Here is a 55,140-nt window from a genome sequence, read left to right on the forward strand (position 1 = left end):
GCGGCATTCCGCATATGCCGAACCCGAGCCATATTGTCCCGGTCATGGTCGGCGATGCCGCCAAGTGCAAGTGGATCTCCGATCTGCTCATCGACAATTGCGGTGTCTACGTGCAGCCGATCAACTACCCGACGGTGCCGAAGAAGACCGAGCGGCTGCGCATCACCCCGACGCCGCTGCACAGCGATGCCGACATCGAGCATCTCGTCGACGCCCTACATTCGCTCTGGTCGCGCTGCGCGCTCGCGCGGCACGTGGCCTAAAGAGCCGTTATCCGGGAAAAGCGAGGGGCCGCCGTTAGGCGGCCTTTTCGTTGACGGTTACCAGTTCGGCAGCGAGCCTGCGGGCCTCCGCATCGGCAGCAAAGACGTCGTCCATCGTCTTCGCTTCGCCAGTTGCAATCATCTTATCCATGATCGCTTCGGCAATGTCTGCCATGGCCAGGAAGCCGATCCGTTCTTCGACGAAGGCGTGAAACGCAACTTCCTCGGCCGCATTCATGATGGCGCCCTGCAGGCCGCCCCGTTCCAGCGCGGTGCGCGCCAGTCTCAGCGCCGGGAAACGCGCTTCATCCGGCGCCTCGAAGTCGAGGCGCGAGAGCTTGGCGAAATCCAGCCGCTCGACGTTCAGCTTCGTCCGGCGCGGATAGTCGAGCGCGTAGCCGATCGCCGTCCGCATGTCGGGGCTGCCGAGCTGGGCGATGATCGATCCATCCGTGTAGCCGACCATGGAGTGAATGATCGATTGCGGATGCACGATCACTTCGATCTGGTCCGGGCGAACATTGAAGAGGTGCTTCGCCTCAATCATCTCCAGCGCCTTGTTGAACATCGAGGCACTCCCGACCGAGATCTTCAACCCCATCGACCAGTTGGGATGTGCACGCGCCGTCGCCGCGGTCACGTTCGCCATGTCGGCACGCGACCAAGTGCGGAATGGGCCACCCGAAGCCGTCAGAATGATCCGTTCGACAGCGTGCCGCTGATCTTCGTCAAGAGATTGAAAGATCGCGCTATGTTCGCTGTCGACCGGGATCAGCCGCCCACCGCCCTTTGCCACGGCATCGATGAAGAGATCGCCGGCGGAAACCAGACATTCCTTGTTGGCAAGCGCGATCGTGGCGCCCTTGCGGGCAGCGGCCAGCGTCGGCGCCAGTCCGGCGGTACCAACGATGGCGGCCATCACCCAATCCGCATCGAGGTCAGCTGCTTCCGCTAGGCCCGATACGCCGGCGGCGACCGCGATGCCGCTGCCAGACAGTTCTTCCTTCAGCGAGTGATACTTGCCGTCGCTAGCCGTGACCGCAAGCTTGGCGCCGGCAGACTTCGCCTGCTGCGCCAGAAGCTGGACGTTCTCATTGCCGGTGACTACAGCGATCTCGTAGCGGTCCCGCCCGCCCAGTTGGTCGACAACGTCGAGCGTGTTTTGTCCGATCGAGCCGGTTGAGCCAAAAATGCTGAGGCGCCTGGGCGCCCTTTCGCCTGCCATCATCGGTGATTTCGCCAAAACTCTTGCATTGGCTCTGCCTGTACAGGGGATTGAAATGAGCGGCAAGTGTGCGCCGCAGCAGAAATCCAGCGATCCGCCAGCGCGGTCGCCCCTGCATCGGATGTCGGGGATGCCTCGGAGTGCGGCGCGAAACCAATCGGCCAATCGCCGCGTTTTGCAGTTGAGACAGGAGGAAGGCAAATGGTTTTCAAGCAACCGACGTTCTACGGCGAACCTTTCGAGCCCGAGACCGGCGCTGACAAGGACGCCGCGCTTGAGGAGGCCGTGGCGAATGCTCTGGCTGTGGCTGGTGGGATCGATGCTGCGGACGTGAAGGTCACGCTCGAAGATCATACCATCGTGCTGACGGGCATGGTTGCCACGCCAGCCGAGATCGAGCGTGCAACCGCCGTCGCGCAGGCTATCGCGGGGACGAGACCCGTGCGCAATGATATTGAAGTGGCGTAATTATCCCTCAGCCGGCAAAGCGTTCCATTTGGAAGGCTGCGATCCTGTCCGTCTTTGGCGTGGTGATCGGCCCCGTCGATTTAAAGGCGGTTGCAAGTAACAAGCCGCTGACGATGAGATATGCGAATACAAGCAACGTCAATTTCACGCGCATGGCAAGCACTCCGCTCTTTCCGTCGAACGCCTTGTAGGTCGGAAAAGTTCCGCCTTCCGATCGCCGACAGAAAATGTGATTGGCAAAGGCTTGCGCTGGTATGTGGCGTCGGTCTTGTCGTAAGGAGAGTTGGCTGTCTCGGCGGCCCAGTGTGTGCGGCAAGGGAGGCGCTAATGCGCAAAGCGATCATCGTCTGGGGCGGCTGGATCGGCCACGAACCCGAGGAGTGTGCTCACCGCGTTGCGGAGTTGTTGCGAGAGGATGATTTTGCCGTCGAGGTGACTGGCGATCTTGGCATCTTCGGCTCAGCTGTGATCGCCAACGCGGATCTGCTTGTGCCTGTCATAACCGGTGAGAAAATCGAGAAGGCGCACGCGGATGCGTTGGTGTCGGCAGTGCGTGGCGGTCTCGGCCTCGGTGGGCATCATGGCGCGCTTGCGACCTCGTTCAAGGAGAGTGCACCCTTCCGATATGTCTGCGGGGTCACGTGGGTCGCCCATCCCGGCAATATCATCGATTTCCGTGTCAAGGTCACCCGCCAGGACGATCCTGTAATGGAGGCGATTCCCGACTTCGACTATCGGTCCGAGCAATACTACCTCCACTATGATCCTTCCGTCGAAATCCTGGCGACGACGAGTTTTTCCGGAGAGTATGATGCGGCTGCCCGCAACGTCACAATGCCGGTCGCCTTCAAGCGCCAATTCGGGCAGGGGCGTGTCTTCTACTGCGCTCTCGGTCACGTCGCGAGCGAGTTCGATCACCCCTACATGCGCCTCATTCTTCGCCGCGGCCTTTCCTGGGCGGCGCGCTCCTAGGGGCCAGGAGGTCCGGCCCGTTTGCAGCCGGCGAAAACATCGAGCTTCGGTTCATAGACGGATGTCACCACGTTCATCATTCCCAGTACGCTGTGGAACAGGTTGTCGTGGGATGTCGGATCGTTCGTCGACTGGGCAAGGCACGCCTTATCGAGAGCCATCGACGCGGTGAAATCCGGATCCAGCCAGAGGAGGAAGGGCACGTGCTTCTGCTCCTCGGGGGCGAGGAAATATGGAGCGCCATGAAGATAAAGGCCCTTCTCGCCGAGCGATTCGCCGTGGTCTGACATATAGATCAGTCCGGCCGCGATCTTGTCGCTACGTGCCTTGAGCCTATCGATGACCGTGGAAAGGAAGTGGTCAGTATAGAGGATCGAGTTGTCGTACGCGTTGACGATCTCGTTGTCCTTGCAATTGGAAAGCTCCGCTGTCTCGCACTCAGGAGTGAATTTTCGGAACTCCTTGGGATAGCGTAGATGATAAGCGGGGCCGTGACTGCCGATCTGATGGAGTACAAGGACGCTATCCTTGCTCACGCCGTTCAACCAATCGTCGAGCCTGTCGAGAAAAATTCCGTCCTGGCACTCGCCGTTCCGGCAGAAGCGCGGGTCGGTTGAATTTGCCAGGTCCACGTAGGGGATCCGCGCCGCGGCGCCCTTGCTTCCGGTATTGTTGTCAAACCAGGTCACATCGATGCCCGCATGGGCGAGCACATCCATCAAGCCCTCGTTCTGCGACCCCTTGGCGTGTGTGTAGCTGGCGCGCGTGAAGGGCGAGAACATGCAGGGTATCGATGTGGCAGTCGCCGTGCCGCAACTCGTCGTATGCGGGAAATAGAGAACGTTCCGCTTTTGAAGCTCCGGGTTGGTATTGCGACCGTAGTCGCCAAGCGAGAAATTCATCGCCCGCGCCGTTTCGCCGGCAACGATGATCGTGACCCGTGGTTTGTTCAAGGACATGACCGGAACGACCTTGGCGTCGGTACCAACGGGCCTGACGACGGATCTGGCTTCCTTGCCCGCCTGAACGAAATATCGTGTGGCGCTGACGATTGGCGTAACCGGGTTCAGGCTCTTCACTATATCGCGGTGCTGGCGGATTGCTGCGGCATAGTCCTTGGAATAGGCGCCTGCGACAGCACCAAATATCAACAGACAGCCGATGATCGTCACGCTGTTCCACAAGAGCTTTTTCAGGATGGGACGATGGACGACCCTGACCCATAAGATCAGTGCCGTCGGGATGGCCGAAAACAATACGATGTGCAGAAAAAAGCCGGGTGTGATCAGGTGGTTGGCCTCGGCAGGCGTCGTCTCCATGGCGTTTCTAATCATGTCGGGATCGACAAGGACGCCAAAGGAATCCGTGAACCAGGCAGCAAGCGAAGCCGCAAGAACTAGGAAAATCAGCACCGGCTTGATAACGTACTTTGCCGAGAAAGCCGTGACGAACGCGATGAACAGAACGGAGATTGCGAGGTAGAGGGCGGCAACCGCTATCGGCGCCGCGGCGAGATTGGCGTGAACCTTGCCCCAGAACGTCCGATTCAGGAACAGGACCAGATAGAGACCGGTGATTGCCGATAGCGAAACACTACCGATGCTGGGGCGGTATATGGATTGCTTTTTCAATTTATGCGACCGCTTCGATGCCTGCAGGTTCAGGTCTTCGCAGCGGTTCGGGACTCTACGTTCACCGCAGCAGGCAGGTTAGTGTGTTACAAAACTGACACGGGCCTGAACCGGTGGCAACAGGCCGCTCGCCTGATGCTAGAAGGTCGTCGGGAGCCGTTAGATGTTCTCTGAGGTGTAGATGTCGAAAGGCAGGAACGACTGCCCCGGGACGGCGTCGCTTTCTGACCCTATGGATGCGGTCATCAGGGCAATCAACTCGTTGCAGAGGCTCTTGACGGGTGTTGCGATCGCCATGGTCACCACATCGTCGGCGAGTGCTGCGCGCGAGTCCGGTGTCAGTTCATTGACGACCACGGCAAGCTTGCCTGCGAGGCCTTCTTCGCGGACAGCGGAGATCGCACCTTCCATGCCGCCGCCGCAGACATAGAAGCCGACGAGGTCGGGATGCTGCTTGAGCAGGTTGATGGTGGCCTCGTGCGTGATCTCCGGGGTCTCGAGGTTTATCAGTGTTTCGAGAACCTCGAAATCTGGCGCATTCTCGCGAAAATACGAGCGAAAGCCGATCTCGCGCAGTTCATGCCCGTGATAGCGATGGCTGCCGACAAAGCAGGCGACCTTGCCCGGTCTCTTGGAGGCCTTCGCGATCATCCACGCGGCCGTGCGGCCGACCTTTCGATTGTTCAACCCGACGTAGCCCTGGCGGACGCCACTGGCGAGATCGGACAGGATGGAAAAGGCGGCGATGCCCCTGGCTTTCAGGTCTTCAACCTCGGCCGTGACGGCAGGATAGTCCGGACCGACCAATGCAATCGCCTGATTGCGGCTGGCAAGCAGCTTCAACTTTTCAATGATCGCTGCAGGAGTAGACGCGGTCGCATATTCGATCTGGGCGGTGAGGCGAGATGATGTGTTGGAGTTAGCCGCCTGCTCGATTTCGCGGGCAAGCGTTTGATAGAACGACTGCGTCGGACGCTGCAGAAGAAAGCCCAGCCGGTAATGCGGGAGATCTTGAAATACTCTCTGCCTGAGCAGGCCGACCGCATGATAGCCGATCGAGGCGGCCGCGTTATAGACGCGCCTGGCCGTCTCCTCGCGCACGCGATGACGTCCGTTCAGAACGCGATCGACCGTTGCAACGCTAACGCCGGAAGCATTCGCCAGATCCTGTATCGTTGGTCGCTTCACCATTTCGCCCTTGCAAGAATCAATCATTGTGATGTGGCCGCAATGATGGGTTTTGATAGATTACATCAAGGCTGCATTGTCGCTTGATGAAAGTCAACATATTCTCGACTGGACAGGCCGAGAGGGATGGCATGCGGGAGGTTGCGATGGCGGATCATACGAAGAAGCGAGACTACAGCCTGCTCGGCGAAAGCGGCCGGACGGCCGTCGACACGGGGCTGGCGGCGGCGGAGTGGTATCACACGGAGGTCCCGCGCAAAGAGATGAAGGCGCTGATGCAACGTTCCGATGCGCCGGCCGTTCGCGATACGATCATCTGGCTCGGCGCAATGATCGTCCTTGCCGGGCTTGGCGTCTACTTCTGGGGCTCCTGGCTGTGTGTGCCCTTCCTTCTTGCCTATGGGGTGCTTTACGGTTCGGCATCCGATAGCCGTTGGCATGAGTGCGGTCACGGCACGGCCTTCAAGACGCGCTGGATGAACGGCGCCGTCTACCAGATCGCCAGCTTCATGATCATGCGTAATCCAGTCACCTGGCGCTGGAGCCATACGCGTCATCACACCGACACGGTGATCGTCGGCCGGGATCGCGAGATTGCCGTGATGCGCCCGCCGGATCTGCTGCGACTGATCCTGAACTTCTTCGGCGTTCTCGATGTCTGGCACGCGATGGTCGACATGCTGCGCAATGCCTTCGGTGTCATCAGTGCCGAAGAGAAGACCTTCATCCCTGAGATGGAGCAGCCGCGCGCGATCCTCGTCGCCCGTATCTGGCTTGCTATCTATGTCGTCACGATCGCCGCTGCGATTGCGATGGGGACCATCCTGCCGCTGGTGCTGATCGGTCTACCGCGGCTCTATGGCGCATGGCACCACGTGCTGACCGGTCTGCTGCAACATGGCGGTCTTGCGGACAACGTCATCGACCATCGGCTGAACAGTCGCACGGTTCACATGAACCCCGTCAGCCGCTTTATTTACTGGAACATGAACTACCACGTCGAGCATCACATGTTTCCGATGGTGCCCTATCACGCGCTGCCGCGCCTGCACGCAATGATCAAGCACGATCTGCCAACTGCGAACCCGTCGATCTGGTCCGGTTATCGCGAGATGCTCCCGGCATTCCTGCGCCAGCTGCGCAATGAGGACTATTTCCTGAAACGCGAGTTGCCGGCGACGGCACGGCCCTATCGTGAGGAATTCCACGCCGAACTTGCGCCGGCCGCCCAATAGCGCAGCACAAATCACGAAGTTCTGGGAGGACATGATGAGCGGAAATTGGATCGAAGTCTGTGCGGTCGAGGACATCGACGAGGAAGATGTCATGCGGTTCGACCATCAAGGCAGGACGTTTGCGGTCTATCGCAGCCCCGACGACCAGTTTTTCGCAACGGACGGGCTTTGCACGCACGAGCAGGTCCATCTGGCCGACGGCCTTGTCATGGACGAGATCATCGAGTGTCCGAAGCATAATGGCCGCTTCAACTACAAGACAGGTCAGGCCAAGGGGGCGCCGGTCTGCGTCAACCTCAATACCTATCCCGTGAAGGTCGAAGGCGGCGCCGTCTTCATTTCGATCTGAGGAGCCCGTCATGACCCATTTCGTGATCATCGGAGCAGGGGAATGCGGCGCACGCACGGCGTTTGCCTTGCGCGAAAAGGGGTTTGACGGCGAGATCACGCTGATCGGAAACGAAACTCTCGCACCCTACGAGCGGCCGCCGCTTTCGAAGACGGCCGAGGAAGGGACGGGGCCGAAATTCATCGCCGAGCCGCAGAGATATGCTGCAGGCGGCGTCAGCCTCATGACAGGCGTGACGGTTCAAGGCGTTGATCCCGCTACAAAGGCCGTTACGCTTTCCGATGGCCGTACCATTGCCTATGACAAGCTTTTGTTCGCGACCGGTGCCCGCGCGCGGGCGTTTCCCGGGATTGCCGAGGATAGCCAGCATATCCGTCTGCTGCGTACCCATGCCGACGCGGTCGCACTTCGGAAGGCGATGGTGCCCGGAAAGCATATCGTGATCGTTGGCGGCGGTTTTATCGGCCTGGAACTTGCCGCGACGGCACGTGGGCTCGGAACTGACGTGACGGTTCTCGAAGGCCTTGAACGCGTGTTGAAGCGCGGCGTGCCGGAGGAGGTCGCAGGCGTGATCTGCGAACGGCATTCGCTCGAGGGCGTCGATATCCGCTGCGGCGTGGCAATCACCGCGATTGCCGAAGACGACGAAAGAGCCATCATTCAACTGGCTGACGGCAGCACGGTCAGCGCCGATCTCGTGCTCGTCGGAATTGGCGCCACGCCCAATGCGGAGCTTGCTGCTCGTGCCGGACTTCAAATCGACAATGGCATCGCCGTCGATGAGTGCCTCCGCACTTCCGCGCCCGATATCTACGCGGCAGGCGACTGCTGCTCTTTCCCGCTGGCGATCTATGGCGGCCGGCGTGTCCGGCTCGAATCCTGGCGAAATGCGCAGGAGCAAGGAGCCCTGGCCGCAGCCAACATGATGGGGCTTGGCGAAACTGTTTCCGCCGTGCCCTGGTTTTGGTCCGATCAGTACGACGTAACCCTGCAGATCGCTGGCTTGGCGGAGGGTGCCGTCCAGCATTTGCGCCGAGACCTCGGCGAGGGCGCTTTCATTCTCTTTCATCTCGATCAGGCCGGCAGGCTGCTTGCGGCCAGCGGCATCGGTCGCGGCAACGCGGTTGCCCGCGATATCCGGCTTGCCGAAAAGCTGATTGCGGCGCGGGCGCATCCGGATCCGGCGGCGCTGGTTGCAAGCAGCGTCAAATTGAAATCCCTCCTGGCCGCCTGACCGGCGACCCCTATTCTCAAGGTATTAGCGATGGGTAAACAAGTGCGTCCGACTGTGCATGACCTCCTGGCAATGAAGGGCAAGCGGCAGCTCAGCATGCTGCGCGTTGTGTCGCTTGAAGAGGCCGAAGCGGCCGAGGCTGCCGGCATCGACCTGATTTCCGTTCCGCCTGAACTCCTCTTCGATCCGCGATTTCGCGATGCCGCCCCCGGGCGCTTCGCCATCCCAGGCGGCGAGTATGGTCAGAGCGGCGCCACCACCGGCGAGATCCTGCGCTCGGCCGTGAAAATGCGGGCAGCTTCCGCGGACGCCGTCTATTGTGCCGCAAGCCTGCAGACGATCCGGCGGTTGCGTGACGAGTATATTCCGGTCTGTGGACACACTGGGCTTATTCCCTCGCACTCCACATGGACCGGCGGTTTTCGCGCGGTCGGCAAAACGGCCGAAGCCGCGGCTTTCGTCTACAAGCAGGTGAAGGATCTGGAGGCCGCAGGCGCGTTCAGCGCGGAGATCGAGGTCGTGCCGGCCGAAGTGGCCACGGCGATATCGGAGCGGACCTCAATGCTGATGATCTCAATGGGCGCCGGCAGCGGATGCGATGCCCAATATCTCTTCTCCGAGGATGTGCTGGGCCTTAACCGTGGGCACTATCCGCGCCACGCCAAGGTCTATCGCAACCTTGCGGCGGAATATGACCGCATCCAGGCCGAACGGATCGCCGCATTCCGCGAATATGCGGCCGACATCGAAAGCGGTGCCTATCCGCAGGAGCGCCATCGCGTGCTTGTGGATGCCGAGGAGCTGGAGACGTTTCTGACAAGGCTTTAGGGCGGCGCGTGGCCGGGAACAATTCCCGGCCACGCGCCGCCCGAGCGACTAGCTGCAGACGCGAACGCTTTCCGTGTGCCAGCCGCCATCATAGGCGTTACGAACGTCGCGGTCCTCAAACCAGCAGCGTGGCGGCGGCGGCGGAGGTGGAGGCGGCGGATCGATATAGCGTGGCCCGCTGTTGTTGTTGACAATCGCGCCGCCGATGAGGCCGCCGATCACGCCGGCAGCCAAGCCGCCCGCAATCGCAGCGCCATTATTATGGTGGTGATGTCTGCGCGGGGGCGGCGCATCGTCGTAATATGGTTGACGCCATTCTTGAGCCGCAGCCGTTTCGGCCACGGCAAGGACGCTGCTGGCCGCTATCGCTGCGGTGACCACGGACAAGACCAGTTTCTTCATTGTGCCTCCGTCGAGGTTAACCCCCCTCGCCGATCGCACGAATTGCATGTTCGTGCTTAACGTTCGATGAACGACATTGCACAGAGCAGCGCCAGCCGGCAAGCTGCGTAGACTGGGACTTCTTGAGCCGCTGGTGTGCTGGTGATTCAGACGTGATTCGAACGCGTGATCCTCTTCGCCGCCGAACTACCCATCATTATTCAAAGCAAGCCCGCTCGACATTGGTGCCTAATCGCCCATCCCGAGCCTGCCAAACTGACCTCTGCGCGGCCGCGTCGGGGCCGAAGGCCACGCAGCTCGACTTGGGGCTGCGGGCGTGGCGCCCTCGCTAGGGACCAACGCAAGGACCAAGGCGATGCCATAAAAAAGAGTGTGATGCCTTGTGTCGCCAAAGCGGGCAGTGGGATAGCGATAAACTTCGGCAGGAAAACCGGCGTCAGAAGCACCCATATGAGGTATTGCGGCCATCCTATGTCTCGAAGACGGCTTGAGAGCAGGTAGAGCAAACCGATGACGGTGATTGCTGTCATCGCAATCGCGGCAATGACATAAAGCATCTCAAAAAACGAGCGCCGGGCCGTCAGCTGGCAGTTTCAGTATCTCCCATTGCCATCTCGATTGCGCTCTCTATGGCCATGCCGTGCAGTTTTTCTATCCCGCCTACGGTCGGTTTGCGACCGCTTGCGGCGATCTGCCTTAATGCTTCGTCCTGGCCCCTCAACATGAGCGGCATGTTTTTGCCTTGAAACGGGATGCTTGCCGCATTTCCTTGACCATGGGTAGGTCGTGACGCCATCAGTTGGCGGGCTGCTTTGTCTTGCTCAGTCATGATGAGGCGCTCGATTTGGGGCTTTAAGAAATCGAAGCCAAACAGCACTACGATCAAGATGGCATAACGGACGCGTCCAAGCTTAGATTGGCCGAAAATCGTCATGAACGGAAGACGCCACTCGCCTTAAGGCTGTGGATGTTGTACCCTAAAGGTTGAATAATATACTAAAATCGCCGCATTTCCCGGCCTGAAAGCTGGAGTGATTTGCCTCCCCAGAGACAAGTCCTAGCGAATTAGTTGCAGTTACGAACACGCGACCATTTGAGGAGCGGTGGGTTGGTGTTGTGGGCCGCAAACCATTCACGCCGCCGACAACCACCCAGCCGCACGAACGTGGCTCTGATTGGAAAATCGAAGATAAGTCTTTTGAAAAGACTGGTGATCCCGACGCGATTCGAACGCGTGACCCTCAGATTAGGAATCTGATGCTCTATCCTGCTGAGCTACGGGACCACTTGAGCGTCATGCATACAAAAGGCTTGGCCGGAAGCCAAGCTCTTTTGCATGTGTTTGGATAAAGTCGGATTTCAGGCGCCGAGGCGCTGTTCCGCGAGTCGCACCCAATAGGAAATGCCGTGGGCGATGGTTTCGTCGTTGAAATCGTAGGCCGGGTTGTGCAGGCCCGCCGTATCGCCATTGCCGATGAAGATGAATGCGCCGGGACGGGCGTTGAGCATATAGGAGAAGTCCTCACCGCCCATCATCGGGTCTATCTCGGCGTTGACGTTGCCGACGCCCGCGATCTCGCCGGCGATGCGCACCGCATGGCCGGTTTCCGTCGCGTGATTGTAGGTGACCGGGTAGTTCCGGTTGAAGTCGATATCGACTTCGGCGCCGTGGGCTGCGACCAGGCCGTTGACGACCCGCTTCAATCGGGTTTCGGCAAGATTGCGTACCTCTTCGTCGAGCGTGCGCACCGTGCCGGCGATCGTCGCGTCGTTTGGAATGACATTGTGCGCGAAGCCGGCGTTGAACTTGGTGACCGAGACGACGACCGAGCGCAGTGGATCCACACTTCGCGAGGCGATGAGCTGCAGGTTGCTGACGATCTGCGCGCCGATGGCGATCGGGTCGATCGTGCGGTGCGGCTGTGCAGCGTGGCCGCCGCGGCCTTTGATGGTGATGGTGAATTCGTCGGTGGCGGCCATGATCGCACCACTGCGGATGGCAAAATGCCCGACCGGAAGGCCCGGCAGGTTATGCATACCGTAGACCTCTTCGATGCCGAAGCGCTCCATCATGCCGTCCTTGACCATCAGGTTGCCGCCGCCGCCGCCCTCCTCGGCCGGCTGGAAGATGACCGCGATATTGCCGTTGAAGTTGCGCGTTTCTGCCAGATATTTCGCCGCGCCGAGCAGCATGGCTGTATGGCCGTCGTGGCCGCAGGCATGCATCTTGCCCGGGGTCGTCGAAGCCCAGGGCTTGCCGGTGATTTCCGTGAGCGGCAGCGCGTCCATGTCGGCGCGCAGGCCGATGGTGCGGGTGCCTTCGCCATTGCCCTTAATCAGGCCGACAACGCCTGTTCTGCCGATGCCGGTGACGATCTCATCTATGCCGAATTCCTTGAGTTTCTCGGCCACGAAGGCAGCGGTGTTCTCGACCGCGAAGAGAAGTTCGGGGCGCGCATGGATATGCCGGCGCCACTCTGTCACCTCGTCCTGAAGTTCGGCGGCTCTGTTCAAAATCGGCATGTCAGCTTCCTGTCGTGAAATCGAAACGGGGACAGCACCGGGTCGCGGGGACACGATGCCGCAGAAATAACTTAGTCAAGGCCCTTTGCCATGTCATGGCCATATACGTTAAATAGGGGAAACTTTCGAGACCTCCGGACATCTTAAGGACGAACCGTGTCGACGCGTCAGAATCGCTTGCTTGCCGTCTTGCGGCCGCTTTCAATCGCAGCTTCCGCAGCCGCCATCGCTCTCTCGGCCACTGCCCAAGCCTATGCGAACCCGCATATCCTGGTGGATGTGCAGAGCGGCCGCGTGCTGGAGCATGAGGAAGCGTACCGCAAGTGGTATCCGGCTTCGCTCACCAAGCTGATGACCGTCTACACCGTCTTCGACGCGGTTCGCGCCGGCCAGATCAGCCTCGATACCCCCATTGTCATGAGCAAGCGGGCGGCTGCCCAGCCGCCGGCGAAGATGTATTTCAAGCCGGGACAGAAGCTGACGCTCGACAGCGCGCTGAAGATCCTGATGGTCAAGTCGGCAAACGACATCGCCGTTGCCGTTGCAGAAGCTGTCGGCGGTACGCAGGAAGCCTTTGTGCTGAAGATGAACGCCGAGGCTGCGAAGCTCGGCATGGCGGACTCGCATTTCGTCAATCCGAACGGCCTGCCTGGCAAGGGCCAGTACACGACGGCGCGCGATCTCGCGGTTCTTTCCGTCGCGCTGCGTCGCGAGTTCCCGCAATATGCCGGCTATTTCTCGCTTGAGGGCATCACGACCGGCGCCAAGAACGTACCAAGCATCAACGTCCTGATCGGCCGCTTCGCCGGCGCCGACGGTATGAAGACCGGCTTCATTTGCGCTTCGGGCTTCAACCAGATTGCTTCGGCGACGCGCAACGGTCGTACCTTGATATCCGTCGTGCTCGGCACCGACAGCCTCGCGGCGCGCGCGGATGCCTCCGCCGACCTGCTGCAGAAGGGTTTCACCTCGCAGTTTGCCGCGCCCGATACGCTCAGTTCATTGCGACCCTATGGGCCGGGTCAGGATCAGGTCGCCGACATCACCGCCGATATCTGCAGCGCCAAGGGTGCCAAGGTGCGCAGCGAGACACGCGACGAAGTCGGCCGGATGAAGGTTCAGTCGCCCTATATTCAGGAAATGGACCACGAGCCGAATTTCGTCTTCGCGGGGCTCATTCCGGGCCAGAACGAACCACAGCCGGATAAGCTGGCGACTGCCGACACCGCGGGAACGGTCGCCAATGTGCCGGTGCCGCTGCCGCGTCCGGCCACCTCCTTTTAAGGTCAGTTCGCGATGAGCGCTGCTTCCGATCGGATCCCGGTCACCATCCTGACAGGCTTTCTTGGTGCCGGCAAATCGACGCTGCTGAACCGTATCCTCAAGGATCCGGCGATGAAGGACGCCGCCGTGATCATCAACGAGTTTGGTGACGTCGGCATCGATCATCTGCTGGTGGAAAGCTCCGGCGACGCGATCATCGAGCTGTCGGACGGCTGCCTCTGCTGCACCGTGCGCGGCGAACTGGTCGATACGCTGGCCAACCTAATGGACGCGGTGCAGACCGGCCGCGTCAAGCCGGTGAAGCGCGTCGTGATCGAAACCACCGGTCTTGCCGATCCGGCGCCCGTCATGCAGGCGATCATGGGCAACCCGATCATCGCCACCAATTTCGACCTTGATGGCATCGTGACCGTGGTCGATGCGGTCAACGGTGCGCAGACCCTCGACAACCACGAGGAGGCGGTGAAGCAAGCGGCGGTTGCCGATCGGCTCATTCTCTCCAAACGGACGATGGCTTCGCAGGAGGTGTTGCGGGCGCTGGAAGCGCGTCTTGATGCCCTTAATCCGCGCGCCGCATTGCTGGATGCCGACAGCACTGAGGCAGGGCAGGTGGGCGTGCTCGTCAACGGCCTCTACGATCCGGCAAGCAAGATTGCCGACGTCGGCCGCTGGCTGCGGGATGAGGATGCGCACGACGCGCATCACCATCATGACCATCATCACCACGGCGCTGACGGGCATCATCACCACCATGACCATCATCACGGACACGATCACCAGGACCCGCATGATGTGAACCGCCACGATAGCTCGATCCGGTCCTTCTCGATCATCGAGGAGAAGCCGATCGAGCCGATGGCGCTTGATATGTTCATCGACCTCCTGCGTTCGGCGCATGGCGAGAAGCTGCTGCGGATGAAGGCGATCGTTGCGGTCTCGGACCGTCCGGATCGCCCGCTGGTGCTTCACGGTGTGCAGAGTATCTTCCATCCGCCGTCGCGCCTGCCAGCCTGGCCGGACCCTCAGGATCGCCGCACGCGCATGGTGCTGATCACCAAGGATTTGCCGGAAGCCTTCGTCAAGGATCTGTTCGATGCGTTCCTCGGCAAACCGCGCATCGATACGCCGGACCGGACGGCGCTGAACGACAATCCACTCGCCGTGCCGGGCATGCGGTTCTGATCTATCCCTTGCGGATGAGGAACCGGTGGCCGGTGTCGGTCTTTACGGTCTCGATGAGCTCGTGTCCGTCTTCGTTGCAGAAATGAGGGATGTCTATTCCAGCGAGCGGATCGGTCGTTTCGACCTGGATCAATGAACCGCTTGGCAAGGAGGACATCTTGCGGCGGGCCTTCAGCACCGGAAGCGGGCATTTCAGCCCGCGCAAGTCGTAGAGAATGGCACTCACGCCGTCAGTCCTTGGCCCAGAACTTCCAGAACGGCTTCTTTGAGGCGACTTCCACAGGTTCCGGCTGCTCTACCGGCGCGAATGCCAGCGGGCTCGGCGTGGGGACCGGAATCTGAGCCGGAACGGCAGCGGCGACGGCGATTTCCTTTGCTTCGGGCGTGGCCGGAGCAGCACCGGGAGCAGCATTTGCAGCAACCGTGGATGCGGTCTTGCTCGCCATCATCTCTTCGAGATCGGCGACTTTGACCATCTTGCCGGCCTCGAGCGAGGTGCCGGTCGGCGCATAGGCCAGTTCGCGACCCTTCCTGAGCTTCGCGACCACGGCCTTGCGCTCGGCCTCGCTCGGATCGTACCAGGCCATGCCGTCATATTTCTTCATGGCTTTGGCGTAGTCGGCGTCGTAGGTCTTGCCGTAGGAGGCAAGGGCAGCCGTCAGCGCCGGCGGCGTCGACATTGCCGGGCACTTCCCGGCCGCATTGAATTCGCCATTGTCGGTTGCCTGCTGATTGAAGACGTACTTCTTCTCGCAGAAATTCACCTCAGGAGGACGCTTGGTGACCTCGAAGTTGTCGTAGCCGACCTTCAGCATGTTCCAGAACTCGATGTTCGAGTTGAGGCGATGCCGTACCATGTTCTCCGCCGTCATGCGGAACGGGAACGCCTGAAGCTGCACCGTCGACTGGCCGCCGGCAAAGGCATCGCGAGCGAACGCGTAAATCTCCAGCACCTGCTGGTCGGTCATCGAGTAGCAGCCCGACGAAGAGCATGCGCCATGGATCATCAGATTGGTGCCGTTACGGCCGTTGACGGCGTCGTAGCGGTTCGGGAAGCCGGTGTTGATCGCGAGATAATACTTCGAATTCGGATTCAGGTTGGCGCGTGTCAGCTCATAGAAGCCTTCCGGCGCCTGCCGGTCACCCTCCTTCACCTTCGGGCCGAGGCGGCCCGACCAGGCGCAGATCTTGTATTCGGCGATCTTGTCGAAGCGATTGTCGGTCTTCGCCTTCCAGATCTCCAGCGCGCCTTCTTCCTTGAAGATGCGGATCATGATCGGCGAATTGCGCTGCATGCCCTTGGCCGACATCTCGGACAGGATCTTCGGCGGTAGCGGCTGCTCGACCTTGTTCTTGACCTTCGAGAGGTCGACCTGGGCCGTTTCCAATGCATCGTTGCAGCCGGCCAGGGCCAGAGCGATCAGGGAAACATATGCAAAATGACGAATGCGCATTCAAAATAGCCCATCAACAGTATGCAACCCAGCCCCAGGTGCGGAGCGAATCATAGGCTGACTATGGTTCACAAACTCTTAGCAGCCTATGAAGCGCGCTCGCGTCCCCCGCAAGTAGGAATGTTACTGATAACATTATTGTGGCCAAGGTTTGGCCTCATTCACCGCGCAGCCATCTCTTCGACTACTACAAATTGCGGCCCATGTTGAGGAATTTCTGCCGACGGTCGTTGCGAAGCTGCTCGCCAGTGCGGTTGGAAAGTTCGCCGAGAGCATTGGCAATGACATCGCCGGTGGCAGCAATCACGCTGTCCGGATCGCGGTGCGCGCCGCCGAGAGGCTCGCTGATGATGCCGTCGATGATGCCAAGCGCCTTCAGATCCTCGGAGGTGATCTTCATGTTGGTAGCCGCTTCCTTGGCGCGGGCGGAATCGCGCCAGAGGATCGAAGCCGCACCTTCCGGTGAGATGACGCTGTAGATCGCGTGCTCCAGCATGTAGACACGGTTGCCGGTGGCGATCGCGATTGCGCCGCCCGAGCCGCCTTCGCCGATGACGACGGAGACGATCGGCACCTTCACCGACAGGCACATTTCCGTCGAGCGTGCGATGGCTTCGGCCTGGCCACGTTCTTCGGCGCCGACGCCCGGATAGGCGCCTGCCGTATCGACGAGGGTGATGACGGGAAGGCCGAAGCGGTCAGCCATCTCGAGGACGCGGATCGCCTTGCGATAGCCTTCTGGACGGGCGCTGCCGAAATTGTGCTTTAGGCGGCTCTTCGTGTCATTGCCCTTTTCCTGGCCGAGAACGGCGACGGGCTGGCCGCGGAAGCGGGCAAGCCCCGCCTGGATAGCGGCATCCTCAGAGAACTTGCGGTCGCCGGCGAGAGGCGTGAATTCCTGAAACAGCGTCTTGGCATAGTCGACGAAATGCGGTCGCTGCGGATGGCGCGCAACCTGTGTCTTCTGCCAGGCGTTCAGCTTCGAATAGATGTCGAGCATCGCTTCGCGAACGCGAACTTCGAGCCTGCCGATTTCATCGGACGTGTCGATACTCTCGTCTTCCGTGGCGAGCTTCTTCAGTTCGATGATCTTGCCTTCGAGGTCGGAGATCGGCTTTTCGAAGTCGAGATAGTTGTGCATGAGGTGCGTTTCCGTTCCTTTTGCCGGGGCTACTTTGTATGAGCTCGCCCTTTGTTGCCGGTCCTATTCCTGCTTTTTGGCCTGTTTGGCAAGGGGGTGGTGTGTTTGGACCAGTTGTTGAAGCCGTTCCTCCAACACATGCGTATAAATTTGCGTGGTTGAAATGTCCGAGTGTCCGAGCAGTTCCTGAACGACGCGAAGATCAGCGCCGTTGGCGAGAAGGTGGCTCGCAAATGCATGCCGCATGACGTGCGGCGAGATCATAGATGGGGTGAGACCTGCCCGGATCGCAAGCTTCTTCAAGTCACGTGCGAAAACCTGGCGCGGCAGGTAGCCTTCCCGGGAGGCTGCGGGAAATAGCCAGAGGCTTTCCTGTGGCACCTTGGCGGCAGCGTTCTCGGCGGCGAGCATCCGGCCGTAGAGCTTCAGTGCCACGATCGCCGATTGCGACAGCGGCACGAGACGTTCCTTGTTGCCCTTGCCACGGATCATCAGGAAGCGTCCGTCCTGATCGAGCACACGGGCTGGAAGAGAGACGAGCTCGCTCACACGCATCCCTGTTGCATAGAGGAGCTCAAGAAGGGCCAGCATCCGAAGCCGCTGCAGTTGGCCGGGCGCGGGATCCTGCGCTTCGGTTTCCGCCTGCTCGAGCAAACGGCCAACCTCATCGACCCCCATCGTCTTCGGCAGAGCCCGGCCCTTCTTCGGCGCATCGAGAACGCCAGTCGGATCGTCGGTGCGCAGGCTTTCGGCGTAGAGAAACTTGTAGAACTGGCGCATCGCCGCCAGCCGCCGCGCCTGGGACGATGGCTTGAACCCATGCGCGGCGAGGGAAGAGAGATAGGCCGAAAGATCCGCCGATGTCGCCTCCAGCAGGCGCACGCTCTTGCCGTTCAGGAAGCCATGAAGATCGTCAAGATCGCGCTCATAGGAAGAAAGTGTATTGGCGGCTGCGCCCCGCTCCGCGCTCATCATTTCCAGAAAGGCTTCGACGTGAACCCAGCCGAGATCCTTCATCGTCTCACTTCTTGGACGGGTTGATGGCGCCGGTGGACGGAGGGTTGATCCGCTCGGACGGAATACGGATCGTCACGTCACGCTCCTGCGGCTCGACGAAAGCAACCAGTGCCCACATCGTTCCGTATATCGCACCGGCGATGATCGCCAATATGGCGAGAAAACGGAACAAACTCGGCATTCAGTAACTCCATGGCTCTGCTTCTTTATGAAGAAGCATGTTTGCAAGTGCAAGAAGATGCATTTGAACCACGTTTCCCTTGCCCGCGACTTGACGCTACACCTGCATTTGTCGATACCGTTCGCAAACAAAGTGTGAATGGACCAATGAGCGACCCAGTTCTGACCGTTGCCGAAAGCTTGAAAGACAGGGCTCGTGCTGCGCTCGGTTCTCGCAATCTGATCCTGGTCGGATTGATGGGCGCAGGCAAATCCTCTGTTGGCCGGATCGTCGCGCATCAGTTGGGCATCCCCTTCGTCGACAGCGATGCCGAGATCGAGAAGGTCTCCCGCATGTCCATCACCGAACTCTTCGCCGCTTACGGCGAGGAAGAGTTCCGCGCGCTTGAAGGCCGTGTCATGAAACGCCTCTTGAAGAACGGGCCGCGTGTGGTCTCCACCGGCGGCGGTGCTTTCATCAACGACCGGACGCGCAAGCATATCAAGAAGGGCGGCCTCTCCATCTGGCTGAAGGCGGACCTCGATGTTCTCTGGGAGCGGGTCAGCAAGCGCGATACGCGCCCGCTGCTCAAAACAGAGAACCCCAAGCAGACCCTCGAAAACCTCATGAACGCGCGTTATCCGATTTACGAGCTCGCCGACCTTACCGTCCTCTCGCGCGATGTGCGCAAGGAACTGATGGCCGAGGAGATCCTTAAAGCCATGATCGACGCCCGAACCGAAAGTGCAGCCCGATGAATGCGATTGCCCCTGCCTCCGAACGCAAGGTTCACGTGCCACTCGGCGAGCGCGCCTACGATATCCTGATCGGGCCGGGCCTGATCGCACGCGCCGGCGCTGAGATCGCTTCGCGCCTGAAGGGCCGGAAGGCGGCTGTCATTACGGACGCGCATGTAGCGCCGCTTTATCTTGACGCGCTGGTTCAAAGCTTGGAACAGGCTGGCATCGCGTCCGCGACCCTCGTGCTGCCGGCTGGCGAGAAGACCAAGAGCTTCGAGCATCTGATAACTGTTTGCGACAAGGTCCTCGAAGCGCGGATTGAACGCAACGACTGCGTCATCGCGCTTGGCGGCGGCGTTATCGGCGACCTCTCAGGCTTTGCCGCCGGCATCGTGCGGCGCGGGATGCGTTTCGTACAGGTACCGACTTCGCTGCTGTCGCAGGTCGATTCCTCGGTCGGCGGCAAGACCGGCATCAACAGCCGCCATGGCAAGAACCTCCTTGGCGTCTTCCATCAGCCGGACTTGGTGCTCGCAGACACCGATGTTCTGAATTCGCTAAGTGCGCGTGAGTTTCGTGCCGGCTATGCAGAGGTCGCGAAGTACGGCCTGATCGACAAGCCTGACTTTTTCGCGTGGCTGGAAGCCAACTGGCAGGCGGTTTTTGCCGGCGGTGCGGCACGCATCGAGGCGATCGCCACGAGCTGCCAGGCAAAATCCGATGTCGTCGTTGCCGACGAGCGCGAGACCGGACAACGCGCGCTCCTCAATCTCGGCCACACCTTCGGCCACGCGCTGGAGGCGGCAACCGCCTATGATAGCTCGCGTCTCGTTCATGGCGAAGGTGTTTCAATCGGCATGGTTCTGGCGCACGAATTCTCGGCGCGCATGAACCTCGCAAGCCCGGATGATGCCCGCCGCGTCGAAAGCCACCTCAAGGCTGTCGGTCTTCCGACCCGCATGTCGGAAATTCCGGGCGCGCTGCCGCCGGCCGAAGTGTTGATGGACGCGATTGCTCAGGACAAGAAGGTGAAGGGCGGCAAGCTGACCTTCATTCTCACCCGCGGCATCGGGCAGTCCTTCGTCGCCAATGATGTTCCCGCTTCGGAAGTACTGAGCTTCCTCAAGGAGAAGCACCCGCAATGACCCTCGAAGGCACGCTGGCATTTCTTTCCGTATACTGGCCGGAAATTGTCTCCATCGTGGCCCTCGTCCTCATGTCGGCGTTCTTCTCCGGTTCGGAGACGGCGCTGACCGCGGTATCCCGTAGCCGGATTCACACGCTCGAAGCCAATGGCGAGGAACGCGCAGGGATTGTGCGCCAGCTCATAGAGCGCCGCGATAGGCTGATCGGTGCGCTGCTCATCGGCAACAACCTTGCCAACATCCTCTCCTCGTCGTTGGCCACTAGTCTGTTTCTCGGGCTGTTTGGCAACTCGGGCGTTGCGCTTGCGACTTTGGCGATGACCGTCATTCTGGTCATCTTCGCCGAAGTGCTGCCGAAGAGCTGGGCGATTTCGACGCCGGATCGGTTTGCACTGAACACGGCCTATGCAGTCAAGATGTTCGTCGCCGTCGTCGGTCCGGTGTCGTCTTTCGTCAATGCGATCGTTCGCCGGATCCTGTCGCTCTTTGGTATCAATCTCTCGCGGGAGGTCTCGATGCTCTCCGCGCATGAAGAACTGCGTGGCGCTGTTGACTTGTTGCATCGTGAGGGATCGGTCGTAAAGGCGGACCGCGACCGCTTGGGCGGTGTCCTCGATCTCGGCGAACTGGAACTCTCCGACATCATGGTCCACCGCACCGCGATGCGGGCGATCAATGCCGATGATCCGCCGGAGGTGGTCGTGCGGACAATTCTCGAGAGCCCGTTCACGCGCATGCCGCTCTGGCGGGGGACGACGGATAACATCATCGGTGTGGTTCACTCCAAGGATCTGCTGCGCGCACTTGCCGAGCGCGACGCCGAGCCGGAGCACCTCGACATCATCAAGATCGCCCAGAAGCCGTGGTTCGTACCCGATAGCACCAGCCTTGAAGCCCAGCTGAACGCATTTCTGCGCCGCAAGCAGCATTTCGCCGTCGTCGTCGACGAGTATGGCGAAGTGCAGGGCATCGTGACGCTGGAGGACATCCTCGAGGAGATCGTCGGCGACATTGCCGATGAGCACGACATCGACATCCAGGGCGTGCGGCAGGAAGCGGACGGTTCCATAGTGGTGGATGGCAACGTTCCCATCCGCGATCTCAACCGCGCGCTGGATTGGCATCTGCCGGATGAGGAAGCGACAACGATCGCAGGCCTTGTCATTCACGAGTCGATGACAATCCCGGAAGAGCGACAGGCCTTCACATTCTACGAAAAGCGCTTCATCGTCATGAAGCGAGAGAAGAACCGCATCACCAAACTTCGAATCCGGCCGGCTGAGGAAAACGAGGCAGGTCCGGCCTGAGGCGAGCGTCCTAGCCATGGTCGCTGTGGAAAGGAGTCCGCCGCGACATCACCATTATGGATTTGATATGTTTGATATTTTCTGGCGGGCTGTCGTCATCGGCATCGGGGCGACCGTTCTTATGGATATCTGGGCAATTGTGTATGCAAAAGCCACCGGCAGCGCGCTGCCGAACTGGGCGCCGATCGGTCGCTGGTTCTGGCACCTGAAGGACGGCAAGGTTTTCCACGACGACATCGGCACGGCCGCACCTTATGAGCGCGAACTCGCGCTCGGCTGGATTGGCCATTATGCCGTCGGCATTCTCTACGGCATACTGCTTGTGGTGCTGGTCGGTCCCGGCTGGCTGGCGGAACCGACCTTTCTTCCGGCGTGGATCTGGGCGATCGTCACCGTCGGCGCCGGCTGGTTCCTGCTGCAGCCGGGCCTCGGCATCGGCTGGGCGGCATCGAAGACGCCGAACCCGAACAAGGTTCGCTTCCTCAATCTGGTGGCGCACACGGTCTTCGGCTTCGGGCTCTACGCGACGGCGCTTCTGATCCGCTGAAACCATGCTGTGACGGTCCGGCCGCATTGGAAAGTGCGGCCTTGTCACCCATATAGGGGCCGTGCCCGCTACCAGCGCACCGGTTCGCCGGGGGCTGCCGGTTCGACGGCGAGCGCATGCAATCCGGCATCCAATTCTGGCTTCAAAAGCTCCGTGATCGCGCGGTGCCGCGCCAGTCGGGGCATGCCGGTAAACTTGGCGGATACGATGCGCACCCGCATATGGGTCTCGCCCGTCCCCGTCATATCAGGCTGATGACCTGCATGAAGATGGCTTTCATTGATGACGCTCAAGCGTTCCGGCGCGAATGCGGCGGTCAGCTTTTCTTCGATGCGGGTCTGCAGGGTCATGGTCTCGTTGCTTTGCGAAAAAGGTTCCCACCAAGCCAGCAACATTCCCATTTGTCAATTCTTGTTGTGGCCTCTTCGCAGGCTTAAAATTAGAGCCGTCATGAGACTCGATTCCAAATATTTCGACCGCATCCGCACCCGCCGCAAACGCGAGCAGGAAACCGAACAGGCTCCCCCTTCCTGTCAGTGGGACGGCTGCGACAAGAAAGGCGTGCATCGCGCTCCCGTCGGACGCAATGCCGAGGGGCAGTTCTTTCTGTTCTGCTTCGAACACGTCAAGGAATACAACAAGGGCTACAATTACTTTTCCGGCCTCTCCGACGGTGAGATCGCGCGCTATCAGAAGGAAGCGATAACAGGCCATCGCCCAACCTGGACGGTCGGCGTCAACAAGTCGGCCAAGGACAGCCCGCTGCATTCCGATATGCGGTCCGGTTCCTACCGCGTGCGCGATCCCTTCGGCTTCGTCAACGGTACCAAGGGAAACGGCCCGCGCTTCCCTGAGCAGCGCAAGCTGAAAAGCCTGGAAGCCAAGGCCTTCGACACGATGGGCCTCGATGCCAGCGCGACCTCCTCGGAGATCAAGAGCCGCTACAAGGAACTGGTCAAGAAACACCACCCTGACGCCAACGGCGGCGACCGCGGTTCGGAAGAGCGGTTCCGGGCCGTCATCCAGGCCTATCAATTATTGAAGCAGAACGGTTTTTGTTAATTCCCGTCCTTGCTCTTGGTCTTCAATCAGGTATGGTCCCAAATCGGCTGAGGCCGCAGGCAATCGCGGCATAAGTTTCTGCGTTTGTCTCACAGGCGCCTCGGCCACTTCCGGGCGCGGCGTTTCTTGTCCGGGACTTTGTTCAAGAATGCTCGCTAGCGGTAGATTATCGCCCCCGAGGTTTCGTTTCAGTCCCGGAGAAGCATCGCCGACGTTCCGACATGAACGAGCGCGGGGTAGACTGCGGCGTCGTGGTTGCGAAATGGGCTGAGACAGTATGGTCGGGTGTCGGGCACCCGCCTTGGAGACATGATGAGCAAGATTGACCTTGATATTTCGGAGCTTCCGGACACCACCGTTTCGGTCAGGGAGGTCTTTGGTATCGATTCCGACATCCGCGTGCCGGCCTATAGCCAGGGCAGCGCCTATGTTCCGGACCTCGACCCCGACTATCTCTTCGACCGCGAGACCACGCTCGCCATTCTTGCCGGCTTTGCCCATAACCGACGCGTGATGATCTCCGGCTATCACGGCACGGGTAAGTCCTCGCACATCGAACAGGTCGCCGCCCGCCTCAACTGGCCCTGCGTTCGTATCAACCTCGATAGCCACGTCAGCCGTATCGACCTCGTCGGCAAGGATGCGATCGTCCTCAAGGACGGTCTGCAGGTCACGGAATTCAAGGACGGCATCCTGCCCTGGGCCTACCAGCACAATGTCGCGCTCGTCTTCGACGAATACGATGCCGGCCGCCCCGACGTCATGTTCGTCATCCAGCGCGTTCTGGAATCGTCGGGCCGCCTGACGCTGCTCGACCAGAGCCGTGTTATCCGCCCGCACCCAGCCTTCCGTCTGTTTGCGACCGCAAACACGATCGGTCTCGGTGATACGACGGGCCTCTATCACGGCACGCAGCAGATCAATCAGGCGCAGATGGACCGCTGGTCGATCGTCACGACGCTGAACTACCTGCCGCACGACCATGAAGTGAACATCGTTGCTTCCAAGGTGAAGAGCTTTGGGAAGGACAAGGAAGGCCGCGATACCGTCTCCAAGATGGTGCGCGTCGCCGATCTGACTCGCGCCTCCTTCATGAACGGCGATCTGTCGACCGTCATGAGCCCGCGTACGGTTATCACCTGGGCCGAGAACGCCGAGATTTTCGGCGACATCGCGTTCGCCTTCCGCACCACGTTCCTCAACAAGTGCGATGAACTGGAACGTCCCCTGGTGGCCGAACACTACCAGCGTGCTTTCGGCGTCGAGCTGAAGGAAAGTGCTGCCAACATCGTTCTGGAGGCCTAAGGCCGACCGATCATGGCTGCTCGCGGTGACAATTCGAAAGCAAAGCCCGGCTCGCCTGTCGACGTCGAACCGTTGCGCCGGGCGATAACTGGCAGCGTGCGCGCGATTGCCGGTGACGGCGAGGTCGAGGTGACCTTCGCCAACGAACGCCCTGGAATGACGGCCGAGCGGATCCGTCTGCCGGAGCTTTCCAAGCGTCCGACGCTGCATGAGCTCGCCGTGACGCGCGGGCTTGGCGACTCGATGGCGCTGCGGCTCGCCTGCCACGACGACAAGGTGCACGCGACGATGGCGCCGCAAGGCTCCGATGCGCGCGCGATCTTTGATGCCGTTGAGCAGGCGCGCGTTGAATCGATCGGCGCGCTGCGCATGGAAGGAGTAGCCGCCAACTTGCGCTCGATGACCGAAGAGAAATACGCCAAGGCGAATTTCTCCGGTATCGAGCGGCAGGAGGACGCGCCGATAGGCGAAGCGATGGCCATGATGGTGCGGGAGAAGCTGACGGGCCAGAAACCGCCAGCCTCCGCCGGGAAGGTACTCGACCTCTGGCGCTCCTTCATCGATGAGAAGGCCGGATCCGACCTAGACGACCTTCCCGCCGTCATGAGCGACCAGCAGGCCTTTTCCAAGGTGATCCGCCACATGCTCTCCGCCATGGAAATGGCCGAGGAGTATGGCGACGACGATAGCGAGCCGGAATCCGATGATGAATCGGAGCAGGAAGACCAGCCGAACGGCGACGAGCAGGAACAGGACGAAGTTGATGACGACGCCGGTTCCGACGCTGCGCCCGTAGAAGACAGCGAAGTCGCCGACGAGCAGATGGAGGACGGCGAGACCGAAGGCGCCGAAATCTCCGACGACGACATGCAGGATGAAGGCGAAGAGGATTCCGAGACGCCGGGGGAAACCCGCCGTCCGAACACGCCGTTCGACGACTTCAACGAGAAGGTCGACTACCACGTCTTCACCGAGGAATTCGACGAGACGATCACCGCCGAAGAGCTCTGCGACGCGGCCGAGTTGGAGCGCCTGCGCGCCTTCCTCGACAAGCAGCTGGCGCACCTTCAAGGCGCGGTCGGGCGGCTGGCGAACCGCCTGCAGCGGCGGTTGATGGCGCAGCAGAACCGTTCCTGGGATTTTGATCTCGAGGAAGGCTACCTCGATCCGGCGCGCCTGACGCGCCTGGTGATCGATCCGATGCAGGCGCTGTCCTTCAAGATGGAGCGCGACACGCAGTTCCGCGATACGGTCGTGACCCTTCTGATCGACAACTCGGGCTCGATGCGCGGCCGCCCGATCACGGTCGCGGCCACCTGCGCCGATATCCTGGCCCGCACGCTGGAGCGTTGCGGCGTCAAGGTCGAGATCCTCGGCTTCACGACGAAGGCCTGGAAGGGCGGACAGGCGCGCGAAAAGTGGCTCGGCAGCGGCAAGCCGCAAACGCCGGGCCGTCTCAACGACCTGCGCCACATCATCTACAAGTCGGCCGACGCGCCGTGGCGGCGCGCGCGTGCCAATCTCGGCCTGATGATGCGCGAAGGCCTGCTCAAGGAAAACATCGACGGCGAGGCGCTGATCTGGGCGCACAATCGCCTGCTGGCTCGCCGCGAGCAGCGCCGCATCCTGATGATGATCTCCGACGGGGCGCCGGTCGACGATTCGACGCTGTCGGTCAACCCGGGGAACTATCTGGAACGGCATCTGCGCGCCGTCATCGACCGAATCGAGACGCGCTCGCCGGTCGAGCTGCTGGCAATCGGCATCGGCCACGACGTTACGCGCTACTACCGGCGCGCGGTGACGATCGTCGATGCGGACGAACTGGCCGGTGCGATGACCGAGCAGCTTGCGTCGCTTTTCGAAGATAAGACTGTCCAGCCGCGGGGCGGTCGTCTCCGCCGCGCCGGCTAACCGCGAAGGACGCTTTCTGGATGCTCCGGAAGCCCTTCGCCAGCGTGGTCTCGATCGCTCTCGGGTTGGCGGCTCTCATGCCGCCGGCGCTCGGCGAAGGCGACGTGGAGGTCCGCAGCCGCCTCATCACCGATTTCAAGATCGGCTCCGATGAGACCAAGTTCGGCTCTCTCGAATTTCTCGGCGGGCTGGAAATGGTCTCGCCGCAGCGCCTGTTCGGCTCGCTGTCGTCGATTCGGTTTCGATCGGACAAGACACATTTCGTCGGCGTGCTCGACACCGGTCACTGGATGACAGGCCGTATCGAGCGTGATCCGCAGGGGCACCTGTCCGGCCTGACCGATGTCGCGATCACGCCGATGAAGAACCGGGCGGGGCGCAGCTTTGAGGGCAAAGGGTATATGGATGCCGAGGGCCTGACGCTGCACGCGGACCAGGTTCTCGTCTCCTTCGAACAGGACCACCGCGTCGACATCTATCCCGATCCGGGCTTCGAGGAGTCGCGTGCAATTGACACGATCCCCATCCCCTTTCCCAAGAAATCGCTGCGTGCCAATCGCGGCTTTGAGACGATCGCTGTTGCACCCGTCGATAGCGCGCTGAAAGGCGGCACGCTGATCGTCGCAGAACGCAGCCTGGACACGGACGGGAATGCCTATGCGGCGATCCTCGATGGACCACTGAAGGGACGTCTGTCGCTTGCTCACTATGGCGATTTCGACGCGACGGACGGAGCCTTCCTGCCGAATGGCGACCTGCTGCTTCTGGAACGCCGGTTCAACATGGCGGAAGGCATCGGAATGCGTATCCGCCACATCAAGGCCGCCGACATCCGCCCAGAGACCGTCATGGACGGCGAGATATTGCTGCAAGGCGACTTCGGCTACCAGATCGACAACATGGAAGGCCTTGATGCCTTTACGGCTGAGGATGGGACCACGCATGTTGTCATCGTCTCCGACGACAACCATTCGATCCTGCAGCGCAATCTGATGCTGGAATTCCGGTTGGTGGAGCCGCGGGCCGGCGATACGGCTGGCCTACAGAGATGAGCGCTCGTCGTGAGCGGCGAGCCTGAGCGGACTGCAACACGGCTTAGAAATTGCGCTGGAAGCGCAGGAAACCTTCAACATAGTCGTCGGCGTCATCAGGGTCGTCGTATTGGACGCTGAGTTTGGTCGTCAGGTTCGTGGCGATCTTGTAGTCGGCCGTGATACCCGCGCGCCACTCGTCGCCGCCGGTGAATTCGCCATCGCTATCGAACGAGGTCTTGCTGAAATACTGATAGCCGGGGGTAACCGACCACTTGTCGTTCAGCTTCACATAGTATTGCGCACCGACGGTCCACTCGGACTTTTCCCAGTAGTAGTTGGCGCCACTTGCCCAGATGCCCCAGAGGCCGAGCTGGCCAGGTCCGAGGTCCGCGAACAGGATGCCGCGAATGGCGCCTTCGTCAGCGTCGGTGTCATAGCTTCCCAGAAGGTAGCCGCTGACAACACCGACTTTGCCGTAAAACTGGGCTTCGATGCCGACATTGTTCGGCTGCTCGCCAGGTATGGCAGGCTTGGGCGCGTCTTCGAGTTCATCCACCATGACGCCGGCGCTGAAGTCCGGTGTCTCGTACATATAGCGGATGGCGTTGTGGATCGTCTGGTTGCTGGAGATGATGTCCGTTTCGCCGGTACCGATGCTGCGGTCGTTATCCCACCAGGAGTACTGCATGCCGACGCGCAGGTGAGCGATGTCGATATAGCCTTCCTGCAGAAGAGCCGTCTGGTTCGTCGCGTTCTCGGCGTTGATGCGGAGCGTGATGACGCCGGTCAGCGTGCCAAATTCTGTTTCGCTCTTGGACGAAATAGTCGTCTGTCCGCGCGTCCAGGAGGACCAGTCGGATGTGCCGGAGCGATTAGGACCGAAACGCTCTTCAACGCGGATGTAGCCGCCGATCGACAGACAGGTTTCCGTTCCCGGAATATAGAAGTAGCCGGAGCCATAAGCGTCGCAGACGCGCACATACTCGACCGGTTCGGGCTCGGCTGCGACGATCGCGTCTGCCGCGTAGGCACCGGACGCCATTGAGACCACCGCTATGGAGCTGAAGAGGGCAGTGCGAATATTCATGGGAGGTCCCTACAGGTACTCGATGGGGAACGGTTATGAGCGGTGCCTAACAGTTACATGACGATATTGCGGCGACGGGGCTTCCATTGTTCCGCTTCATACGATCTGTTGTGAATGCGCAACATTATGGCTGCTCGCCGTCAGATCTGGTTGGCTTCGCTCAGCTCGGGCGCGGCGGCGCGCATCTTCTTCAACTTCCGCAGCGCTGGGCTCTTTTCCGTCGGATTCTCGTCATCGTCGGGATCGCTGGTCGAACCGACTTCATCCATCCTGTGGGTTATCGCGAGCGCGTAGATAGTATGGAGAATATTGCGGTCAGTGACATCGGGGTCCGTCAAAGCCAGCAAAGAGGCGCGTACAATCTTCTTGCTGGTTGCCTTGGGGCAGCGTTCCAATACGAAGTCGAAAAGCCCGTTGCCGGAGAGGCCCTCCGTCGCACCGTCCAGAAGCGCCTCGTACACTCTCTTCCGTTTCTCGCTCACGGTTACCCTCCATGTGGCGTGATTGAGACAGTATTGTCACAAAAACGTCATGCGCAACAATTTTAACGCGCAACATGAAGAGTTTTTGCATGGTAGCGTGGCAGCAAAGTGTCGTCGCGGCACCGTCGTCCAGGGATTGCGCAACCAAATATAGCGGAGCCAGGCTCCGCTATATTTGGTTGTGACAAGGCTGAATGGGGTTAGCTGGCGCGGGCCGCCTGCGTCGGGCGCAACACGTTCATCAACGCGCCGTAGGGCAGCAGCATCACCAGACCGACGATCATCTTTACGGCGAAGTCGCCGATCGCCCAGGAAATCCAGCGAGGTGCCTGCGCGGTCAAAACGCCGAGGATCGGCGCGGCTTCGAGCGCGAACGGATCGTTCGGGCCGAAGAAGACGAAGAAGGCCGCAAAGGCGAAGGAGAAGAAGATCGCCGTGTCCAGCATCGAACCGATCAGCGAGCCGACGAGCGGCGCGCGCCACCAGGCCTGACGGCGCAGGCGGTTGAAGACCGAGATATCAAGCAGCTGCCCGGCGAGATAGGCCGAGCCGGAGGCGATAGCGATGCGCGGGACCGACGTGTAGAAGGACAGCGCCACACCGACGACAAAGCCAGCAAAGACGACCTTGCGGGCGGCCTGCGGGCCGAATTGGCGGTTAGTCAGATCGGTGATGAGGAAGGCGACCGGATAGGTGAATGCGCCCCAGGTCAGGATGTCGGCCAGATTGATGCCGGCGAACTCGGCGTTCAGGGGGAACTGTACGAGGAAGTTCGAGGCGACGACGACCAGCGTCATCAGTGCGACATAGATAGAGCGCGTCGTCAGCATTTTTTTATCCTGGGGTATGCCACCAGTTCGAGGAACAGACCGGCAAAGCAAAAGGCTTGTCCGGAGATCATCCGTGCAAGCCTTTTGAAGCCGTATGAAGAAGAAGAAGAAGAGACGGAGCTTACGCAGCAGCCGCTTCGGCAGTCTTCTTGACGATCTGGCGACGCAGCAGACGAGCGCGCATCGACAGTTCATTTTCGCTTGCCTTCAGCAGGAAGGCATCGAGACCGCCACGATGCTCAACGGAACGAAGAGCAGAAGCCGAAACGCGAAGACGGTAACGCTGGCCGAGAGCGTCGGAGATCAGCGTAACCTGGCACAGGTTCGGGAGGAACCGGCGCTTGGTCTTGTTGTTGGCATGGCTGACATTGTTGCCAACGAGGACTGCCTTGCCGGTCAATTCGCACATGCGGGACATGGAACACCTATTCTTGTTTTTCTCGGCCATCAGTTGCATGCCCGCGCAAAACCGGGTTGCAATCCATCAGGCCATGATTGGAAAGTTGCGGTTCTATAGTCAGACAGGCCGTGCGCGTCAAGCCAAACCTTGGCATTTCCCGCAATTCTGTCAAAAAGCTCGTGTTTGCTTCATCGAGAGACAGGCGTATAGACCGTTATCAACGGCTTTACCAGCCGCCTGAACAAGGTTCATTTCATGGCTCATCTGGGCAAGCGCATTCTTATTTCCACGGTCGCGGCGCTGATGGCGATTCCCGCCAGCGCAAGCGAGATCGTGCATCGCACGGAATACAGGGTTTCGCTTGGCATCCTGACGATCGCCCGCGCCGCCTTCCTGACGAAGATCGAAGACGACAAGAGCTACAGGGTGTCCGGCGATATCAGTTCGGCCGGCCTTGCCGACCTCGTCACCAATATCTCGGCCAAGACAAGCGTCGACGGCGTGTTGCGCGGCGACCGACTGCAGGCCTCTCGCTACTATCTGTACTACAAGAGCGGCAAGCGCGCCCGCACATATGAGGTGCGCTACAACAACGGCGACATCACCTCGACAACCGTGAAGCCTCCTCGGAAGCCTCCCAATAACTGGGTCAGCGTGCCGGCAAGCGACATGCGCTCTGTACTCGATCCGATCTCAGGTCTGATCTTCCCCGCCGATGCCAATGTCTGCGCGCAGAAGCTGCCGATCTATGATGGGGAGATGCGCATGGACCTGGTGCTTTCACCCAAGGGCTCGCAGGATTTCTCGACAGCGGGCTTCAGTGGCAAGGCGACCGTATGCAGCGTGCGGTTTGTCCCTCGCTCCGGCTATAAGAAAGGCCGCAGCGATATCGACTATCTGAGCAAGAGCAGCCGGATGGAAATCTGGTTTGCCAAGTCGGATGCGGCAAATGTATATGCTCCGGTCTACGTCCGCATTCCGACGCAATACGGACCGGTGACGATTACCGCGGTGAAATACGGCGCAAGCTGACGGAGCGAGAGTCTCCGCAAGGGGGACAGGTGAAGCTTCGGGCAACGCTAATCGGTTTTGCAGCCATCCTCATGTGGTCGTTCCTGGCACTGTTCACAGCCGCCTCCGGCACGATGCCGCCGTTCCAGCTCTCGGCCATCTGCTTTGCGATCGGCAGTATTCCCGGCATCCTCGTGCTGATCCTCAATCCGTCGCGGCTGGCTTTCCTCAGGCAGCCGGCCAAGGTCTGGATCGTTGGGATTGCCGGCCTGTTCGGCTATCACTTTCTCTACTTCACGGCATTGCGCAACGCACCGGCGGTCGAAGCCGGGCTGATCGCCTATCTCTGGCCGCTGCTGATTGTCGTCGGATCGGCGCTGCTGCCGGGTGAACGCCTGCGCTGGTATCACGTCGCCGGGGCACTGGCCGGTCTCTGCGGCACCTTCCTGATTGTTGGCCGCAACGGCATCAACTTCGATGGTGCCTATGCCGTCGGCTATGGCGCGGCCTTCCTCTGCGCCTTCACGTGGTCCGGCTATTCGCTGCTGACGCGTCGCTTCGATGCGGTTTCGACCGACGTCGTTACCGGCTTCTGCATGGCGACCTCGATCCTGTCGCTGGTCTGCCACCTCGGCCTTGAAACAACGGTGTGGCCACAGGCGGCTTCGCAGTGGGTTGCGGTTCTCGGCCTCGGGCTCTTCCCGGTCGGCGCGGCCTTCTATGCCTGGGACTACGGCGTCAAGAACGGCGATATCCAGATCCTCGGCGCCGCAAGCTACGCCGCGCCGCTTCTATCAACCTTGAACCTGACGCTGTTCGGCTTCGCCGAGCCGAGCTGGCGTATCGCGCTCGCCTGCGTGCTGGTTACCGGCGGCGCTGTGCTGGCGGCAAACGAGATGTTCCGGCGGCAGGCCGCGACGGTCGAACAACGCGCCGCCGCGGAGTAGCTTTCAGCCGACCGGCTTCCAGTCCGGCGGCGCCATCTCGAAGGACGTGAATTCGAAGCCCGGCGCGACGGTGCATCCGACCAGCGTATAGTCTCCGCGTGTTTCGGCAGACTGCCACCAGTTGGCGGGAATAATCGCCTGCGGGCGCTCGCCATTGAGAATGTCCGTGCCAAGCATCAGCGTCTCGCTGCTCTTGCCGTCCTGCGAGCGATAGAGCGCCAGGGGCGCACCCGCATAGTGGTGCCAGACCTCGGCTGCGTCATGGACACGATGCCAGTGGGATCGCTGCCCCGCCTTCAAGAGATAGTAGATCGCCGTCGAGTGTCCGCGCGATCTACCCTCGGTGTCGCGGAACGTCTGCACGTACCAGCCGCCTTCAGGATGCGGCTGCATTCCAAGTTCGCGAATGATATCGTCCGGCGTCATCAGAAATTGTCCTTGCGTCGGCGGATTTCCGCGAAGACTTCCTCGTTGGTCTTGGTTTCCATCAAGAGGTTGCGGCGGATGGCGGGATCGGCCGCGCGCAGGAAGGGGTTGGTCTCTTTTTCCAGCGCCAGCGTCGTCGGAATCGTGAACTTGTTCTCGGCCCGCAGCGCTTCGATTTCGGCCGCACGGCTTATCAGGCGCTGATTGTCCGGATCGATGGTCAGCGCAAAGCGCGCGTTGGACAGGGTATATTCGTGGCCGAAATAGATGGCAGTTTCATCGGGCAGCACCGCAAGCTTCTGCAGCGAGTGCCACATATCGGCGGCCGGGCGTTCAAAGAGCCGCCCGCAGCCGAGTGCGAACAGCGTGTCGGCGGCAAAGAGCAGCTTGTCGTCGACGAAGTGGTAACAGATATGTCCGGCCGTATGCCCGGGTGTCTCAATGACCTGTATCGCGTGGTCGCCGAACAGGAAGGTGTCGCCGTCGGCCATCGTTTTGTCGAGGCCCGGAATCGCCACCGCCTCGTTGATCGGGCCGATGATCTCGCAGCCATATTGCTCCTTGAGCGCGAGGTTGCCTTCGACGTGGTCGGTATGGTGATGGGTGTTGAAGATATGAGAGATCGTCCAGCCGCGGCGGATTGCCGCCTTCTCGACCGCGCCTGCATCGGGAGCGTCAATTGAAGCGGTCAAGCCGGTTTCAGGATCGTGGACAAGCACGCCAAAATTGTCGGTACGGCAGAGAAAAACGTCTAAATCCAAAGGTTTCATAGTCTCAGGCAGCCTCTTTATGGCGGGTATACCGGGAATGTAGAGGGTCGTGCCTTGAAGTCCAACAGCCTATTGATAACATTTACCGCGATGCACGCTGATATCGTCGACCTACGCCAGTTCTATCATTCCGACCTCGGACGTATCGCCGAGCAGTCGATCGCCATGGCGCTTTCCTCGCTATGGGTCCGGCTGCCGCAGGAGCGTCTCGTTGGTCTCGGCTACGTCGTGCCCTTCCTGGATCGCTTCCAGTCCGACACCGAGAGGACATTTGCCTTCATGCCGGCAGGGCAGGGCGCCGTGAACTGGCCGGTAGGAGCGTTGTCCTCGACAGCCCTGATCTTCGATGAGGAATTGCCGCTGCCCGATTCCTCGATCGACCGGGTGCTGATGGTCCATTCCCTCGAGTTTGCGGAGAGCCCGCGGGAAACTCTGAAGGAACTGTGGCGGGTGTTGGCGCCAGGCGGGCGCCTGGTCATCGTCGTTCCGAACCGCCGCGGCGTCTGGGCGCGCATGGAGCACACGCCGTTCGGCTCCGGGCGACCCTATTCGCGGGGCCAGCTGACCAATCTCCTGCGCGAGACCAATTTCACGCCGGGCGCGACGGCCGAGGCATTGTTTTTTCCGCCCTCGAAACTGCGCACCATGATGCGCTTGCGCAGCCTCTTCGATCGCGTGGGACGCACCTTATGGCCGGCTTTCTCAGGTGTGATCGTTGTCGAGGCGCAGAAGCGGCTCTATCAGGGCCTGCCGGTTGCCGCCCGCGCCTCGCGGCGCGTCTTCGTGCCGGTTCTGGCGCCACACGGCGTTCCAACGACGCGCAGCCGCTAGGGTCAGGACCTAGGTCCTGCGGTACTCGACAAGGCCGCCTTTCCGTTCTATTGCCACATGGCAGTTTTCAGCCGAATTTCTCCCGGTATTTTCCAAGGTCGATCTCATGAGCGAAGAGAAGAGCAAGCCCGTTCCGCGTCCCGGTATCCTGGATATTGCCGCGTATGTGCCGGGCAAGGAACACGCGCCGGGTGTCGCACGCGTCTACAAGCTCTCCTCCAATGAAACGCCGCTCGGCGCGAGCCCGAAGGCGATCGAAGCTTTCCGCAATGCCGCCGGCAGTCTCGAGCGCTATCCGGACGGCCAGGCAACGGAATTGCGTGAGGCGATCGCAGCCGTGCATGGGCTGAACCCTGTCAACATCATGTGCGGCAACGGCTCGGACGAGTTGCTGGGCCTGCTCTGCCATGTCTATCTCGGGCCGGGCGACGAAGGCATCATCACCGAGCACGGCTTCCTCGTCTACAAGATCCAGATCATGGGTGCCGGGGCGACTCCGGTTGTCGTCAAGGAGAAGGATCAGACGGTCGACGTCGATGCCATTCTGGGCGCCGTCACGCCGAAGACCAAGATCGTCTTCATTGCCAACCCCGGCAATCCGACCGGCACCTATGTTTCGGTCAGTGAAATCCGCCGCCTGCAGGCAGCTCTGCCGAAGCACGTCGTTCTGGTGCTCGATGCCGCTTACGCGGAATATGTTCGTCGCAACGACTACGAAGCCGGCATCGAGATCGTCTCGTCGAACGCGAATGTCGTCATGACACGCACCTTCTCCAAGGTCTATGGTCTGGCCGCGCTTCGCGTCGGCTGGATGTACGCCCCGGCCGATATTATCGATGCGGTCAACCGCGTCCGCGGCCCGTTCAACATGAACGCGGCAGCGATTGCCGCCGGTGCTGCGGCCATTCGCGACCAGGCGTTTACGCAGGAGGCAGCTTCCTTCAACCAGATGTGGATCGAGAAGATGACGGGCGCGCTCGAAGCTATCGGTCTCAAGGTGACGCCATCGGTCGCAAACTTCGTGCTTATCCACTTCCCCGATGTCGACGGCAAGCGCGCGCCTGAAGCCGATGAGTTCCTGACCAGCCGTGGTTACATCCTGCGTGCAGTGAAGGGCTACGGATTCCCGAATGCGCTGCGTATGAGCATCGGTCCCGAAGAGGCGAACCGCGGCGTCATAGAGGCGCTCGGAGAGTTTATGGGACGCAAGTCATGACCGTGCAGTTCGATCGCATTGCGCTGATCGGGATCGGCCTGATCGGCTCCTCCATTGCACATGACATCAGACGGCTTGGCCTCGCAAAGGAAGTCGTTATTGCGACGCGCAGCGCAGACACCCTAAAGAGGGCCGAGGAACTGCAACTCGGCGACCGCTACACGACGTCGTCGGCCGAGGCGGTGAAGGATGCGGATCTCGTCATCGTGTCGGTGCCAGTCGGGGCGTCGGAGAGCGTGGCGAAGGAAATCGCGGGCAGCCTGAAGCCCGGCGCGATCGTCACCGACGTCGGTTCGACCAAGGCCTCTGTTATCGCGCAGATGCAGCCGCATATGCCGCCGCATGTCCATTTCATTCCCGGCCACCCGCTGGCGGGTACGGAGAAGTCAGGTCCGGATGCCGGCTTTCCCGGGCTTTTCGAAGGACGCTGGTGCATCTTCACACCGGTCGCTGGCACTGATGCAACTGCCTTGAAAACGCTGCGGCAGTTCTGGGAAGCGTTCGGCTCGAAGGTCGACGAGATGGATGCGGAGCATCACGACAAGGTGCTCGCCATCGTCTCGCACTTGCCGCACATTATCGCCTACAACATCGTCGGCACGGCCGATGATCTCGAGGCGGTCACCGAATCGGAAGTCATCAAGTATTCCGCATCGGGCTTCCGCGACTTCACGCGTCTGGCCGCCTCCGATCCGACCATGTGGCGCGACGTCTGCCTGCACAACAAGGATGCGATCCTCGAAATGCTGGCGCGTTTCTCCGAGGATCTCGCCTATCTGCAGCGGGCCATTCGCTGGGGCGAGGGCGACAAGATCTTTGATCTTTTCACCCGCACCCGTTCCATCCGCCGCTCTATCATCCAGGCGGGTCAGGATGTCGATGCGCCCGATTTCGGTCGCCCGCATCCGCTCGAGAAGAATACCTGATTTCAGATCGGCGGAATCGATCCCAATGGAATGAAGCCGCCGACTGTGGCATTGCCACGCGCCACCACGAGATCGACGGAAACCTTGTCGCCGCCGCCGGCCAGCGCCTTCAAGAGCTTGGCGGCGGTATCGACCGTCTTGGCGATCTCAGGGAAAGTTTGTTTGACGCTGTCGCGCCAGGGGCCAAGCTGTTCGATCTCCAGCTTGAATTTGCCCGACAGGTAGCCCTCCTCATCGAAGGAGAAGGGGCCGCTCAGAGTCATGACCTTGCCGTCACCGATGTCGGCCACGACCTTGCGCAGTTCGCCACTGGCGCCGTAGAGCCCCTTCTGGTCGCCACCGTCGATCATGCCGGCTTTGCCGGCGAGCGTCACGTCAGCACTCGCCGAGAGCTTGGGGAAGGCGGGCCAGTCCTTGATCGCCGTATTGGAATCCGTCACGGAGATTGCGCCGTCGAGGTCGCCATTGTTCTGGCGGAGGTGGATTTCCGTATGGGCGGCGTCGAAATTGATCGTCTGGCCTGTCTGCGCGGAGACGGCGGTGCCCTTCAGCCCGTCGATGACGGTCGAGGAGCGGTCGATGCCCTTCAACTTGGTGATCAGGCTGGATTGCAGGCTTGCCCATTCGGCATTCAGCGTCAGACCATGAGCGCTGCGGATCTCGGCAGGGGAGTCGAGTTCCCAGACGATGTGGCCGGGAGCGTAGACCTGCGCGGCGGAGCGCAGCTCACCGAAGCTTGCCGATACGCCGTTGACGGTGTCGTCGACATCGACCTTCGAGCAGAACAGCCCGATCCGGAACGGATAGCCGCGGAAGTCGATATCTGTGCACTCGCCGCTGACGCCAGCGGTATTGCCGGGTGCGATTGCCCTCAAGACAGTGTTTTTCAACTCGGACGCGGCATAGAACCAGGCACCGGTATAAAGTGCGATCACCAAGGCGATACCGCCGCCGAGCATCCAGAATTTCCTGCCGCTGCGGGATGGGCTTGACGCTGCCATGATGTTCTCCAATGGTGACTCGCGAGTGGGAATGTCGGTCTGGCGTGCGATATGGACGAATTTTGGGTATTTGGCTACGGATCACTGATGTGGAATCCGGGCTTCGAGTTTTTGGAGCGTTCTCAGGCTCTTGTCCGTGGCTACAGGCGTTCGCTTTGCGTGCATTCCTGGGTGCATCGCGGCACCGAGCAGAATCCGGGCCTGGTGCTAGGCCTCGATCGTGGCGGCTCCTGCCGGGGCATGGCATTCCGAATCGCGCCGGATGAGTGGGACGAGACGATCGACTATCTCAGGGAGCGCGAGCTGGTAACCAATGTCTATCTCGAGCGCTGCCTGCCGCTGCAACTGGCCGATGGCAGAACAAGCAAGGCGATCGCCTATGTCGTTGATCGCAAGCACACGCAATATGCCGGTGGGCTCGACGCGATTGCGGCGGCACAGGTCGTCCACGGTGCCAAGGGCAAATCAGGATCGAACGACGCCTATGTCTTCAATACGCTGGCGCACCTGCAGGCGATGGGCATTCGCGACCACTGGCTGGAGCAGGTCGTCGGCGAAGTGGCGCGGCTGAGAAACGGGGGCTGAGAGCTCAGGCCGTCGCCGCCTTCGCCTTCTGCAGTTGCGCGAGCCGTTGGACGGCGGTCGGCGGAAGCGGCAGGTTCGGATTGCGCTTGACGGTGTCGAGCAGCAGTTCGTCGCTCGCCGTCTCGGTCACGTCGATCAGATGCGCAAAGAAGGCATCGGGATCCATGCCGGGCTGGATCGGCGGCAGTATCCGCACCTTGAAATGGCCGGGATAGCGCATCGTACGACGTCGCGGCCAGAAGAGGCCAGGATGCATGGCGACCGGCACGACCGGCAGCTGCAGATCGCGGTACATACGGGCAATACCGTATTTGTAGACCGGCTCGGCGCCCGGCGGGCGGCGGGTTCCCTCGGGATAGATGATCAGCTGGCGGCCGGTTGCCAGTTCTTCCTTCGTGCGCCTCAACGCCTCGACCATCACCTTGCCGCGCGCACCGCGGTTAATCGGTATCATCCGCTGCTTCTTGGCATACCAGCCGAAGAGCGGGATCCACATCAGCTCACGCTTCAGGATGTAGACCGGATCCTTCAGCCACGGCAGCAGGGCATAGGTGTCCCAAAAGGACTGATGCTTCGGCGCCAGGATATAGCCGCCGTCCGGCAGGTTCTCCATGCCCTCGATCTCGAAGGTCGTGCCGACGATCTTCTCCATCAGCCAGTGGCTCGACAGCGCCCAATTCTTCGGTATCTGGTAGGCGACCTTGCGTGGCACCACGAAGTAATAGGGGGAGAGCACGATCATGCGAACGATGAGGTTGGCGTAGAAGATCGTGTTGAAGAGAACGGAACGCAGGGCGATCATAAACTTTCCCGAGACAAATGTCCGCAAAAGGCGGTTTCGCCCTCCTACACGATATTGACCATCAGAAAAAGGTTTCCTTCGGCTTCAGCCCGAGACGCCGGCCGAACGCAGCCCCGGATGACGGCCGAGACCAGTCAAATTGCGGGCGCCGGCAAAGAGCACTTTCACATATTCGGCGAGCATGACACGCATGGCGTTTGGATCGGTAAACCAGTTGCTGGTCTTCAGATCCGTGTTCACGACAGGATAGGGAATGAACTGCGTTTCGGAATCGACATAGGCGAGTTCCGCCAGGCTGCGCGGCATATGGTAATTGTTGGTGACAACGAGGACGCTCTTGTAGCCGCGCTGGTGAATCCAGTTGGATGCTTCCTGGGCATTGCCGATCGTGTCGAGCGCATCGTAGCCGACATCGACGCAGCACGAGAATAGCTCCGGCGAGGCCTGGGTCATCCTGCGGATCTGCTTCGGCGTGGTTGTCGGGTGCACGCCCGAAATCAGCAGGCGCTTGCCGGCGCCCTTCTGCAGCAACTCGACAGCTTGGTCGATACGCTGGTACCCGCCCGTCAGAACAACGATCGCATCGGCGCGCGGATCGAGCGGCGCCTTCAGGGTCGTCACGGAATCGGCAAAGCGAAGGAAGCCGCCGAAGATCAGAGCGGCGGCAAGCACAAAGACAACGCCGCCCCAGCGCAGCATGCGCCGTACAGGACCGCGGCGCGCAGGTCCTCCTTCGGAGCGGGCAAGCTCCGTTTCCGGGCGAATCGGGGTGCGCGACATGTTGCCCATGCTCATGAATCGGAAAATATATGCAGATTGCGGCGGCGAACAGACGCTTTCATGGCAAAAAAGGCATGTAAAGCTCAATTCACGAGCCCGTCGGCCCGTGTTGGATCGGAACGCAGCGTATCGATCTCGTAAATGGTCCGCATGACCGTCAACCGGGCGGTGAAGGTGGTGAGCAGGGCGATGACAATCATGGTGGCAAAGATGCCGGCATAGCCAAGCGCACCGACCGAAAACGTGCCGAAGAGAGCCGTTGCCTGGTCAGTCTGCGGGGTAGCCAGCGTGCGGCTTTGCAGGAAGCCAGCGGTCAGGAAGAAGAGTGCGGCAAGAGCGCTCCCGACCGCCGATCCTTTCAAGCTGATCTTCAGAAAATGCTTCTGGAATTCGGTTGCGACGAAGGAGCTTTCCGCGCCAACGAAATGAAGTACCTCGACGATATGGCGGTTGCCGGAAAGGGCGCCGCGTGTTGCGAAGACGACGGTCAGAACCATCGCCGAAAAGACGAGCAGCAGGATGCCGGTGCCGATCATTACGGTGGTATGGGCCATCGAAACCAGTCGATCGACCCATGTGCGGTGGTCGTCGAGCGAGGCTTGCGGGATGCTCTCCTTCAGCAGCGAGCGCATCGCCTCGAAATCGGGCGGGTTGTTCTCGTCGATGGTGACGATCACGAGCCGCGGAACGGGTAGCTCCTTGATGTCGAGCCCCGTGCCGAGCCAAGGTTCGAGGAGGCGGGCCGTTGCCGCCTCGTCGACGATCTGGCCGGTTTTCGTGCCGACGAAGGTGAGCGCGAGATCCTTCGCCTGTGCTAGAGCCTTGTCCATGTCCAGCCCGTCATCGGGCTTGATCTGGATGGTGATCTCGCGGGAGATCTGGCTTTCCCAGCTGGCCGCCGTCGAGCGTACCATGCTGACGCTGCCGAGCGTCAGGCAGGCGAGGAAAGCCATGATGGCAATGACCACCATCAGCGCATTTCCTTGAATGTTGGCGGAAGGCAGGATCGGCGCCGTCGGGCGCACCTTCATCTCCGGCCGCTTCTGGCTTTTCGACGTGGCCTCTGCCGGCGGTTTGGGCGCAGCTTTAGTCATGGATATCAAGATGCCCTTCCGAGAGGATCATACGGCGGGCTTCCACCTGGTCCATCAGCGCCAGATCGTGGGTGGCGATCACAACCGCCGTGCCGAGACGATTGAGTTCGAGGAAGAGATTGAGCAGGCGGCGGGCCATCGGGGGGTCGACGTTCGCGGTCGGCTCGTCGGCGAGAAGGATCTCGGGACGGTCGATCAGCGCACGCGCGATTGCGGCGCGCTGCTTTTCGCCGCCAGAAAGAACCGGCGGCAGGACATTGACGCGTTCGCCAAGGCCCACCCACTTCAGGAGCTCGAGCACGTCGGTCCTGTAGGAGCTTTCGTCCTTGCCGCGAACGCGCAGCGGCAGCGCCACGTTCTCGTATGTGGTCAGATGGTCCAGCAGCCGGAATTCCTGGAAGATGATGCCGACGCGGCGACGCAGCAGCGGCAGTTCGGGGCGCGGAATATCGGAAATCTCGCGGCCAAACATGCGGATCAGTCCGCGGGTCGGTTGCAGCGAGAGGAACAAGAGTCGCAATAGCGTGGTCTTGCCGGCCCCGGAAGGGCCAGTCAGGAACTGAAACGATTTCTTCGGAATGTCGAATGTCAGGTCCCGGAGGATTTCCGGGCCCATGCCATAGCGCAAACCGACATTTTCGAAGTGGATCAACGGTAGATCAGTCTTTTGTTTGTTCACCGCACGACTTGTTAACCAACACCGTTAACAACCAGTAAATTTTACCGGAAAGACGCCGCTTTGATGGCGATCTTTGCGAAGCATTAACCATTGAAATTTACGACTGAGCAGGATTCGTTTCAATGCCGGATTTCTGTTCGGCCAGAAACCATGTGGACACCGGAAAGGCAGTCATCATGACCTCCTCCTCGTTCAGACGCCAGGCGCCCGGCCGCGCTTATGATTTTCTGCCGCCAGAGCCGACCAAGCGCGAGGCCCGCCGAACTCGACCGGCCGATGTGGCCGATGCCGAATTCGTGGTGATCGCGAACAGTCGCGCCCAGACCTTCAATGCACGGAGCTTCAACGATAATCGCCGTCGATCCTCGGCGCCTTCGGTGATCCAGCCTACATTCCCGCGCGCCTTGATGGAAACATTCATTCGAGCGGGCGAATCCTGGTTGCAGCAGGCACCGGCAAAGACCTTCGCCGCGCTCGTGCTCGCACTGTCGGTGCTCGTGTTCGGTCTCTTCGGTGGCTTCTCCGGCCTCTCCCAAAGCGAAGCTGCATCGACGGACTCGCCGCTGCACTTCTCGCACGTCACGATGACGCCTCGTGACGCGAACGGGATGCGGGTACTGTTGATCAACGGCATCATCGACAATCAGAGCGGTACCACCCAGGTCGTGCGCCCGATCCGCGCGGACCTTCTTGCCGGCGAGCAACTGACCGCGAGCATCGTGATCAATCCGCCTACGGATGTCATTTACGGCGGCCAAAGCCGCGGATTTTCGACAAGAGTGCAATACGCGGGTGGAAAAATGCCGGAAGTCCGGCTCTCCTTCATGCCTGAAAGGCTCTAAAGGGGTGTTTCGCTCCGACGTTTGTGGTAACGGCTTGTGCTTCTATTCATGGAGCAAGCCTTCTTATGCCCGTCGTGCGCGGAAAAAACATCGAACCACTCTTCACCGCCGAGCAGATCGCCGAACGCAACCATGCCATGGCGAAGCAGATCGCAGCGGGACCGACGAAGGACCTGCTGGTCATTGCCGTGCTGAAGGGCTCGTTCATCTTTGCAGCCGATCTTATTCGCGCGCTGCATGACAGCGGCCTAGCGCCCGAAGTCGAGTTCATCACGCTGTCGAGCTATGGCACCGGCACGGTCTCGCAGGGCGTTCGGATCGTCAAGGATATCGACAGCGACGTGAAGGATCGCGACGTTCTCCTCATCGACGACATTCTGGAATCCGGCCGCACGCTGCTGTTCGCTAAGGAACTGCTCTACGAGCGCGGCGCCCGCAACGTCACCATTGCCGTGCTCCTCGACAAGAGCGTCAAGCGCAAGGAAAAACTGGAAGCCGATTATGTCGGCTTTGAATGCCCTGACTATTTCGTCGTCGGCTACGGCATGGATGTCGCCTACGCGTTCCGCGAACTCCCATTTGTGGGCGTGGTCACCGGCGACGCCTGACTGTGCCAGGATAAGACGGGTTGTTAACCATCCCGTCCATCCCTTCCCGCCGTTTACCGATCGCAAAGGAAAGTCGTGTGATTTCCGTTGCGGGGCATGAAACGGAGTGATGCACACCATGGCAAAAATTCTGATTACGGAAGACGAGGATTCCCTGCGCTCTTTCGTAGCCCGCGCTTTGCGTCTTGACGGTCATGAGACCGAAGAAGCCGCCGACGGTGCGGAAGGACTGGAAAAACTCAGGGACGGCGTCTACGACCTGCTGCTCTCGGATATCCGCATGCCCGTGATGGACGGTATTGAGCTGGCGCATCAGGCAAAATCCGCCTTCCCGGCGCTGAAGATCCTGCTGATGACCGGCTATGCGGAACAGCGTGAGCGCGCTGACGACCTGGCGGAAAAGATCGTCGATGTCGTCTCGAAGCCCTTTGCCTTGCCTGACATCCGCAAGGCCGTTGCGCGTGCTTTGGCCGCCTGAGGCTAACGGCACTCCTCGACCATTCAGCCCTCATCGGGGATGAATTTGCCTTCGTAGCGTACGCGGAAATTGCGGCGCTGGAAGTCCTGCTGAAAACATACAAAGATCAGTTCGATATCGGCCAGGTTGTCGCGCTTGTGGAGCAGGCTGAGCGTCACGACAATGACGCCAGCATAGCCACGCGTCAGTCTGAACGCCGCATTGCGGATAGCGTTGGCCTCGGCATCCTGCCGATCGTCGCGCCGTTCGTAGATCACCCAGAAACGACAAATGTCCCAAGTCGAACGGAGGATCTCGGTGATCTCCGCCTGGAATTGTTCGGCATGCATGCCGGGCGACCAGGAGAGAGTCTTCTCACCTTCGTCTGCCACGACGTTGAGGTAGCCATCGTAATCGCCGGTCCGGGAGAGTGCGTTCTCGATCAGCTCAAATGCTGCGTTTTCGCCGATTACCGTCTTAAAGAGAATTGCCATCGAATCGCTATCGTTAATCACTTGCAGGGTGACAATACGAAGCTTTCGCCAGTCAGGGCTAGCCTCGGCGACGAAATTAGAAGCCTGGCGTCCGCCAGGTCATGTGCGCCCATGCCATCGTCCCCGGCAGATGGAGACGGTGGCGCAATCAGTAAAATCCAACCGTGGCCTGTCAATAGTCGGGGCAGGCGGGATTTATCGTAGTTCCGCTGTTTCCGCCCTGCGTCTGCAGCGTGCCGGGAATTGGCTTCGGAGGGCAGTTGACCGGTCGCCGCGCCGTCCTGCCATTAGACGAGATACTCCCCGTCGTCTCCATGCTGTAGGGAGCCGGTCTGTAGGCGTTTGAGTTCCACCCGCTTCGGCTCGATTCGTAGTGGTCGAAAGCAAGGGTCCTGCCCCCGCTGTTCGTTGTGGCAAAACCACCGATATCCAATGCGTTTGCAGTGCCAGCAGCCATGCTGAATCCAAAAGCGACAGCTGCGATCAGCCTCAATTCCGCTTTCATGGAAGTACCCTCAACTCGTGCCCAAACGACGCGATCTCGCGTCACAGTAAACACATAGGCATCTAGGGCGTCGGGGCGGCGAATCTCACGGGATTGTGACCCGAATTGGCGCAACTGGGACTACTGGATGTCCAGCAGGCGTTCTAGATAGCGTCGTTCGATTTCCTGCGGTGGGTTGTTGCCCAGCTTTTCGCGAATGGCGTCCAGGATTTCGCGGGCGCGCTGCACATCGATTTCATCAGGTACCTTTACCTGATCTCCGAAATCAGGTCCTTCGGCGCGGCGCGGACGGCCAAGCGGGTCGCGGCCGTTCTGGTTGCCTTGCCCGACCTGGCCCTGCTGACCCTGTCCCTGTTGGCCCTGCATGGCCTGCATCATCTGGTTCATCATGTCGCGTGCGCCCTGGCGCAACGCTTCCAACGCACGTCCTTGGCCCTGAATGGCTGGTTCGCCATGACCTTGACCGAGTTCGCGTCCGGCGCCTTCCATTTCGCGCTGGGCCTGGCCGAAGCCTGGGCCGGGCCTGATGCCCATGTCGCCTAGACCTTTTTGCAGCTCACCGAGCTGCTTGCCGAGTTCGTCCTGGCGTGAACGTAACTGCTTCAGGGCTTCGCGCAGCTGCTCGGCCGTCATCTCGTCGGACGGCGACTGACTTTGCTGGTTCTGACTTTGCTGGTTCTGGCCCTGCTGGTTGGGGTCCTGACCCTGGTCTTGCTGGCCCTGCTGCTGATCCTGCTGCATACCGTCGTTGTCCATCGGCATGTCGTCGAGCAAAGGATCGTTCATGCCCATGTTGGGATCGCCGCGCTGCATGCGGTCCTTCAACTGCTGATCCAGCTTGAAGGTTTCTTCCATCAGTTTCTGTTGGTCACGCAGGATCTGGCCGAGCTTGTCCATCTGCTGGCGCATCTGGCTGTTGTCCTGGCCCTGTTGTCCCTGCTGCGGTCTTCCGGCCTGCAGGTTGTTCATCATCCGTTGCAGCTCGGAAAGCATCTGCTGGGCCGCGTCCCGGTTGCCCGAGCGCGCCAGATTCTCGATCTGGTCCATCATCCGCTCCAGATCCTGCTGGCGAATGATGTTCTGGGCTTTCTGGTTCGGCTGCATCGGCGCATTCTGCATGCGCTGCGCGAGCTCCTTCATATATTCCTGCATCGCCTTGCGCAGCTCGTCCATGAGCTTCTTGATTTCGGCATCAGGTGCGTTGCGCTGCAGGGCATCCGCCAGATTCTGCTGGGCATTGCGTAGGTTGCGTTCCGCTTGCGAAAGATCGCCATCCTCCATGCCCACCGCGATGTCCCAGAGATAATCGGCGGTGTCCTTCATCGCATCTTCGCCCTTGGTGAGTTTCATGCGTGTCAGCGCCGATTCCAGCAGCAGGTAGTTTGTCAGGTTCGGAATCGTTTCTTCCGGGCGAATCGTAAGCGCCTCGTTGAGCGCGATCGCCTCCGGCATCTTCCGGGTATCCAGTGAGAAGACCTGCCGTTCCTCGGCGACGGCAGCAGCAAGAGGCTCGTTGAATGGGCGGGCAGGCAGTGTCATCTCGTGCGGCGGGCTGCGACCGGTCTGGCCTGCGGCGTCCTTGGCGACAAGGGTAATGCGAACCCGCTTGCCCGAGAGCGGGTGCTCGGTGAGGTTCTTGCTTGTCACCCCTTTGGCGTCGCGTGAATTGCGGCGAGGGATGTCCAGGCGGAAGTCCGGTAGCGGGTAGAGCGGCGTTGCGGCCGGGTCGGAGTCGACGGGAACGATCTCGGCGCGCGCTTCCTGCACGCCGTAATCGTCCTTGACGAAAAAGCCGATTTCAAGCGCGCCGTTGACCGTTGGCTTCGGCATTCCATTGAAGGCGATCTCCGGCGCCTTATCGGAAATGACGTCGAAGCTCCATATACGTCCGTTGACCTCGAGCCTGCCGTTTTCCTCGAGTTTCACCAAGTGCGTGGTGGCCGACAGAGCGACGTTGGTTGCAGTCGCGCCTTCAGCCTGCGGCGTCGCGGGCTGTTTGGCCACTTCCTGGGGCGCGATATCCTGCGCTTCGCCATTCTCATGCCGGAAGACGACCTTCTCGGCTGTTTTGCCGCCGCTGACCCGAACTGTGAGGTTCGAGAGTTCGGGAACGCGGATCGGTCCCTGCTCGGTGCCGTTTGCCGTCAAGTAGATCGGAGCGCGGCCGGTGTAGGAGGGTGGCGTGACCCAGGCATCGATCCGCACGGCAGGATCACTTGCCTGCGGTGTCGGTCGCGGCTGCAGCGCATCTGAAATCGAGCCGCCGCTCGCCGACAGCGAATAGGCAAAAGCCATCGCCACAAGCAAAGCCGGAACAGCGCGCAGCGCCAGCCGGTCGTGGGAGGCGATGTCGGGGCGGGGGAAACCGGTATCGAGCGCCGCGATCTTCTCCGCCATCCGCGTCTGGTGCTCACGCCAGAGGGCGCGAGCGAAGGGCGTATCGGTTGCGGGCTCGTCTTCCTGAACGGCAACAGGCTGATGCTGCAGGCCGTTGCGCTGTTCAAGCAGCCGATCGGCGGCGGCTACGTCTGGCCAATAAAGTCGGCGAAGGGGAAGGAGCGCAGCGACGAAGGCAACCGCGAAGCCAATCAGCAGTGCCAGGCGAAGCCAGTCCGGCGTGTAGCGGAAGACGCCGAACCAGGATGCCGCGAGATAAAGCGCAACGACCGAGAGAATCGGCAACAGCAGTGGCAGGATCTGCTCGGACAGCAGGACAAGGCGCGCCAGAAAGCGCTTTGCCGCGACCAGCCGTGCCAAGGACGGCTTCAGGGCAAATGCACCGTGTTTCTCCCTGCTGGAGCTCTTATTCAATCCGGTCTCCGCGAGCTGGCTTTCGAAGGCAGAGTGCACCTACGGCGATCGCCGGGGCAGTTCGCTCTCCGCCAAGGATAACATTCTTTGTGGCGAAGGCGAGGGCAAGCGCCGTTCAATGCCGGTTTTTCACGGTTCTTCGCCAAAAAGTGATGCTTTCCCGGGCGCCGGATCAATCCAGCCAGGCGGGCGCGGAATCGAGGCCGATCAGCTCTTCATAGGTGCCGCGCGGACGAATCGCGTGGAAATCGCTGCCCTTGACGAGCACTTCGGGAACCAGAAGACGGCTGTTGTAAGTGCCGGCCTGGACCGCTCCATAGGCGCCGGCGGAAGAGACGGCGAAGAGATCGCCAGGCTTCGGCATCGCCATCTCGCGGTCGAGCGCCAGGAAATCGCCGGTTTCGCAGACGGGGCCGACGACATCAGCCTTGATGCGCGGCGCGTTCGCCGCCGAGATCACGACGGGGCGGATTTCATGGTGTGCGTCGTAAAGGGTCGGTCGGATCAGGTCATTCATCGCGCCGTCGACGATGACGAAGGTCTTCTCGCCGCCATCCTTCACATAGATCACTTCGGTCACCAGGATGCCCGCATTGCCGACGATCAGCCGGCCAGGCTCGGTAACGATCTTGCAGTTCAACTCGCGCAGCTGGCTTTTGACGATGTTGGCGTAGGCATCGGGCAGCGGTGGCGGGTTGTTATCCTCCTTGTAGGGGATGCCGAGACCGCCGCCGATATCGACGTGGTGGATGTCGTGGCCATCGGCGCGAAGCGTGCCGACCAGCTCGCGCAGCAGCTTGAAGGCGTCTTCGAATGGCTGCAGTTCGGTGATCTGGCTGCCGATATGCATATCGATGCCGGTCACTTCGATGCCGGGCAGGGTTGCGGCGCGGGCATAGACGGCGCGGGCACGCTCCCAGGAAATGCCGAACTTGTTTTCCTTCTTGCCGGTCGAGATCTTCGCATGCGTCCTGGCGTCGACATCGGGATTGATGCGGAAGGAGACGGGTGCTCGTCTGCCTGCCTTGATGGCGCGCTGGTTGAGGATCTCGAGTTCCGGCTCGGACTCGACGTTGAAGCAATAGATGCCGGCCTCAAGCGCAAAGTCCATTTCGCGCGGTGTCTTGCCGACGCCGGAGAACATGATGCGCGATGCTGGGATGCCGGCGGCGAGTGCGCGGCGCAGCTCGCCTTCAGAGACGACGTCGATGCCGGCGCCGAGATTGCCGAGCGTCTTCAGCACTGCCTGATTGGAATTCGCCTTCATGGCGTAGCAGACCATTGCATCGACATCGTTGAACGCCGCTGCAAAGACCTTGTAGTGGCGCTCAAGCGTCGCCGTCGAATAGACATAAAAGGGCGTGCCGACGGCCTTGGCGATCTCCGGAACGGGAACGTTTTCGGCGTAGAGGATGCCGTCGCGGTACTCAAAATGGTTCACGTCGGTTGTCTCTTAGAGAAGCGGATCGAGGATGAAGGGCCGGTCGACGGTGCCGGGCTGTTTCGTCGGCTTCGACGAATCTCCGCCCTTCGTCGCGTTCGCGCTCGGTGGATCGAGATCGCCTTTACGCCCGCACCCGGCGACGGCAAGGCCGATCACGGCGAAAACAACCGTCAGGCGGGCGATCTGCGGCAAGCTCTTCTGCATGGAATTCCTCTTGGGAAGCGGCACTGGTGGACATCTTCATATCGAAGTTTATCCAGCTTGTGCACCCTGATTGTTGAGGTCAGTTGCGGGCGCGCCAGTAGGCGATCTGCTTGCGCACTTCCGAAGGTGCGGTGCCACCGAAGCTCTTGCGGCTTGCAACCGATGCCTCGACCGTCAGCACGTCGTAGACCTTGTCCGTGATCGCGGCATTGATCGCCTGCAGGTCGGCAAGCGACAGTTCGGCGAGATCGCAGCCCTTGCTCTCGGCAAGCGCCACGGCACGGCCAGTCACGTGATGGGCGTCGCGGAACGGCAAGCCGGCTTCCCGCACCAGCCAGTCTGCAAGATCGGTTGCCGTCGAATAGCCGGAGCCGGCGGCAGCCTTCATCCGCGCGGTGTTAACCGTCATGTCGCGCACCATGCCGGTCATGGCCGATATCGCCAACTCGAGGCTCTCGGCCGCGTCGAAGACTTGTTCCTTGTCTTCCTGCATGTCCTTGGAATAGGCGAGCGGCAGGCCCTTCATGATGGTCAGCAGCGCGATCAGCGAGCCGTTGATACGCCCGGTCTTGGCGCGCACCAATTCGGCGGCGTCCGGGTTCTTCTTCTGCGGCATGATCGAGGAGCCGGTGGAGAAGGCGTCCGACAGGCGCACAAAGCCGAACTGCGGCGTCGACCAGATGACGATCTCTTCGGCCAGCCGCGACAGGTGCATGCCTGTTATCGCAGCGATCGCCAGGAACTCGATGGCGAAATCGCGGTCCGAGACGGTGTCGATCGAGTTGCGGGTCGGCTCGCGGAAGCCGAGCGCCTTCGCGGTCATGTGGCGGTCGATCGGATAGCCGGTGCCGGCAAGGGCGGCGGCGCCGATCGGGCTCTCGTCCAGATGCTCGATCGCGTGGCGCACTCGCGAACGATCACGACCGAACATTTCGACATAGGCCATGCAATGATGACCGAAGGTGACGGGCTGTGCCGTCTGCAGGTGCGTGAAGCCCGGCATGACGGTGTCCGCATGCTCTTCGGCGCGGTCGAGGAAGGCTGCGATCAGGTTGGTCAGCAGCTGCTCGGTCTTCTGCAGCTCTTCCTTGACCCAGAGGCGGAAGTCGAGCGCCACCTGGTCGTTGCGCGAACGGGCGGTGTGGAGCCTGCCGGCGGCCGGGCCGATAAGCGTCGCAAGGCGGGCTTCGACGTTCATGTGAATGTCTTCGAGCTTGCGGGAGAACTCGAAATTGCCGCTTTCGATCTCTGACAGGATCGTGTTTAGCCCTTGGACGATCTTGTCCTTATCATCGGCCTCGATGATGCCCTGGTGGGCGAGCATGGTGGCGTGAGCGATCGAGCCACGGATGTCCTGGGCAAACAGCTTCTTGTCGAAACCGATCGAGGCATTTATCTCCTCCATGATCGCATCTGGGCCGGAAGCGAAACGTCCGCCCCACATCTGGTTGGAGGATTTGGTGTCCGTGCTGTCGGCCATGACGATGCCTGCCTTGAAGAACGCGTGTTTCGGAGAATGAAATGACGACAAGAACGCCCCTGCGCCTGCCATCCCTGAAGCTGATCGGGATCGCGGCCGTCGCAGGCATTATTGCCGGTGCGGCAGCGGTTTACATCAGGGAAGCCGGGTCTGGCAATGGCGGGACGCAAACGGCGTCGGGCGAATGCGCGGCGGCAAAAGAGACCGCCACGAGGATTGCGCCACTGCTCAAGGGACAGGTGGCGGCGATGGTTGCTCCTGATGAGCACCGCAGGCTCACCACCGTTGCCTTCAAGGGCGCCGACGGCAAGCCGATGACGCTCGACAGTTTTTCCGGCAAGACCGTGCTCTTCAATCTCTGGGCAACCTGGTGCGTACCGTGCCGCGAGGAAATGCCGGCGCTGAACGCGCTGGAGAAGGAGTTGGGCAGCGACAGGTTCCAGGTCGTGCCGGTCAACATCGATACCGGCGACGACGAGAAGCCGAAGGCCTTCCTCAACGAAATCGGTGTCGATGCGCTGCAGCTCTACCGCGACAACACGATCGAAGTGTTCAACAGCCTGAAAAAGGAAGGCCTTGCCTTTGGCCTGCCCGTCACGCTTCTGATCGACGGCAAGGGCTGCCTGATCTCCGCCATGAACGGCCCGGCCGCCTGGGACAGCGACGACGCCAGGGCGCTGATCAAGGGCGCGGTGGGGTCGTAGCCGGCAAGGCGTGCTGTGACCGATGCGATCATCGGTCAGTGTCGCCTATCGGCGGCCCAAACCAGCCATTCGGCTGGAGTCGGCCGCCTGTCGCCGTTTTGCCCGTGAGTTCCTCGACAGAAACTGTCTTGAAAAGTTCGCGAGCAGAGCTTGTCGCGAATGGTCGGAATTTTTGTGAGAGATTGCGGCTTTGACAAAATAGGTCAATTGTCCTAGTGATGCTTCATCAAACTAGGACAACTGACCTAAATGCCGGCGTCATCTACTCGTGAATTGATAATCGAAGCGGCCGACTCGCTCTTTTACGAGGGTGGATTCGAGGCGACGTCATTTGCCGACATCGCAGCCGCCGTAAGCATCTCGCGCGGCAATTTCTATCACCATTTCAAGACCAAAGACGCAATATTAGACGCCGTGATCACGCGCCGCATGGAGAGGACGCGCGCGATGCTCGATGGTTGGCAAGCCGATGGCGAAGGCCCGCGCGAGCGCATCTTATCCTTCATTCATATGCTGATCGCCAACCGGGCGAAGATCATGGCATTTGGTTGCCCTGTCGGCACACTCTCCTCTGAACTCGCCAAGCTCGATCATGTCGCGCAAGGCCGCGCGGCCGAAATCCTGATGCTATTCCGCGACTGGCTCGCCGGGCAGTTCCGCGCATTTGGCGCCGGCGATCAAGCCGAGACGCTGGCACTGCATCTTCTGACATGGTCGCAAGGGGTGGCAGTCATGGCCACGGCGCTCCGCGACGAATCGTTCATCCGCAGCGAAGTCGCCCGTATCGAACACTGGCTGGCAACCTTGCCGGACCTTCCCTCTCCAAACTGACCAAGGAGCGCCGATGCTTGTCACATTCCTGAAATTTGCCGACAACCGTGCCGCCGCGGCCGAGTTCATGGCGGCCCACAACGACTGGATCGCGCGGGGCTTTGCGGATGGCGTGTTCCTCTGCGTCGGCTCGCTTCAAACAGCCGCCGGGGGTGCTATCTTCGCCAACGGCGAAAGCCGGGCCGACCACGACGCACGTATCGCCGCCGACCCTTTCGTCGCGCAGGGGATCGTAACCGCCGAAACCTTTGAGATTGACCCGAAGCGGACCATTGCCGCGCTGGATTTCGTGGAGATGCCAGCATGAGCCCGACTGTCCCTGGCCCGGATGGACGCCCTCGCTGCCGCTGGTGTGCCGCCGCGCCCGAATTCTTCGCCTACCATGTGAGGTTTGGCATTTTCGTGGGCTCTCCGGAGCGATGGTTTGGACACCGCAGGCGGATGCGCCATGCGGAGGGGAAGCCGCGGCCGGCTCGTGAGCGTCGACAACCTGGAGTGCGTGCTCGAAATAGATCGTGCGACCAGCGATATTGAAGGCTCATTGCCGACCCGGTCGTGCGGCGCTAGATTGTGAAGGAGACGCCACCGCGCGCTTGGCGATAAGTTGGAGCGGCAACCACATTGATGCCCAAGGGACGGCGTCTCCCAAGCTTTTGAAGCTCGCTCGGCTCGGGGAGCAGGCGAGCACTACAGAACGCAATTCAGTCTATTGGTGCGACAGCGTAGGAGGCGTTAATGGCAATTTCGCGCAAACAGGCGGAGCGGTTGCTCACGGCGGACGAATGGCAGCTCGTTCAGAAAACTCACCATCCGGCCATGCAGGATTTGTCGGATGCGGATCTTTCGGATCTCGCCAAGCGAATACGCGAAAGGCGCGATCGGGCGCAGAGCGTGGCGAACAGGCAACGCAGGGAAATACGCGGTAAGGCGCAACCCAAAGGGGCGACGCCAGCGCGCAAGGATACGGGCACGCGAGCCAAACTCGAAGTTCTTGCCATGGGCGTACGCAGTGTGAATGCCGAACAAGCCCGTCGGCGCAGAATGCTTGCTAAAGTTCGGATGGTCGAGAATCTGCGGGCTGCGTTGGCGCGAAAGAAAGAAGCGAAAGGCGAGAAGGACGAGTCATTCAACACACGCCAGGCGCACGCAGGCATGCACTCGATCGAAAGCTCAAAGCGCAAAAATCTCATCCGTCCGATGGAGCGAGGCAGATTGCGAAAGGCCGGCGCTGTTTCGCAGGCGAAGCGTGACGCGCGCGGCGCATAGGCGCCCATATCTCGCGGACTTGCGAGTTGGTGGTGTCTTAGCGGGTCGGGATCGGCGTATCGCCGCGGTAATCGTAGAAGCCGCGGCCGGATTTGCGGCCGAGCCAGCCGGCTTCGACATATTTCACCAGCAGCGGGCATGGACGATATTTCGAGTCGGCCAGGCCGTCATGCAGCACCTGCATGATCGACAGGCAGGTGTCGAGGCCGATGAAATCGGCAAGCTGCAGCGGTCCCATCGGATGGTTGGCGCCGAGCTTCATGGCGGTGTCGATGGCATCGACGGTGCCGACGCCCTCGTAAAGAGTGTAGATCGCCTCGTTGATCATCGGCAGCAGGATGCGATTGACGATGAAAGCCGGGAAATCCTCGGCGACCGTCACGGTCTTTTCCAGCGATGCGACGAATTCCTTGGCTGTCGCGAAGGTCACTTCGTCGGTCGCAATGCCGCGGACGAGTTCCACGAGTTTCATGACCGGAACCGGATTCATGAAATGAATGCCCATGAAGTGTTCGGGCCGGTCGGTGGCTGAGGCAAGCCGGGTGATCGAGAGCGAGGAGGTATTGGTGGCAAGGATTGCTTCCGGCTTCAGGACCGGACAGACCTGGGCATAGATCTTGCGCTTGACGCTTTCGTCCTCGGTCGCCGCTTCGATCACGAGGTCGGACGCGGCAAGATCGTTGATGTCGGAGGAGCCGGAAATCAGCGCGAGGGTGGCTGAGCGTTCGTCGTCCGTCATCTTGCCGCTCGTCACATGGCGGGCGAGGTTGCCGTTGATAGTGGCAAGGCCGTGCTGGACGCGTTCGTCGGAGAGGTCGTAGAGCTGGACCTTGTAGCCTGCATCGGCCGAGACCTGCGCGATGCCGCAACCCATCTGGCCTGCGCCGATGATACCAATCGTCTTCAACACCGCGTTCATCTCCAAACCCCCGCTCGGCGTACGCCCCCGCGCTGCCGCATTTTTCTAACAGAACTGCCGGGCAAATGATCGCCCGGCAGAAGTAGTAGCCCTTAAAATGATAATTTTCCAGTCATTCGCAAGTGCGAAATGAAGGCAGATGCTCGGTTCAAAGCGCCTTCTGCAATTCCGGCAGGACATCGAAGAGATCGGCGACGAGACCGTAGTCGGCGACCTGGAAGATCGGGGCCTCCTCGTCCTTGTTGATGGCGACGATGACCTTGCTGTCCTTCATGCCGGCGAGATGCTGGATCGCACCGGAGATGCCGCAGGCGATATAGAGATCAGGGGCGACGACCTTGCCGGTCTGGCCGACCTGCCAGTCGTTCGGGGCATAACCGGCATCGACGGCGGCACGGCTGGCACCGACGGCAGCACCGAGCTTGTCGGCGACCGGCAGGATGACCTCTCTGAACTTCTCCGCCGAGCCAAGCGCGCGGCCACCGGAGATGATGATCTTCGCCGAGGTCAGTTCGGGGCGATCGGAGGCCGACAATGCATCCTTGACGAAGGTCGACAGGTCAGGATTGGCCGCAGCGGCAATGGTTTCGACCGGAGCCGAACCACCTTCGGCAGCGGCGGCAAACGAGGCGGTGCGCACGGTGATGACGCGTCTGGCGTCGGTCGTCTGTACCGTCTGGATGGCGTTGCCGGCATAGATCGGCCGCTTGAAGGTGTCGGAAGAAACAACTTCTGTTATTTCCGAGACCTGGGCGACATCGAGGAGAGCTGCGACACGCGGCATGACGTTCTTGCCGGTCGAGGTGGCGGCGGCGATGATCGTGTCGTAGTTTGCGGACAGCTGGACGATCAGCGCGGCCAGCGGCTCGGCGAGATTGTGGGCGAGGCTTGCATCCTCGGCAACCAGTACCCTGGACACGCCCGACAGCCTGGCGGCCTGATCGGCCGCAGCCCTGGCGCCGGCGCCGGTGACCAGGATGGTGACGTCACCGCCGATCTGGCTTGCTGCCGTCAGCGCCTTGGCGGTCTGGTCGGAAAGGTGATGGCCGTCATGGTCGGCCAGAAGAAGAATGGTCATGATAGATGCTCCTGTTCCAA

Annotated in this window: 61 protein-coding genes, 1 tRNA gene and 1 pseudogene; 31 read left to right on the forward strand and 32 right to left on the reverse strand. The window is 60.7% G+C overall.

Annotation, left to right across the window (positions count from 1 at the left end):
• Positions 1–263 (forward strand): aminotransferase class I/II-fold pyridoxal phosphate-dependent enzyme (locus tag ATY80_RS16215; protein WP_141105566.1); only part of this gene is annotated, 263 nt, incomplete at its 5' end.
• Positions 264–297: 34 nt separating this feature from the next.
• On the opposite strand, the gene dxr is transcribed toward ATY80_RS16215, so the two are convergent.
• Positions 298–1,491 (reverse strand): 1-deoxy-D-xylulose-5-phosphate reductoisomerase, encoded by a 1,194-nt coding sequence (gene dxr / locus ATY80_RS16220; protein WP_088693407.1) that lies wholly within the window; start codon positions 1,489–1,491, stop codon positions 298–300.
• A gap of 198 nt (positions 1,492–1,689) precedes the next feature.
• Between dxr and ATY80_RS16225 the strand changes: the two genes are divergently transcribed.
• Complete coding sequence (locus ATY80_RS16225; protein WP_088693408.1) at positions 1,690–1,956, forward strand: BON domain-containing protein; 267 nt, start codon at positions 1,690–1,692, stop codon at positions 1,954–1,956.
• 7 nt (positions 1,957–1,963) lie between these two features.
• Here the strand turns inward: ATY80_RS16225 and ATY80_RS28990 are convergent, their stop codons facing one another.
• Positions 1,964–2,119: a hypothetical protein gene (locus tag ATY80_RS28990; protein ID WP_189637181.1), complete on the reverse strand. Its 156-nt coding sequence runs from the start codon at positions 2,117–2,119 to the stop codon at positions 1,964–1,966.
• Positions 2,120–2,283: 164 nt separating this feature from the next.
• Here ATY80_RS28990 and ATY80_RS16230 point away from each other — a divergent pair, with 164 nt between their 5' ends.
• On the forward strand, positions 2,284–2,928 hold the full coding sequence (locus ATY80_RS16230) for a ThuA domain-containing protein (RefSeq protein ID WP_088693409.1): 645 nt from the start codon (positions 2,284–2,286) through the stop codon (positions 2,926–2,928).
• Here ATY80_RS16230 and ATY80_RS16235 read toward each other — a convergent pair.
• Both ATY80_RS16235 and ATY80_RS16240 read right to left on the reverse strand, forming a co-directional pair.
• Positions 2,925–4,559, reverse strand: coding sequence for a phosphoethanolamine--lipid A transferase (locus ATY80_RS16235; protein ID WP_088693410.1), 1,635 nt, complete (start codon positions 4,557–4,559; stop codon positions 2,925–2,927). The genes ATY80_RS16230 and ATY80_RS16235 overlap by 4 nt on opposite strands.
• A gap of 159 nt (positions 4,560–4,718) precedes the next feature.
• Positions 4,719–5,750, reverse strand: coding sequence for a LacI family DNA-binding transcriptional regulator (locus ATY80_RS16240; protein ID WP_088693478.1), 1,032 nt, complete (start codon positions 5,748–5,750; stop codon positions 4,719–4,721).
• A 143-nt stretch (positions 5,751–5,893) separates the two neighbouring features.
• On the opposite strand from ATY80_RS16240, the gene ATY80_RS16245 reads away from it, so the two are divergent.
• From ATY80_RS16245 to ATY80_RS16260, 4 genes are read left to right on the forward strand one after another with little or no spacing between them, the layout of a single operon-like run.
• On the forward strand, positions 5,894–6,982 hold the full coding sequence (locus tag ATY80_RS16245) for a fatty acid desaturase family protein (RefSeq protein ID WP_088693411.1): 1,089 nt from the start codon (positions 5,894–5,896) through the stop codon (positions 6,980–6,982).
• Positions 6,983–7,016: 34 nt separating this feature from the next.
• The gene (locus tag ATY80_RS16250; RefSeq protein ID WP_088693412.1) at positions 7,017–7,331 is read left to right on the forward strand and encodes a MocE family 2Fe-2S type ferredoxin; all 315 of its coding nucleotides are present in this window, start codon (positions 7,017–7,019) and stop codon (positions 7,329–7,331) included.
• Positions 7,332–7,341: 10 nt separating this feature from the next.
• The gene (locus ATY80_RS16255; RefSeq protein ID WP_088693413.1) at positions 7,342–8,565 is read left to right on the forward strand and encodes an FAD-dependent oxidoreductase; all 1,224 of its coding nucleotides are present in this window, start codon (positions 7,342–7,344) and stop codon (positions 8,563–8,565) included.
• A gap of 30 nt (positions 8,566–8,595) precedes the next feature.
• Positions 8,596–9,393 (forward strand): 3-methyl-2-oxobutanoate hydroxymethyltransferase, encoded by a 798-nt coding sequence (locus ATY80_RS16260; protein WP_088693414.1) that lies wholly within the window; start codon positions 8,596–8,598, stop codon positions 9,391–9,393.
• Between the two features lie 48 nt (positions 9,394–9,441).
• Here the strand turns inward: ATY80_RS16260 and ATY80_RS16265 are convergent, their stop codons facing one another.
• From ATY80_RS16265 to ATY80_RS16285, 4 genes are all read right to left on the reverse strand, one after another.
• Entirely contained in the window at positions 9,442–9,795 is a 354-nt protein-coding gene (locus ATY80_RS16265) for an acid shock protein (RefSeq protein WP_088693415.1), read from the reverse strand.
• Positions 9,796–10,375: 580 nt separating this feature from the next.
• A complete protein-coding gene (locus ATY80_RS16275; RefSeq protein WP_088693417.1) occupies positions 10,376–10,729 on the reverse strand; it encodes a hypothetical protein in 354 nt (117 codons plus the stop codon).
• Between the two features lie 274 nt (positions 10,730–11,003).
• Positions 11,004–11,080 (reverse strand) — tRNA-Arg (locus tag ATY80_RS16280).
• 74 nt (positions 11,081–11,154) lie between these two features.
• Entirely contained in the window at positions 11,155–12,318 is a 1,164-nt protein-coding gene (locus ATY80_RS16285; protein ID WP_088693418.1) for a M20 aminoacylase family protein, read from the reverse strand.
• A gap of 156 nt (positions 12,319–12,474) precedes the next feature.
• On the opposite strand from ATY80_RS16285, the gene ATY80_RS16290 reads away from it, so the two are divergent.
• Entirely contained in the window at positions 12,475–13,602 is a 1,128-nt protein-coding gene (locus tag ATY80_RS16290; protein ID WP_088693419.1) for a D-alanyl-D-alanine carboxypeptidase family protein, read from the forward strand.
• A 12-nt stretch (positions 13,603–13,614) separates the two neighbouring features.
• Positions 13,615–14,784: a GTP-binding protein gene (locus ATY80_RS16295; protein WP_088693420.1), complete on the forward strand. Its 1,170-nt coding sequence runs from the start codon at positions 13,615–13,617 to the stop codon at positions 14,782–14,784.
• Position 14,785: 1 nt separating this feature from the next.
• Here the strand turns inward: ATY80_RS16295 and ATY80_RS16300 are convergent, their stop codons facing one another.
• From ATY80_RS16300 to ATY80_RS28995, 5 genes are all read right to left on the reverse strand, one after another.
• A complete protein-coding gene (locus ATY80_RS16300) occupies positions 14,786–15,010 on the reverse strand; it encodes a sulfurtransferase TusA family protein (protein ID WP_088693421.1) in 225 nt (74 codons plus the stop codon).
• 4 nt (positions 15,011–15,014) lie between these two features.
• Positions 15,015–16,238 (reverse strand): murein L,D-transpeptidase family protein, encoded by a 1,224-nt coding sequence (locus ATY80_RS16305; RefSeq protein ID WP_088693422.1) that lies wholly within the window; start codon positions 16,236–16,238, stop codon positions 15,015–15,017.
• 187 nt (positions 16,239–16,425) lie between these two features.
• Positions 16,426–17,379: an acetyl-CoA carboxylase carboxyltransferase subunit alpha gene (locus tag ATY80_RS16310; RefSeq protein WP_088693423.1), complete on the reverse strand. Its 954-nt coding sequence runs from the start codon at positions 17,377–17,379 to the stop codon at positions 16,426–16,428.
• 63 nt (positions 17,380–17,442) lie between these two features.
• Positions 17,443–18,396, reverse strand: a complete 954-nt coding sequence (xerD, locus tag ATY80_RS16315) for a site-specific tyrosine recombinase XerD (protein ID WP_088693424.1) — start codon at positions 18,394–18,396, stop codon at positions 17,443–17,445.
• 4 nt (positions 18,397–18,400) lie between these two features.
• Positions 18,401–18,577, reverse strand: coding sequence for a hypothetical protein (locus ATY80_RS28995; RefSeq protein WP_007789465.1), 177 nt, complete (start codon positions 18,575–18,577; stop codon positions 18,401–18,403).
• Between the two features lie 146 nt (positions 18,578–18,723).
• Between ATY80_RS28995 and ATY80_RS16325 the strand changes: the two genes are divergently transcribed.
• The 4 genes from ATY80_RS16325 to ATY80_RS16340 all read left to right on the forward strand — a co-directional run bounded on the left by ATY80_RS16325 (position 18,724) and on the right by ATY80_RS16340 (position 22,295).
• Positions 18,724–19,314: a shikimate kinase gene (locus ATY80_RS16325; protein WP_088693425.1), complete on the forward strand. Its 591-nt coding sequence runs from the start codon at positions 18,724–18,726 to the stop codon at positions 19,312–19,314.
• A complete protein-coding gene (aroB, locus tag ATY80_RS16330; protein WP_088693426.1) occupies positions 19,311–20,441 on the forward strand; it encodes a 3-dehydroquinate synthase in 1,131 nt (376 codons plus the stop codon). Before ATY80_RS16325 ends, aroB begins: the two co-directional genes overlap by 4 nt.
• Entirely contained in the window at positions 20,438–21,748 is a 1,311-nt protein-coding gene (locus ATY80_RS16335) for an HlyC/CorC family transporter (RefSeq protein WP_088693427.1), read from the forward strand. Before aroB ends, ATY80_RS16335 begins: the two co-directional genes overlap by 4 nt.
• 67 nt (positions 21,749–21,815) lie before the next feature.
• Entirely contained in the window at positions 21,816–22,295 is a 480-nt protein-coding gene (locus tag ATY80_RS16340) for a DUF2938 domain-containing protein (protein WP_088693428.1), read from the forward strand.
• Positions 22,296–22,363: 68 nt separating this feature from the next.
• Here ATY80_RS16340 and ATY80_RS16345 read toward each other — a convergent pair whose 3' ends face one another.
• Positions 22,364–22,645 (reverse strand): BolA family protein, encoded by a 282-nt coding sequence (locus ATY80_RS16345; protein WP_088693479.1) that lies wholly within the window; start codon positions 22,643–22,645, stop codon positions 22,364–22,366.
• Between the two features lie 100 nt (positions 22,646–22,745).
• Here ATY80_RS16345 and ATY80_RS16350 point away from each other — a divergent pair, with 100 nt between their 5' ends.
• From ATY80_RS16350 to ATY80_RS16365, 4 genes are all read left to right on the forward strand, one after another.
• Positions 22,746–23,357 (forward strand): J domain-containing protein, encoded by a 612-nt coding sequence (locus ATY80_RS16350; RefSeq protein WP_088693429.1) that lies wholly within the window; start codon positions 22,746–22,748, stop codon positions 23,355–23,357.
• 312 nt (positions 23,358–23,669) lie between these two features.
• Positions 23,670–24,662, forward strand: a complete 993-nt coding sequence (cobS, locus tag ATY80_RS16355; RefSeq protein ID WP_007528066.1) for a cobaltochelatase subunit CobS — start codon at positions 23,670–23,672, stop codon at positions 24,660–24,662.
• Positions 24,663–24,674: 12 nt separating this feature from the next.
• Positions 24,675–26,576 (forward strand): cobaltochelatase subunit CobT, encoded by a 1,902-nt coding sequence (gene cobT / locus ATY80_RS16360; RefSeq protein WP_088693430.1) that lies wholly within the window; start codon positions 24,675–24,677, stop codon positions 26,574–26,576.
• Between the two features lie 20 nt (positions 26,577–26,596).
• Positions 26,597–27,628: an esterase-like activity of phytase family protein gene (locus ATY80_RS16365; protein WP_088693431.1), complete on the forward strand. Its 1,032-nt coding sequence runs from the start codon at positions 26,597–26,599 to the stop codon at positions 27,626–27,628.
• 43 nt (positions 27,629–27,671) lie between these two features.
• On the opposite strand, the gene ATY80_RS16370 is transcribed toward ATY80_RS16365, so the two are convergent.
• The 4 genes from ATY80_RS16370 to rpmB all read right to left on the reverse strand — a co-directional run bounded on the left by ATY80_RS16370 (position 27,672) and on the right by rpmB (position 30,427).
• A complete protein-coding gene (locus tag ATY80_RS16370) occupies positions 27,672–28,697 on the reverse strand; it encodes a porin (protein ID WP_088693432.1) in 1,026 nt (341 codons plus the stop codon).
• Positions 28,698–28,837: 140 nt separating this feature from the next.
• The gene (locus ATY80_RS16375; protein WP_088693433.1) at positions 28,838–29,179 is read right to left on the reverse strand and encodes a hypothetical protein; all 342 of its coding nucleotides are present in this window, start codon (positions 29,177–29,179) and stop codon (positions 28,838–28,840) included.
• Positions 29,180–29,379: 200 nt separating this feature from the next.
• Positions 29,380–30,009 (reverse strand): VUT family protein, encoded by a 630-nt coding sequence (locus tag ATY80_RS16380; protein ID WP_088693434.1) that lies wholly within the window; start codon positions 30,007–30,009, stop codon positions 29,380–29,382.
• 121 nt (positions 30,010–30,130) lie between these two features.
• Positions 30,131–30,427 (reverse strand): 50S ribosomal protein L28, encoded by a 297-nt coding sequence (gene rpmB / locus ATY80_RS16385; protein ID WP_007528060.1) that lies wholly within the window; start codon positions 30,425–30,427, stop codon positions 30,131–30,133.
• A gap of 237 nt (positions 30,428–30,664) precedes the next feature.
• On the opposite strand from rpmB, the gene ATY80_RS16390 reads away from it, so the two are divergent.
• Both ATY80_RS16390 and ATY80_RS16395 read left to right on the forward strand, forming a co-directional pair.
• Positions 30,665–31,441, forward strand: a complete 777-nt coding sequence (locus ATY80_RS16390; RefSeq protein ID WP_088693435.1) for a DUF3108 domain-containing protein — start codon at positions 30,665–30,667, stop codon at positions 31,439–31,441.
• 29 nt (positions 31,442–31,470) lie between these two features.
• Positions 31,471–32,367 carry an EamA family transporter gene (locus ATY80_RS16395; protein WP_088693436.1) on the forward strand — a complete coding sequence of 299 codons (897 nt, stop codon included), beginning with the start codon at positions 31,471–31,473 and terminating at the stop codon, positions 32,365–32,367.
• 3 nt (positions 32,368–32,370) lie between these two features.
• Here ATY80_RS16395 and ATY80_RS16400 read toward each other — a convergent pair whose 3' ends face one another.
• On the reverse strand, positions 32,371–32,793 hold the full coding sequence (locus ATY80_RS16400; RefSeq protein ID WP_088693437.1) for a cupin domain-containing protein: 423 nt from the start codon (positions 32,791–32,793) through the stop codon (positions 32,371–32,373).
• Complete coding sequence (gene gloB / locus ATY80_RS16405; RefSeq protein WP_088693438.1) at positions 32,793–33,563, reverse strand: hydroxyacylglutathione hydrolase; 771 nt, start codon at positions 33,561–33,563, stop codon at positions 32,793–32,795. Before gloB ends, ATY80_RS16400 begins: the two co-directional genes overlap by 1 nt.
• A 54-nt stretch (positions 33,564–33,617) precedes the next feature.
• Here gloB and ATY80_RS16410 point away from each other — a divergent pair, with 54 nt between their 5' ends.
• From ATY80_RS16410 to ATY80_RS16420, 3 genes are all read left to right on the forward strand, one after another.
• Positions 33,618–34,394 carry a class I SAM-dependent methyltransferase gene (locus tag ATY80_RS16410; RefSeq protein ID WP_088693439.1) on the forward strand — a complete coding sequence of 259 codons (777 nt, stop codon included), beginning with the start codon at positions 33,618–33,620 and terminating at the stop codon, positions 34,392–34,394.
• 106 nt (positions 34,395–34,500) lie between these two features.
• The gene (gene hisC / locus ATY80_RS16415) at positions 34,501–35,610 is read left to right on the forward strand and encodes a histidinol-phosphate transaminase (RefSeq protein ID WP_088693440.1); all 1,110 of its coding nucleotides are present in this window, start codon (positions 34,501–34,503) and stop codon (positions 35,608–35,610) included.
• Positions 35,607–36,536 carry a prephenate/arogenate dehydrogenase family protein gene (locus ATY80_RS16420; RefSeq protein WP_088693441.1) on the forward strand — a complete coding sequence of 310 codons (930 nt, stop codon included), beginning with the start codon at positions 35,607–35,609 and terminating at the stop codon, positions 36,534–36,536. The genes hisC and ATY80_RS16420 overlap by 4 nt, the downstream gene beginning before the upstream one ends.
• A gap of 2 nt (positions 36,537–36,538) precedes the next feature.
• On the opposite strand, the gene ATY80_RS16425 is transcribed toward ATY80_RS16420, so the two are convergent.
• Positions 36,539–37,537 carry a DUF2125 domain-containing protein gene (locus ATY80_RS16425; protein WP_088693442.1) on the reverse strand — a complete coding sequence of 333 codons (999 nt, stop codon included), beginning with the start codon at positions 37,535–37,537 and terminating at the stop codon, positions 36,539–36,541.
• 51 nt (positions 37,538–37,588) lie between these two features.
• On the opposite strand from ATY80_RS16425, the gene ATY80_RS16430 reads away from it, so the two are divergent.
• Positions 37,589–38,122 carry a gamma-glutamylcyclotransferase gene (locus ATY80_RS16430; protein ID WP_088693443.1) on the forward strand — a complete coding sequence of 178 codons (534 nt, stop codon included), beginning with the start codon at positions 37,589–37,591 and terminating at the stop codon, positions 38,120–38,122.
• Between the two features lie 4 nt (positions 38,123–38,126).
• Here the strand turns inward: ATY80_RS16430 and ATY80_RS16435 are convergent, their stop codons facing one another.
• From ATY80_RS16435 to ftsE, 4 genes are all read right to left on the reverse strand, one after another.
• Positions 38,127–38,924 carry a 1-acyl-sn-glycerol-3-phosphate acyltransferase gene (locus tag ATY80_RS16435; protein WP_088693444.1) on the reverse strand — a complete coding sequence of 266 codons (798 nt, stop codon included), beginning with the start codon at positions 38,922–38,924 and terminating at the stop codon, positions 38,127–38,129.
• 84 nt (positions 38,925–39,008) lie between these two features.
• Positions 39,009–39,713, reverse strand: a complete 705-nt coding sequence (locus ATY80_RS16440; RefSeq protein WP_088693480.1) for a YdcF family protein — start codon at positions 39,711–39,713, stop codon at positions 39,009–39,011.
• Between the two features lie 74 nt (positions 39,714–39,787).
• On the reverse strand, positions 39,788–40,798 hold the full coding sequence (locus ATY80_RS16445) for an ABC transporter permease (protein WP_088693445.1): 1,011 nt from the start codon (positions 40,796–40,798) through the stop codon (positions 39,788–39,790).
• Positions 40,791–41,450 (reverse strand): cell division ATP-binding protein FtsE, encoded by a 660-nt coding sequence (gene ftsE / locus ATY80_RS16450; RefSeq protein WP_088693446.1) that lies wholly within the window; start codon positions 41,448–41,450, stop codon positions 40,791–40,793. Before ftsE ends, ATY80_RS16445 begins: the two co-directional genes overlap by 8 nt.
• 149 nt (positions 41,451–41,599) lie before the next feature.
• On the opposite strand from ftsE, the gene ATY80_RS16455 reads away from it, so the two are divergent.
• From ATY80_RS16455 to ATY80_RS16465, 3 genes are all read left to right on the forward strand, one after another.
• A complete protein-coding gene (locus ATY80_RS16455) occupies positions 41,600–42,319 on the forward strand; it encodes a hypothetical protein (RefSeq protein WP_088693447.1) in 720 nt (239 codons plus the stop codon).
• A gap of 65 nt (positions 42,320–42,384) precedes the next feature.
• A complete protein-coding gene (gene hpt, locus ATY80_RS16460) occupies positions 42,385–42,927 on the forward strand; it encodes a hypoxanthine phosphoribosyltransferase (RefSeq protein ID WP_007528026.1) in 543 nt (180 codons plus the stop codon).
• Positions 42,928–43,045: 118 nt separating this feature from the next.
• Positions 43,046–43,405: a response regulator gene (locus tag ATY80_RS16465; protein WP_007789408.1), complete on the forward strand. Its 360-nt coding sequence runs from the start codon at positions 43,046–43,048 to the stop codon at positions 43,403–43,405.
• Between the two features lie 23 nt (positions 43,406–43,428).
• On the opposite strand, the gene ATY80_RS16470 is transcribed toward ATY80_RS16465, so the two are convergent.
• The 5 genes from ATY80_RS16470 to argH form a co-directional block, all read right to left on the reverse strand.
• Positions 43,429–43,878, reverse strand: a complete 450-nt coding sequence (locus tag ATY80_RS16470; protein ID WP_088693448.1) for a hypothetical protein — start codon at positions 43,876–43,878, stop codon at positions 43,429–43,431.
• A 625-nt stretch (positions 43,879–44,503) separates the two neighbouring features.
• Positions 44,504–47,194, reverse strand: coding sequence for a TIGR02302 family protein (locus ATY80_RS16480; protein ID WP_088693481.1), 2,691 nt, complete (start codon positions 47,192–47,194; stop codon positions 44,504–44,506).
• A 172-nt stretch (positions 47,195–47,366) separates the two neighbouring features.
• Positions 47,367–48,635, reverse strand: a complete 1,269-nt coding sequence (gene lysA / locus ATY80_RS16485; RefSeq protein ID WP_088693450.1) for a diaminopimelate decarboxylase — start codon at positions 48,633–48,635, stop codon at positions 47,367–47,369.
• Positions 48,636–48,647: 12 nt separating this feature from the next.
• Positions 48,648–48,842 carry a lipoprotein gene (locus ATY80_RS16490; RefSeq protein ID WP_088693451.1) on the reverse strand — a complete coding sequence of 65 codons (195 nt, stop codon included), beginning with the start codon at positions 48,840–48,842 and terminating at the stop codon, positions 48,648–48,650.
• A 79-nt stretch (positions 48,843–48,921) separates the two neighbouring features.
• Positions 48,922–50,322, reverse strand: a complete 1,401-nt coding sequence (argH, locus tag ATY80_RS16495; protein ID WP_088693482.1) for an argininosuccinate lyase — start codon at positions 50,320–50,322, stop codon at positions 48,922–48,924.
• 41 nt (positions 50,323–50,363) lie between these two features.
• Here argH and ATY80_RS16500 point away from each other — a divergent pair, with 41 nt between their 5' ends.
• The 5 genes and pseudogenes from ATY80_RS16500 to ATY80_RS16520 all read left to right on the forward strand — a co-directional run bounded on the left by ATY80_RS16500 (position 50,364) and on the right by ATY80_RS16520 (position 53,123).
• Entirely contained in the window at positions 50,364–51,026 is a 663-nt protein-coding gene (locus ATY80_RS16500) for a TlpA disulfide reductase family protein (RefSeq protein ID WP_088693452.1), read from the forward strand.
• 249 nt (positions 51,027–51,275) lie between these two features.
• Positions 51,276–51,857, forward strand: coding sequence for a TetR/AcrR family transcriptional regulator (locus ATY80_RS16505; RefSeq protein WP_088693453.1), 582 nt, complete (start codon positions 51,276–51,278; stop codon positions 51,855–51,857).
• A 13-nt stretch (positions 51,858–51,870) separates the two neighbouring features.
• On the forward strand, positions 51,871–52,164 hold the full coding sequence (locus ATY80_RS16510) for a YciI family protein (protein ID WP_088693454.1): 294 nt from the start codon (positions 51,871–51,873) through the stop codon (positions 52,162–52,164).
• Positions 52,161–52,241: pseudogene (locus tag ATY80_RS29625) on the forward strand (DNA-3-methyladenine glycosylase I); the annotation flags it as partial. The gene ATY80_RS16510 and the pseudogene ATY80_RS29625, both read left to right, overlap by 4 nt.
• Positions 52,242–52,592: 351 nt before the next feature.
• Entirely contained in the window at positions 52,593–53,123 is a 531-nt protein-coding gene (locus ATY80_RS16520) for a hypothetical protein (RefSeq protein ID WP_088693456.1), read from the forward strand.
• A 37-nt stretch (positions 53,124–53,160) separates the two neighbouring features.
• Here the strand turns inward: ATY80_RS16520 and ATY80_RS16525 are convergent, their stop codons facing one another.
• Together ATY80_RS16525 and ATY80_RS16530 are read right to left on the reverse strand one after the other, a co-directional pair.
• Positions 53,161–54,042 (reverse strand): 3-hydroxybutyryl-CoA dehydrogenase, encoded by an 882-nt coding sequence (locus ATY80_RS16525; RefSeq protein WP_088693457.1) that lies wholly within the window; start codon positions 54,040–54,042, stop codon positions 53,161–53,163.
• A gap of 148 nt (positions 54,043–54,190) precedes the next feature.
• Positions 54,191–55,120, reverse strand: coding sequence for an electron transfer flavoprotein subunit alpha/FixB family protein (locus ATY80_RS16530; RefSeq protein WP_088693458.1), 930 nt, complete (start codon positions 55,118–55,120; stop codon positions 54,191–54,193).
• Positions 55,121–55,140: the final 20 nt, after the last annotated feature.

Source organism: Rhizobium sp. R711, assembly GCF_002211365.1.
Classification (GTDB): Bacteria; Pseudomonadota; Alphaproteobacteria; order Rhizobiales; family Rhizobiaceae; genus Rhizobium.

Coding starts and splice junctions, on each gene's coding strand:
- ATY80_RS16525 (WP_088693457.1), bottom strand. CDS start 54,042: ATGAACGCGGTGTTGAAGACGATTGGTATCATCGGCGCAGGCCAGATG.
- ATY80_RS16430 (WP_088693443.1), top strand. CDS start 37,589: ATGGACGAATTTTGGGTATTTGGCTACGGATCACTGATGTGGAATCCG.
- ATY80_RS28995 (WP_007789465.1), bottom strand. CDS start 18,577: ATGCCGAGTTTGTTCCGTTTTCTCGCCATATTGGCGATCATCGCCGGT.
- xerD (WP_088693424.1), bottom strand. CDS start 18,396: ATGAAGGATCTCGGCTGGGTTCACGTCGAAGCCTTTCTGGAAATGATG.
- ATY80_RS16255 (WP_088693413.1), top strand. CDS start 7,342: ATGACCCATTTCGTGATCATCGGAGCAGGGGAATGCGGCGCACGCACG.
- ATY80_RS16295 (WP_088693420.1), top strand. CDS start 13,615: ATGAGCGCTGCTTCCGATCGGATCCCGGTCACCATCCTGACAGGCTTT.
- ATY80_RS16345 (WP_088693479.1), bottom strand. CDS start 22,645: ATGACCCTGCAGACCCGCATCGAAGAAAAGCTGACCGCCGCATTCGCG.
- ATY80_RS16260 (WP_088693414.1), top strand. CDS start 8,596: ATGGGTAAACAAGTGCGTCCGACTGTGCATGACCTCCTGGCAATGAAG.
- ATY80_RS16340 (WP_088693428.1), top strand. CDS start 21,816: ATGTTTGATATTTTCTGGCGGGCTGTCGTCATCGGCATCGGGGCGACC.
- rpmB (WP_007528060.1), bottom strand. CDS start 30,427: ATGTCCCGCATGTGCGAATTGACCGGCAAGGCAGTCCTCGTTGGCAAC.
- gloB (WP_088693438.1), bottom strand. CDS start 33,563: ATGAAACCTTTGGATTTAGACGTTTTTCTCTGCCGTACCGACAATTTT.
- ATY80_RS16230 (WP_088693409.1), top strand. CDS start 2,284: ATGCGCAAAGCGATCATCGTCTGGGGCGGCTGGATCGGCCACGAACCC.
- ATY80_RS16435 (WP_088693444.1), bottom strand. CDS start 38,924: ATGATCGCCCTGCGTTCCGTTCTCTTCAACACGATCTTCTACGCCAAC.
- ATY80_RS16500 (WP_088693452.1), top strand. CDS start 50,364: ATGACGACAAGAACGCCCCTGCGCCTGCCATCCCTGAAGCTGATCGGG.
- ATY80_RS16465 (WP_007789408.1), top strand. CDS start 43,046: ATGGCAAAAATTCTGATTACGGAAGACGAGGATTCCCTGCGCTCTTTC.
- ATY80_RS16265 (WP_088693415.1), bottom strand. CDS start 9,795: ATGAAGAAACTGGTCTTGTCCGTGGTCACCGCAGCGATAGCGGCCAGC.
- ATY80_RS16240 (WP_088693478.1), bottom strand. CDS start 5,750: ATGGTGAAGCGACCAACGATACAGGATCTGGCGAATGCTTCCGGCGTT.
- ATY80_RS16505 (WP_088693453.1), top strand. CDS start 51,276: ATGCCGGCGTCATCTACTCGTGAATTGATAATCGAAGCGGCCGACTCG.
- ATY80_RS16455 (WP_088693447.1), top strand. CDS start 41,600: ATGCCGGATTTCTGTTCGGCCAGAAACCATGTGGACACCGGAAAGGCA.
- ATY80_RS16365 (WP_088693431.1), top strand. CDS start 26,597: ATGCTCCGGAAGCCCTTCGCCAGCGTGGTCTCGATCGCTCTCGGGTTG.
- hpt (WP_007528026.1), top strand. CDS start 42,385: ATGCCCGTCGTGCGCGGAAAAAACATCGAACCACTCTTCACCGCCGAG.
- dxr (WP_088693407.1), bottom strand. CDS start 1,491: ATGATGGCAGGCGAAAGGGCGCCCAGGCGCCTCAGCATTTTTGGCTCA.
- ATY80_RS16400 (WP_088693437.1), bottom strand. CDS start 32,793: ATGACGCCGGACGATATCATTCGCGAACTTGGAATGCAGCCGCATCCT.
- ATY80_RS16350 (WP_088693429.1), top strand. CDS start 22,746: ATGAGACTCGATTCCAAATATTTCGACCGCATCCGCACCCGCCGCAAA.
- ATY80_RS16440 (WP_088693480.1), bottom strand. CDS start 39,713: ATGGGCAACATGTCGCGCACCCCGATTCGCCCGGAAACGGAGCTTGCC.
- ATY80_RS16425 (WP_088693442.1), bottom strand. CDS start 37,537: ATGGCAGCGTCAAGCCCATCCCGCAGCGGCAGGAAATTCTGGATGCTC.
- ATY80_RS16250 (WP_088693412.1), top strand. CDS start 7,017: ATGAGCGGAAATTGGATCGAAGTCTGTGCGGTCGAGGACATCGACGAG.
- ATY80_RS16325 (WP_088693425.1), top strand. CDS start 18,724: ATGAGCGACCCAGTTCTGACCGTTGCCGAAAGCTTGAAAGACAGGGCT.
- aroB (WP_088693426.1), top strand. CDS start 19,311: ATGAATGCGATTGCCCCTGCCTCCGAACGCAAGGTTCACGTGCCACTC.
- ATY80_RS16335 (WP_088693427.1), top strand. CDS start 20,438: ATGACCCTCGAAGGCACGCTGGCATTTCTTTCCGTATACTGGCCGGAA.
- ATY80_RS16490 (WP_088693451.1), bottom strand. CDS start 48,842: ATGCAGAAGAGCTTGCCGCAGATCGCCCGCCTGACGGTTGTTTTCGCC.
- cobT (WP_088693430.1), top strand. CDS start 24,675: ATGGCTGCTCGCGGTGACAATTCGAAAGCAAAGCCCGGCTCGCCTGTC.
- ATY80_RS16420 (WP_088693441.1), top strand. CDS start 35,607: ATGACCGTGCAGTTCGATCGCATTGCGCTGATCGGGATCGGCCTGATC.
- argH (WP_088693482.1), bottom strand. CDS start 50,322: ATGGCCGACAGCACGGACACCAAATCCTCCAACCAGATGTGGGGCGGA.
- ATY80_RS16390 (WP_088693435.1), top strand. CDS start 30,665: ATGGCTCATCTGGGCAAGCGCATTCTTATTTCCACGGTCGCGGCGCTG.
- cobS (WP_007528066.1), top strand. CDS start 23,670: ATGAGCAAGATTGACCTTGATATTTCGGAGCTTCCGGACACCACCGTT.
- ATY80_RS16445 (WP_088693445.1), bottom strand. CDS start 40,798: ATGACTAAAGCTGCGCCCAAACCGCCGGCAGAGGCCACGTCGAAAAGC.
- hisC (WP_088693440.1), top strand. CDS start 34,501: ATGAGCGAAGAGAAGAGCAAGCCCGTTCCGCGTCCCGGTATCCTGGAT.
- ATY80_RS16245 (WP_088693411.1), top strand. CDS start 5,894: ATGGCGGATCATACGAAGAAGCGAGACTACAGCCTGCTCGGCGAAAGC.
- ATY80_RS16530 (WP_088693458.1), bottom strand. CDS start 55,120: ATGACCATTCTTCTTCTGGCCGACCATGACGGCCATCACCTTTCCGAC.
- ATY80_RS16305 (WP_088693422.1), bottom strand. CDS start 16,238: ATGCGCATTCGTCATTTTGCATATGTTTCCCTGATCGCTCTGGCCCTG.
- ATY80_RS16275 (WP_088693417.1), bottom strand. CDS start 10,729: ATGACGATTTTCGGCCAATCTAAGCTTGGACGCGTCCGTTATGCCATC.
- ATY80_RS16285 (WP_088693418.1), bottom strand. CDS start 12,318: ATGCCGATTTTGAACAGAGCCGCCGAACTTCAGGACGAGGTGACAGAG.
- ATY80_RS16510 (WP_088693454.1), top strand. CDS start 51,871: ATGCTTGTCACATTCCTGAAATTTGCCGACAACCGTGCCGCCGCGGCC.
- ATY80_RS16470 (WP_088693448.1), bottom strand. CDS start 43,878: ATGGCAATTCTCTTTAAGACGGTAATCGGCGAAAACGCAGCATTTGAG.
- ATY80_RS16310 (WP_088693423.1), bottom strand. CDS start 17,379: ATGCACAACTATCTCGACTTCGAAAAGCCGATCTCCGACCTCGAAGGC.
- ATY80_RS16520 (WP_088693456.1), top strand. CDS start 52,593: ATGGCAATTTCGCGCAAACAGGCGGAGCGGTTGCTCACGGCGGACGAA.
- ATY80_RS16225 (WP_088693408.1), top strand. CDS start 1,690: ATGGTTTTCAAGCAACCGACGTTCTACGGCGAACCTTTCGAGCCCGAG.
- ATY80_RS16370 (WP_088693432.1), bottom strand. CDS start 28,697: ATGAATATTCGCACTGCCCTCTTCAGCTCCATAGCGGTGGTCTCAATG.
- ATY80_RS16380 (WP_088693434.1), bottom strand. CDS start 30,009: ATGCTGACGACGCGCTCTATCTATGTCGCACTGATGACGCTGGTCGTC.